This is a genomic window from Pseudomonas sp. ACM7, assembly GCF_004136015.1.
Taxonomy (GTDB): domain Bacteria; phylum Pseudomonadota; class Gammaproteobacteria; order Pseudomonadales; family Pseudomonadaceae; genus Aquipseudomonas; species Aquipseudomonas frigoris.
Window position 1 is genome coordinate 1,993,464 of record NZ_CP024866.1, and the last position, 57,671, is coordinate 2,051,134.

At 58.7% G+C, this 57,671-nt stretch carries 43 protein-coding genes and 2 tRNA genes (1 of these 45 only partly in view); 12 read left to right on the forward strand and 33 right to left on the reverse strand.

Annotation, left to right across the window (positions count from 1 at the left end):
• Nucleotides 1–333: 333 nt before the first annotated feature.
• From CUN63_RS09465 to CUN63_RS09495, 7 genes are all read right to left on the reverse strand, one after another.
• Nucleotides 334–1,050, reverse strand: a complete 717-nt coding sequence (locus CUN63_RS09465) for an ABC transporter ATP-binding protein (protein ID WP_129438928.1) — start codon at nt 1,048–1,050, stop codon at nt 334–336.
• Nucleotides 1,047–1,922, reverse strand: coding sequence for an ATP-binding cassette domain-containing protein (locus CUN63_RS09470; RefSeq protein WP_129438930.1), 876 nt, complete (start codon nt 1,920–1,922; stop codon nt 1,047–1,049). Before CUN63_RS09470 ends, CUN63_RS09465 begins: the two co-directional genes overlap by 4 nt.
• A complete protein-coding gene (livM, locus tag CUN63_RS09475) occupies nt 1,919–3,202 on the reverse strand; it encodes a high-affinity branched-chain amino acid ABC transporter permease LivM (protein WP_129438932.1) in 1,284 nt (427 codons plus the stop codon). Before livM ends, CUN63_RS09470 begins: the two co-directional genes overlap by 4 nt.
• Nucleotides 3,203–3,205: 3 nt before the next feature.
• A complete protein-coding gene (locus CUN63_RS09480; protein WP_054044085.1) occupies nt 3,206–4,120 on the reverse strand; it encodes a branched-chain amino acid ABC transporter permease in 915 nt (304 codons plus the stop codon).
• Between the two features lie 170 nt (nt 4,121–4,290).
• Nucleotides 4,291–5,424 carry a branched-chain amino acid ABC transporter substrate-binding protein gene (locus CUN63_RS09485; RefSeq protein ID WP_129438934.1) on the reverse strand — a complete coding sequence of 378 codons (1,134 nt, stop codon included), beginning with the start codon at nt 5,422–5,424 and terminating at the stop codon, nt 4,291–4,293.
• 364 nt (nt 5,425–5,788) lie between these two features.
• Nucleotides 5,789–7,072 carry an FAD-binding oxidoreductase gene (locus CUN63_RS09490; protein WP_129438936.1) on the reverse strand — a complete coding sequence of 428 codons (1,284 nt, stop codon included), beginning with the start codon at nt 7,070–7,072 and terminating at the stop codon, nt 5,789–5,791.
• A 158-nt stretch (nt 7,073–7,230) separates the two neighbouring features.
• Complete coding sequence (locus tag CUN63_RS09495; protein WP_129438938.1) at nt 7,231–8,721, reverse strand: aldehyde dehydrogenase family protein; 1,491 nt, start codon at nt 8,719–8,721, stop codon at nt 7,231–7,233.
• A gap of 174 nt (nt 8,722–8,895) precedes the next feature.
• Between CUN63_RS09495 and CUN63_RS09500 the strand changes: the two genes are divergently transcribed.
• Nucleotides 8,896–9,807, forward strand: a complete 912-nt coding sequence (locus tag CUN63_RS09500) for a LysR family transcriptional regulator (RefSeq protein WP_129438940.1) — start codon at nt 8,896–8,898, stop codon at nt 9,805–9,807.
• A gap of 90 nt (nt 9,808–9,897) precedes the next feature.
• Here CUN63_RS09500 and CUN63_RS09505 read toward each other — a convergent pair whose 3' ends face one another.
• Entirely contained in the window at nt 9,898–10,524 is a 627-nt protein-coding gene (locus CUN63_RS09505) for an XRE family transcriptional regulator (RefSeq protein ID WP_306108954.1), read from the reverse strand.
• Between the two features lie 367 nt (nt 10,525–10,891).
• On the opposite strand from CUN63_RS09505, the gene CUN63_RS09510 reads away from it, so the two are divergent.
• The 3 genes from CUN63_RS09510 (at nt 10,892) to nadE (ending at nt 15,227) form a co-directional block, all read left to right on the forward strand.
• Entirely contained in the window at nt 10,892–12,352 is a 1,461-nt protein-coding gene (locus CUN63_RS09510) for a sodium:alanine symporter family protein (protein WP_129438944.1), read from the forward strand.
• An 807-nt stretch (nt 12,353–13,159) separates the two neighbouring features.
• Nucleotides 13,160–14,395 carry a nicotinate phosphoribosyltransferase gene (gene pncB, locus CUN63_RS09520; RefSeq protein WP_129438946.1) on the forward strand — a complete coding sequence of 412 codons (1,236 nt, stop codon included), beginning with the start codon at nt 13,160–13,162 and terminating at the stop codon, nt 14,393–14,395.
• Nucleotides 14,396–14,399: 4 nt separating this feature from the next.
• Nucleotides 14,400–15,227: an ammonia-dependent NAD(+) synthetase gene (gene nadE / locus CUN63_RS09525; protein ID WP_129438948.1), complete on the forward strand. Its 828-nt coding sequence runs from the start codon at nt 14,400–14,402 to the stop codon at nt 15,225–15,227.
• Nucleotides 15,228–15,420: 193 nt separating this feature from the next.
• Here the strand turns inward: nadE and azu are convergent, their stop codons facing one another.
• Nucleotides 15,421–15,867, reverse strand: coding sequence for an azurin (azu, locus tag CUN63_RS09530; RefSeq protein WP_046054918.1), 447 nt, complete (start codon nt 15,865–15,867; stop codon nt 15,421–15,423).
• Between the two features lie 343 nt (nt 15,868–16,210).
• Between azu and CUN63_RS09535 the strand changes: the two genes are divergently transcribed.
• Both CUN63_RS09535 and CUN63_RS09540 read left to right on the forward strand, forming a co-directional pair.
• Entirely contained in the window at nt 16,211–16,798 is a 588-nt protein-coding gene (locus tag CUN63_RS09535) for a TIGR00730 family Rossman fold protein (RefSeq protein ID WP_046044816.1), read from the forward strand.
• A gap of 68 nt (nt 16,799–16,866) precedes the next feature.
• A complete protein-coding gene (locus CUN63_RS09540; protein ID WP_018928487.1) occupies nt 16,867–17,058 on the forward strand; it encodes a hypothetical protein in 192 nt (63 codons plus the stop codon).
• A 193-nt stretch (nt 17,059–17,251) separates the two neighbouring features.
• On the opposite strand, the gene CUN63_RS09545 is transcribed toward CUN63_RS09540, so the two are convergent.
• The 4 genes from CUN63_RS09545 to CUN63_RS09560 all read right to left on the reverse strand — a co-directional run bounded on the left by CUN63_RS09545 (nt 17,252) and on the right by CUN63_RS09560 (nt 26,683).
• Nucleotides 17,252–18,142, reverse strand: a complete 891-nt coding sequence (locus tag CUN63_RS09545) for a transglutaminase family protein (protein ID WP_129438950.1) — start codon at nt 18,140–18,142, stop codon at nt 17,252–17,254.
• A complete protein-coding gene (locus CUN63_RS09550; RefSeq protein WP_129438952.1) occupies nt 18,142–20,628 on the reverse strand; it encodes a circularly permuted type 2 ATP-grasp protein in 2,487 nt (828 codons plus the stop codon). Before CUN63_RS09550 ends, CUN63_RS09545 begins: the two co-directional genes overlap by 1 nt.
• A gap of 88 nt (nt 20,629–20,716) precedes the next feature.
• Nucleotides 20,717–23,992 carry a DUF2126 domain-containing protein gene (locus CUN63_RS09555; RefSeq protein ID WP_129438954.1) on the reverse strand — a complete coding sequence of 1,092 codons (3,276 nt, stop codon included), beginning with the start codon at nt 23,990–23,992 and terminating at the stop codon, nt 20,717–20,719.
• 387 nt (nt 23,993–24,379) lie between these two features.
• Nucleotides 24,380–26,683: a YgiQ family radical SAM protein gene (locus tag CUN63_RS09560; RefSeq protein WP_129438956.1), complete on the reverse strand. Its 2,304-nt coding sequence runs from the start codon at nt 26,681–26,683 to the stop codon at nt 24,380–24,382.
• Between the two features lie 225 nt (nt 26,684–26,908).
• Between CUN63_RS09560 and CUN63_RS09565 the strand changes: the two genes are divergently transcribed.
• Nucleotides 26,909–30,874, forward strand: a complete 3,966-nt coding sequence (locus tag CUN63_RS09565) for a dermonecrotic toxin domain-containing protein (protein ID WP_129438958.1) — start codon at nt 26,909–26,911, stop codon at nt 30,872–30,874.
• A gap of 32 nt (nt 30,875–30,906) precedes the next feature.
• On the opposite strand, the gene dnaB is transcribed toward CUN63_RS09565, so the two are convergent.
• From dnaB to rnr, 7 genes are all read right to left on the reverse strand, one after another.
• A complete protein-coding gene (gene dnaB / locus CUN63_RS09570) occupies nt 30,907–32,301 on the reverse strand; it encodes a replicative DNA helicase (RefSeq protein WP_095127719.1) in 1,395 nt (464 codons plus the stop codon).
• A 120-nt stretch (nt 32,302–32,421) separates the two neighbouring features.
• Nucleotides 32,422–32,868 (reverse strand): 50S ribosomal protein L9, encoded by a 447-nt coding sequence (gene rplI / locus CUN63_RS09575; protein ID WP_003197251.1) that lies wholly within the window; start codon nt 32,866–32,868, stop codon nt 32,422–32,424.
• Nucleotides 32,869–32,887: 19 nt separating this feature from the next.
• Entirely contained in the window at nt 32,888–33,781 is an 894-nt protein-coding gene (locus tag CUN63_RS09580) for a hypothetical protein (protein WP_056746335.1), read from the reverse strand.
• Nucleotides 33,782–33,817: 36 nt separating this feature from the next.
• Entirely contained in the window at nt 33,818–34,048 is a 231-nt protein-coding gene (gene rpsR / locus CUN63_RS09585) for a 30S ribosomal protein S18 (RefSeq protein WP_002551829.1), read from the reverse strand.
• Between the two features lie 28 nt (nt 34,049–34,076).
• Nucleotides 34,077–34,499, reverse strand: coding sequence for a 30S ribosomal protein S6 (rpsF, locus tag CUN63_RS09590; RefSeq protein WP_054595362.1), 423 nt, complete (start codon nt 34,497–34,499; stop codon nt 34,077–34,079).
• 317 nt (nt 34,500–34,816) lie between these two features.
• A complete protein-coding gene (gene rlmB / locus CUN63_RS09600; RefSeq protein WP_129438960.1) occupies nt 34,817–35,584 on the reverse strand; it encodes a 23S rRNA (guanosine(2251)-2'-O)-methyltransferase RlmB in 768 nt (255 codons plus the stop codon).
• Nucleotides 35,581–38,211 carry a ribonuclease R gene (gene rnr / locus CUN63_RS09605; RefSeq protein WP_129438962.1) on the reverse strand — a complete coding sequence of 877 codons (2,631 nt, stop codon included), beginning with the start codon at nt 38,209–38,211 and terminating at the stop codon, nt 35,581–35,583. Before rnr ends, rlmB begins: the two co-directional genes overlap by 4 nt.
• 226 nt (nt 38,212–38,437) lie before the next feature.
• Between rnr and CUN63_RS09610 the strand changes: the two genes are divergently transcribed.
• A tRNA-Leu gene (locus CUN63_RS09610) sits at nt 38,438–38,524 on the forward strand.
• A gap of 166 nt (nt 38,525–38,690) precedes the next feature.
• Nucleotides 38,691–38,777, forward strand: a tRNA-Leu gene (locus tag CUN63_RS09615).
• 28 nt (nt 38,778–38,805) lie between these two features.
• Here the strand turns inward: CUN63_RS09615 and CUN63_RS09620 are convergent.
• Nucleotides 38,806–39,015, reverse strand: coding sequence for a hypothetical protein (locus CUN63_RS09620; protein ID WP_129438964.1), 210 nt, complete (start codon nt 39,013–39,015; stop codon nt 38,806–38,808).
• A 23-nt stretch (nt 39,016–39,038) separates the two neighbouring features.
• Between CUN63_RS09620 and CUN63_RS09625 the strand changes: the two genes are divergently transcribed.
• Both CUN63_RS09625 and CUN63_RS09630 read left to right on the forward strand, forming a co-directional pair.
• On the forward strand, nt 39,039–40,049 hold the full coding sequence (locus CUN63_RS09625) for an iron ABC transporter substrate-binding protein (RefSeq protein ID WP_129438966.1): 1,011 nt from the start codon (nt 39,039–39,041) through the stop codon (nt 40,047–40,049).
• Nucleotides 40,049–41,614 carry an iron ABC transporter permease gene (locus CUN63_RS09630; protein WP_129438968.1) on the forward strand — a complete coding sequence of 522 codons (1,566 nt, stop codon included), beginning with the start codon at nt 40,049–40,051 and terminating at the stop codon, nt 41,612–41,614. The genes CUN63_RS09625 and CUN63_RS09630 overlap by 1 nt, the downstream gene beginning before the upstream one ends.
• A gap of 96 nt (nt 41,615–41,710) precedes the next feature.
• Here the strand turns inward: CUN63_RS09630 and CUN63_RS09635 are convergent, their stop codons facing one another.
• The 12 genes from CUN63_RS09635 to CUN63_RS09690 form a co-directional block, all read right to left on the reverse strand.
• Nucleotides 41,711–43,645 carry a methyl-accepting chemotaxis protein gene (locus tag CUN63_RS09635; RefSeq protein ID WP_129438970.1) on the reverse strand — a complete coding sequence of 645 codons (1,935 nt, stop codon included), beginning with the start codon at nt 43,643–43,645 and terminating at the stop codon, nt 41,711–41,713.
• Nucleotides 43,646–43,795: 150 nt separating this feature from the next.
• Nucleotides 43,796–45,088, reverse strand: coding sequence for an adenylosuccinate synthase (locus CUN63_RS09640; protein ID WP_010464193.1), 1,293 nt, complete (start codon nt 45,086–45,088; stop codon nt 43,796–43,798).
• A 54-nt stretch (nt 45,089–45,142) separates the two neighbouring features.
• Nucleotides 45,143–46,330 (reverse strand): ATP phosphoribosyltransferase regulatory subunit, encoded by a 1,188-nt coding sequence (locus CUN63_RS09645; protein ID WP_129438972.1) that lies wholly within the window; start codon nt 46,328–46,330, stop codon nt 45,143–45,145.
• Nucleotides 46,331–46,648: 318 nt separating this feature from the next.
• Complete coding sequence (gene hflC, locus CUN63_RS09650) at nt 46,649–47,518, reverse strand: protease modulator HflC (protein WP_008156983.1); 870 nt, start codon at nt 47,516–47,518, stop codon at nt 46,649–46,651.
• A complete protein-coding gene (gene hflK, locus CUN63_RS09655; RefSeq protein WP_129438974.1) occupies nt 47,518–48,687 on the reverse strand; it encodes an FtsH protease activity modulator HflK in 1,170 nt (389 codons plus the stop codon). Before hflK ends, hflC begins: the two co-directional genes overlap by 1 nt.
• A 96-nt stretch (nt 48,688–48,783) precedes the next feature.
• Nucleotides 48,784–50,085, reverse strand: a complete 1,302-nt coding sequence (gene hflX, locus CUN63_RS09660; protein ID WP_033055543.1) for a ribosome rescue GTPase HflX — start codon at nt 50,083–50,085, stop codon at nt 48,784–48,786.
• 12 nt (nt 50,086–50,097) lie between these two features.
• Nucleotides 50,098–50,358: an RNA chaperone Hfq gene (gene hfq, locus CUN63_RS09665; protein WP_007902656.1), complete on the reverse strand. Its 261-nt coding sequence runs from the start codon at nt 50,356–50,358 to the stop codon at nt 50,098–50,100.
• 94 nt (nt 50,359–50,452) lie between these two features.
• Complete coding sequence (miaA, locus tag CUN63_RS09670) at nt 50,453–51,424, reverse strand: tRNA (adenosine(37)-N6)-dimethylallyltransferase MiaA (protein WP_129438976.1); 972 nt, start codon at nt 51,422–51,424, stop codon at nt 50,453–50,455.
• Entirely contained in the window at nt 51,424–53,334 is a 1,911-nt protein-coding gene (mutL, locus tag CUN63_RS09675; protein ID WP_129438977.1) for a DNA mismatch repair endonuclease MutL, read from the reverse strand. The genes miaA and mutL overlap by 1 nt, the downstream gene beginning before the upstream one ends.
• Nucleotides 53,331–54,758, reverse strand: a complete 1,428-nt coding sequence (locus CUN63_RS09680; RefSeq protein WP_129438979.1) for an N-acetylmuramoyl-L-alanine amidase — start codon at nt 54,756–54,758, stop codon at nt 53,331–53,333. Before CUN63_RS09680 ends, mutL begins: the two co-directional genes overlap by 4 nt.
• On the reverse strand, nt 54,759–55,229 hold the full coding sequence (tsaE, locus tag CUN63_RS09685) for a tRNA (adenosine(37)-N6)-threonylcarbamoyltransferase complex ATPase subunit type 1 TsaE (RefSeq protein ID WP_129438981.1): 471 nt from the start codon (nt 55,227–55,229) through the stop codon (nt 54,759–54,761).
• On the reverse strand, nt 55,217–56,716 hold the full coding sequence (locus tag CUN63_RS09690) for an NAD(P)H-hydrate dehydratase (RefSeq protein WP_129438983.1): 1,500 nt from the start codon (nt 56,714–56,716) through the stop codon (nt 55,217–55,219). Before CUN63_RS09690 ends, tsaE begins: the two co-directional genes overlap by 13 nt.
• Before the next feature lie 63 nt (nt 56,717–56,779).
• On the opposite strand from CUN63_RS09690, the gene queG reads away from it, so the two are divergent.
• Nucleotides 56,780–57,671, forward strand: the 5' portion of a protein-coding gene (queG, locus tag CUN63_RS09695; protein ID WP_129438985.1) for a tRNA epoxyqueuosine(34) reductase QueG. It continues 173 nt past the right edge of the window; the window shows 892 of its 1,065 coding nt (coding positions 1–892); the start codon lies at nt 56,780–56,782; its stop codon lies beyond the right edge, outside the window.

A 57,671-nucleotide genomic window follows, 5' to 3' on the forward strand; every position in this document is an offset into this window, starting at 1 on the left:
TATGCCTGTCGGATCTACGTCGCAGCGTCCCGTGCAAGTATTGGGCTTTAGGGAAACACGCCCCTTTACCCCGCTGCGCCGCCTCTATCCGCTTGCTGTTCGTCAAGCCAGCATTTTGCCTCGGGCTTCCTTCAGATTCGCGGTCACCCGCGACACCCTTGCCTCTGGCTAACACTTCCCCTTGCCGGGTGTGTAGAGGACTTTCACCTCCAAGTCACCAGCGAGGCCACCACAGCCAAGCTGGTTGCGCTTGCGCGCAACGCGCCATGCCTGGCGCACGTGTAAAAAAGCCCCGGCGATTGCTCGTCGAGGCTTCGGGTACTTCAACAGAACTCAGTGCCCGCCGAGATAGGCGTTACGCACTTCCTCGTTAACCAGCAGCTCCTTGCCGGTGCCTGTGAGGCGGATCTCGCCGTTGACCATCACGTACGCCCGGTCCGACAGTTTGAGGGCGTGGTTGGCGTTCTGCTCGACCAGGAAGATCGTCATGCCGGTTTTGGCCAGTTCCCGCAGGGTCGCGAAGATCTGTTTCACCACAATCGGCGCCAGACCCAAGCTCGGCTCGTCAAGCAACAGCAGTTTCGGCCGGCTCATCAGCGCACGGGCGATGGCGAGCATTTGCTGCTCGCCGCCGGACATGGTCATGGCCCGCTGGGTGCGCCGTTCTTCGAGTCGCGGGAACAACTCGAACATGCGTTGCATGTCTTCCTTGGCGTACTTGTCACCGATAGGAATGGTGCCCATCAGCAGGTTTTCCTCGACAGTCATGTCGGGGAACACCCGCCGGCCTTCCGGCGATTGTGCGATGCCGTTGGACGCGATGTAGTGGGATGACTTGTGAGTGATATCCACACCCTGATAGATGATCTCCCCGTCCGCCGCACGCGGCTGACCGAAAATCGACATCAGCAGGGTCGATTTACCGGCGCCGTTGGAGCCGATCAGGCTGACCGTTTCACCTTCATTGATGTGCAGCGAGACTTTCTTCAGGGCCTGGATCGGCCCGTAGAACACATCCAATTCCTTCAGTTCGAGGATGGGTCTGCTCATAGCACCACTTCCTCTTCATCAGCGCCCAGGTAGGCCGCAATCACTTTCGGATCGTGTCGGATGGCGTCGGGGCCGCCCTCGGCGATGACGATGCCGTGGTCCAGTACCACGATGTGGTCGGAAATGCTCATTACCATGCCCATGTCGTGCTCGATCAGCACCACGGTCAGATCGTGCTCGTCGCGCAGCAGCCGGATCATCGCGCTCAGCGCTTCGGTTTCCTGAGGGTTGAGGCCGGCGGCCGGTTCGTCGAGGCAGATGATCTGCGGCCGGGTGCACATGGCCCGGGCGATTTCCAGACGGCGCTGCTGACCGTAAGACAGCTCACCGGCCAGACGGTTGGCGCAGTCCACCAGGTCCACCACTTCCAGCCAGTAGAACGCGTGGTCCAGCGCATCGCTTTCGGCTTTGCGATAACCCTTGGTGTTGAGGATGCCGGCCAGCATATTGCGGTTGACCCACATGTGTTGGGCCACCAGCAGGTTTTCCAGCACCGACATTTCCTTGAACAGGCGAATGTTCTGGAACGTCCGCGCCAGGCCGGCCCGGTTCACCAGGTGGGTGCCGCCGAACATTTTGTAGAACATCCGACTGGCAAACGCTTTCGGCGAAACGAAATCGGTGGGTTTGAATGATTCGCCCAGCAGCTTGATAACGTTGGTTTGCTCGCCGCGCACGTTGAGTTCGATCTTGCCGCCCGAGGCCTTGTAGAACCCGGTCAGGCAGTTGAACACGGTGGTCTTGCCGGCGCCGTTGGGGCCGATCAGGGCGAAGATCGAGTTGCGTTTGACCTTCAGGCTGACATCGTTCAACGCCTTGATGCCGCCGAAGTGCATCATCAGTTTCTCGACCGAGAGTACGACTTCGCTCATGGCGCTACTCCTTTACGCGGGGTCACACCGGTACGGCTGATCCGAATCAGGCCGCGCGGTCGCCAGATCATCATCAACACCATCAGGATGCCGAACAGCAGCACGCGATATTCCGCGAAACCACGCAGCAGTTCCGGGGCGACGGTCAGCACGAAGGCCGCAATCACCACGCCGATGGTCGAGCCCATGCCGCCGAGTACCACGATGGCAAGAATCAATGCCGATTCGAAAAAGGTGAATGAGGTCGGGTTGACGAAGCCTTGGTAGGTGGCGAAGAACACGCCGGCCAGACCGGCCGTCGATGCACCGATGGTGAACGCCGAGAGTTTGACCAGTACGTGGTTCAGCCCCATGGAGCGGCAAGCGATTTCGTCTTCACGCAAGGCTTCCCAGGCGCGACCGACCGGCATGCGGGTCAAGCGGTGCTTGATATGCAACACGGCCAATACCACCAGGAACAACACCGCGTAGATGAAGTAATACTTCACGTCCGGGTTGTAGGCGATGCCAAAGAACTCATGGAACGGTACCCCGCCCTCTTTCGCCCTTTTGCCGAACTCGATGCCGAAGAAGGTGGGCAATGGAGCGGCCATGCCATTCGGGCCGCCGGTCAGGGACAACCAGTTATTGAGGATCAACCGGATGATTTCACCGAAGCCCAGGGTCACGATTGCCAGGTAGTCACCGTGCAGGCGCAGCACCGGGAAACCGAGGATGCAACCGGCAAGGCCAGCGGTGATCGCCGCCAGCGGCAGCACCGTCCAGAAGCCCAGACCGAGGTATTGGTAACCGAGCGCCAGCCCGTAGGCACCGATGGCGTAGAACGCCACATAACCCAGGTCGAGCAGACCGGCCAGGCCGACCACGATGTTCAGCCCCAGGCCCAGCAATACGTAGATCAGCCCGAGGATGACCACGCCCAGCAGGTAGGAGTTGGAGAAAAACGGGAACACCACGGCAATGACGATCAACAGCGGGATGATCCAGCGCAACCGGGATTTGTAATCAGGCGGCAGTACATGAACGCCGGAGCCGGTGCTTTCAAAGCCTTCGAGAATTCTCAGACCCTTTGGGGTTTGCAGGAACAGGCTCAAGGCAAAGCGGCCAGCCATGACGATGGCGACAATCCATGCCACGCGTGTCGGCTGCAGGTTGAAGCCATAGCCGTCGAGGACGATGCCGACAATCGGGCCGAACACAATCAGGGCGACAAGGCCGGCGAGAATCGCGTCAACCAGGCTTCTTTTGATATCAATGGTTTTTTTAGTGGTTGAAGACATCGCTTACACCTTCGACACAAGAGGACGGCCGAGCAGGCCTTGAGGCCGAAAGACCAGAACAAGAACGAGCAGCGAGAAGCTGAAAACGTCTTTGTAGTCCGAGTTCACCAGACCTGAGAACAGTGATTCGGAGATCCCCAGAATAATCCCGCCGAGCATGGCGCCAGGCAGCGAACCGATCCCGCCGAGTACCGCGGCAGTGAACGCTTTGATCCCGATGACGAAGCCTGCGTAGAAGTCGAACGTGCCGTAGTTCATGGTGATCAGCACGCCGGCCAGGGCCGCCATCGCTGCACCGATGATGAACACATAGGAAATCACCCGGTCGGTGTTGATCCCCAGGATCGAGGCCATCTTGCGGTCTTGCTGGGTGGCGCGGCACATACGGCCGAGCTTGGTGTACTTGATGACATAGGTCAGCAGGCCCATACCGACGAACGCTGCGACCAGAATGAAGATCTTGGTGTAGGTGAGCTGGACGAAGCCGGTCCCGACTTCAACTCGCCATGCACCGGTCAGCAGTGTGGGCACGCCTTGTTGACGGGCGCCCTGGGCGATCTGTGCATAGTTTTGCAGGATCAGGGAAATACCGATGGCGCTGATCAACGGTGCCAGTCGTGTGGAGTTGCGCAACGGTTTGTAGGCGACGCGCTCGATGACCCAGCCATACACCGCCGTGACGATGATGGTGAAGACCAGTGTGCCGAGCATCAGCAGGGGGAAGGATTCAATACCGAAGTAAGCCAGCAGAGCCAGACTGATTGCCGCGAGGTAAGCGGAAATCATGTAAACCTCGCCGTGGGCGAAGTTGATCATGCCGATGATGCCATAGACCATTGTGTAGCCGATGGCGATCAGGCCATAGACCGACCCGAGGGTCAGGCCGTTGACCAGTTGCTGCAAGAAAATACCATCCATAACGCAATCTCACGCATTTGAGAGACTGCACAGAAACCGTGTACGACGGACCGGGGTTCAGCCGCCGGCGCAACACGGTTGTGTGCAGCTCTACGAGAAAAGACAGGTACTGCACGGACATGTTGATTGATGGCCCGGCGCACAAGGCGCCGAGCCATCAGCAGTTCATATCACTTCTGTTTTTCCAGTTGGTGGTATTTGCCGTCCTTGTCCCACTGGTAAACCACGTAGTCGGAGACTTTCAGGTCGCCCTTGGCGTCCCAGGTCTTCTCGCCCATCACGGTTTGGACCTTGTTGGCTTTCAGCCATTTGGCAGCGTCTTCGCCCTTGTTGGTCTTGGCACCATTGAAGGCAGCGGCCAAGGTCTGGACCGAGGCGTAGGCGTACAGGGTGTAGCCTTCAGGCTCGGTGCCTTTTTTGCGGAACTCGTCCACTACGGTTTTGCTGTCTGGCAGAAGACGTGGGTCTGCGCCGAAGGTCATGTACACGCCGTCAACGTTCTGCGGGCCACCGGCGGTGGTCACCAGCTCGTCGGTCACGATGCCGTCATCGGACATGAACTTGACGTCTTTGAGGCCCTGTTCACGCAGTTGGCGAACCAGTGGACCGGCTTCCGGGTGCAAGCCGCCGAAGTAGACCACATCGGCACCGGCCGCACGGATCTTGGTCACCACGGCGCTGAAGTCTTTCTCACCGCGGGTCAGGCCTTCGTACAACACCGGCGTTACGCCACGCTTGACCAGTTGCGCCTTGGTGGCGTCCGCCAGGCCTTGGCCGTAGGTGTCTTTGTCGTGCAGAACCACGACTTTCTTGCCCTTGAGCACGTCGACGATGTAGTCGCCGGCCACGATACCTTGCTGGTCGTCACGCCCGCACATACGGAACATGGCGCCCAGGCCACGCTCGGTAACGGCTGGGTTGGTGGAACCTGGAGTGATTGCAATGATGCCCGCTTCGTCATAGATCTCGGAAGCCGGGATGGTCGAGGAGGAGCAGAAGTGACCGACTACGCCAGCGACTTTCTGGTTGGTCAGGTCCTTGGCGACCGTCACAGCCTGTTTCGGTTCGCAGGCGTCATCGCCTTTGACCAGTACGATTTTTTCCCCGTTTACGCCGCCCGCTGCGTTGACCGCATCGGCTGCAGCCTGTGCACCCTTCATGTACTGCTCGCCAAATGCCGCGTTGGCGCCTGTCATCGGTCCCGCCACACCGATTTTCACATCAGCCTGTGCAAACGCAGAAACACCCAACGCAGTTGCCACTGCGAGGGCCAAAAAGCCTTTTTTGTAAAACGTCTGGGACATGAGGTGGTGCTCCAAGGTTTTTTTTTAGTTGGCACTGCGACTTCCTGAATGCTCAGAGCAAGGGCCGTGCCATCGGTTTTTTATTCTGAAAAAAGTCGCTGCTTTATTGTTATTTCGACTGTTTCGATCCCATTTTCATTGGGCGTGCAACCGTCTAAACCGCGGGAGGTGAAACCATTTATTTTTAAAGGCGCAACCCGCGTGCGCCATCATTGCAACCGCGGCGCCAAACGACGTGCAACCAGCCTGTAACAACGTGCGTCACCGAAGTGCACACTGCTGGTGCGCAACTGCTACAACCCGCACCTTTTACAGGCTAGTCGCTGCGCGAAAAAGCGCCGCTTCCAGCAACAAATTTCAACAATCAAATAACGATCCGCAGGCACTGGCCTGCGTGATACAGCGAGAATCCGGCCTCGTACAGACAGCTGCGCAATCCCACGCCCGCCAATGGCTGCATGGGCGCAAAGGGAATCGGCAGTGCTTGAGGATTTCCGTTACACAGATAATCGGCAAAGGCTTTGCCGACGACAGTGCCAGTAGTGACGCCCCGGCCGTTGTAACCGGTGACTGCCACTAAACCGGGCGCTGGCTCGAACAAACGCATCAAATGATCGGGGGTGAAGGCGATGCAACCGGTCCAGGTGCACTCCCATTCCACCGGTTTGAGATAAGGAAAATAGTGCTGCTGAACCCGGTCGGCCCAGGCTTTGAGGAACCAGGTCGGTTTCTGATTGCCATTACCGAGACTGCCAAGCAGCAGACGACCATCCTTATCGCGACGAATACTACTGAGTACCTGACGGGTGTCCCAGGAGCCCTGGCCACCGGGGAGAATTTGCTGCGCAGCCTCTTCGGTCAGCGGGACCGAGGCCACTTGATAGTAATAACCGGGGAAGAAATTACGCCGCAATTCCGTCCAGTCACCTTCGGTGTAAGCATTCGAGGCAATCACGACTTGCTCGGCAAGCACCGAACCCTGAGCGGTTTGTACCGACCAGCGTTGGCCCTGACGTTCGAGCCGGGTCACCGGGGAATGATCGAACAACTGACCGCCGAGACCGATGGCCGCTTTGGCCAGCCCCGTCGTGTAGGCCATTGGATTGATCGTGCCGGCACGTCGATCAAGCAGCGCAGCGGCGATCTTTTTGGTACCCGTCGCTTGTTCGCAAGCTTGACCGGTCAGCAATTCCACCGGCGCGCCGCGACGCTTCCATTGTTCTTCACGACTGCGCAAGTCCGCTTCGCCACGGGCGTTGTGCGCCATGTGCAACGTGCCTTCACGGCGTAACTGGCAATCGATGTTGTACTTATCCACAAGGCTGAACACCAGGGAAGGTGCCGCACCGAGCATGCGATTGAGCTGACTGCCGACCGCCTCGCCGAAACCGGCTTCGATCTCGTCCGGTGGAATCCACATCCCGGCATTGACCAGCCCGACGTTGCGCCCCGAACCGCCATGACCGGCGCGATGGGCCTCCAGTACACAGACGCTTTTGCCTTTTTCCAGCAGATGCACCGCCGCCGACAGACCGGTGAAACCGGCGCCGATGACGCAGACATCCACCGTCACCTCACCCTTGAGCGCCGCGTTATCAGGCCTTTGCGGCGTCAGTTTTTCCCACAGACACTCTTCGCGTAACGGCATTGCCAGACTCCAATCAGAAACCTAACCAACACACAGTTCCCAGTGTGGGAGCGGGCTTGCTCGCGAAAGCGGTGTGTCAGACAACATCAATGTCGACTGACAGATCGCATTCGCGAGCAAGCCCGCTCCCACAGGGGGATCACTGTTCGACTCGAGGTTTAGTCGAACGTAATGCCCTGAGCCAACGGCAACTCCAGCGAATAGTTCACGGTGTTGGTCTGACGGCGCATGTAGCCGCGCCATGCATCGGAACCGGATTCACGACCACCGCCCGTTTCTTTCTCGCCGCCAAACGCCCCGCCGATTTCCGCGCCGCTCGGGCCGATGTTGACGTTGGCGATGCCGCAGTCGCTGCCCACCGCCGACATGAACTGCTCGGCTTCACGCACGTCAGTGGTGAAGATGCACGAGGACAGGCCTTGTGGCACGGCATTGTTCAGGCGCAGCGCTTCGTCGAAATCCTTGTAACCGACCACGTACAGAATCGGCGCGAAGGTTTCGCTGCAGACCACATCGCTCTGCTCCGGCATTTCGACGATGGCCGGGGAGACGTAATAAGCGTTAGGGAATTTGTCTTCCAGTTGGCGCTTGCCACCGAACACCCGGCCGCCTTCGCTCAAGGCCTGCTCTAGCGCGTCCTGCATGTTTTCGAAGCTGTGCTTGTCGATCAGTGGACCGATCAGGTTGCCTTCCAGTGGATTGCCGATGCGCACTTTGGAGTAAGCGGCTTTCAGGCGGGTGACGATTTCTTCTTTCACCGATTCATGGGCAATCAGGCGACGCAACGTGGTGCAACGCTGACCGGCAGTGCCGACGGCGCTGAACAGGATTGCTCGTACGGCCATGTCCAGGTCGGCGCTTGGGCCGAGGATCATTGCGTTGTTGCCGCCCAGCTCCAGAATGCTACGAGCGAAACGTGCGGCGATTTTCGGTGCCACTTCGCGGCCCATGCGGGTACTGCCGGTGGCGCTGATCAGCGCGACACGCGGGTCATCGACCAGGGCTTCGCCGGCATCGCGTCCGCCGATGATGACTTGGCTCAGGTGTGGCGGCGCGTCGCTGAAGTTCTTCAGTACGCGGTCGAACAACGCCTGGCACGCCAGGGCAGTCAGCGGGGTTTTCTCCGATGGCTTCCAGATCACCGGGTTGCCGCAGACCAGCGCCAGCGCAGTGTTCCAGGCCCAGACCGCAACCGGGAAGTTGAACGCGCTGATGACGCCAACGACGCCCAGCGGGTGCCAGGTTTCGCGCATGTGGTGGCCAGGACGCTCGGAAGCGATGGTCAAACCGTACAGCTGACGGGACAGGCCGACGGCGAAATCACAGATGTCGATCATTTCCTGAACTTCACCCAGACCTTCCTGAGTGATCTTGCCGGCTTCCCAGGACACCAGCTCGCCGAGGTCGGCCTTGTATTCACGCAAGATATCGCCCAGTTGGCGGACCAGTTCGCCACGGCGCGGGGCCGGGACCTTGCGCCACAATTCGAACGCATGATCTGCACGACTGATGTGCTGCTCGACTTCAGCGGCGCCTTCCCAGTTCACGGCGGCGATCTGACTGCCATCGATCGGCGAATACACCGGCACTTTGCCGTTCTGGTACAGGGTCGGGTTCACACCAAGACGATCAAGCAATGCGGCAACCATGGGTCACTCCTCAAGCGAAAAACAGAAAACGTGCAGCCGGATTAATTCGGCTGGTGAGGCCTGTAGTTTTAGCGCTCCCGACGTTACCCAACAAACGACCTTTAAGAGAGATATCATTCCGTTTATTCATGCTGCGAATTGCTGGTAAGAAAGAAACAAGAAAAAGGACAACCAATGCTGAATAAACGCTACTTGCCGTCGATCACCGCGCTGCAGTGTTTTGAGGCCGTGACCCGGCATTTGAGCTTCACCCGGGCGGCTGAAGAGCTGAACCTGACCCAGAGCGCCGTCAGTAAACAGGTCGCGCAACTCGAAGAATTGTTGCAGCACCTGCTGTTCCGCCGTGTGCGCCGACGCCTGCAAATGACCCCGGCCGGTGACTTGTACCTGGTGGAGGTACGAAAAATCCTCACGCAGGTCGAGATGTCGACCCACTACCTGCGCTCCTACGGCGGTGAAACCGAAGTCCTGCGCGTCTCGACGCCTCCGACCTTCGGCGCGCGTTGGCTAGTGCCACGCTTGAAAGGCTGGCGTCTGCGCCATCCCTCGATCCATCTGGACCTGTGCAGCGAGCAGGAAGCCGACGATCTGCTGCAAGGTCGCAGCGACCTGGCGTTTTATTTCGGCCAGGGCTCACGACCCGGCACTGAATGCCTGAAGCTGTTCGGCGAAGAGCTGGTGCCGGTCTGCGCACCAGGCAGCCTGCCGAACACGCCGTTCACCGATCCTACGCAACTCACCGACCTGGTCCTGCTGCAAAACGCCTCCCGGCCCCAGGCCTGGCACGACTGGTTCGACAGTCAGGGCTACCACACCGAACACAGCTACCACGGCCCGCGTTTCGAAACCTTTTACATGTGCATCCGCGCAGCCCAGGTCGGCTGCGGTGTGGCGCTGTTGCCGCGGTTTCTGGTGGAAGAGGAATTGGCCGACGGCAAACTGGTCATACCCTGGCAGCACGCGATGCCCAGCACCGATGCCTATTACCTGGCGTATCCGGAGCATTCGGCGGAAGTGCCGAAGGTGCGGGATTTTGTGAAGTGGATGCTGGAACAGATCGATAACCCGGATGCGCCGCAGAGTTGAGACCTGACACAACACCTGTGGCGAGGGGGCTTGCCCCCGTTGGGTCGACCCTATGAGCCAACAACCCGGGCTGTCAGGCTCATAGTGGCGTCACGCAATACCAAAGAGGCCGTCGACGATTTTGGTTTGAGCGAGGCGTCCGCGCAGGTCCTCATCGATGGAGGGATCATCCATTCTGTACAGCCGCACCTTGCGATACGCATTGACTCGATTGATCTCTCGCCCCAAATACTCCCAAACCACCCGCGAACATGCCGGAGTGCGATGGTCGGCCGCTGAAACACCCATCTTCAAGCCATTGAGTCGAATAATCCGGCTTTTGTAGTTTGGAATAAGAATGGTCTGACTGATCTCGTTGGACGTCAGCGACTCATAGTCGAGCAGGAACAAGCGATCCTGTAGATAGTAGGAAACCCCAACGTATCGATACCGCTCAAATGTCCCCTCTGCCCCACCAATCTGTATCCGCTCATTTCGTTCATACACGAAATGTTGGCCCTCCTCCCTTATTTGCACCAATGAACACAGAATGCAACCTGGCTCTGTCATCGCGTAGTAGTACTCGTAGTAATAACCACAATAGGCCTTGAGCTGCGACGAAGACTGTCTGCGAAGGTGATCAAGCATGCGCTGAGGCGCTGCCATCTCGTCCGAGGGTTTGATTTTCTTGGATTTAACGCCAATGAGCGTGATGAATTGCTCCCTCGGCAAATACATCTCGTACTCTTCAACCCCAAAAAAATCACAGATCCGTTTAAGGTTAAACGGTGTCGGAAGACTATTCCCACTCAAGTACTTATTAAACTGCCCTCGATTAATACGAAGTCTCCTACAAACCTCCGCGATAGATCGGTAGTGGCTGCATAGCTGTCTTAAGTTATTCGGAAAAAATTCACGCATATCAGCTCATCACAATAGTGCTAGAAGGCTCAAACATAGCAGCAACTCGCATCATTTTTAAGCAAGTCGCGAAATTGCACTCAGCGATACGATAACCGGATATTACGAGCCTTGAGGTTTTCTCAAGACAGCCAACAAAAGCCGAACAATTCGCCACTACTCTAAAAACAGCAGGGAGCACTCAATGCTTGAAGTCATTAATGACTTTCTCTCCGGAAAAATCCTTATTCCATTGGTCCTCGGTTTGGGAGGCTACTTCACCATCCGATCAAGATTTGTCCAGTTCAGGTATTTTTTTCACATGCTATCGGTATTGCGCGGCAGTTGGCGCACAGGCAATCATCATCTGAGCTCATTACAGGCATTAACCCTCAGCCTCGCAGGACGAGTCGGGACGGGCAACATCGTTGGTGTCGGCATCGCCGTGAGCATGGGTGGGCCAGGGGCCGTGTTCTGGATGTGGATGACCGCGCTCTTGGGCATGTCGAGCAGTTTTTTCGAATGCGCTCTTGGACAACTCTACAAACGTAGCGACGGCAACGGTCTTTATCGTGGTGGTCCATCCTGGTACATCCAGCATGGTCTGGGTAAACGATGGCTAGGGATAATTGCCGCCCTCTTGTTGTTGGTGACCTTCGGTTTTGCAATCAATGGCCTGGAGGCTCATGCCGTATCGCACTCGCTTAAGGATGCTTTCGACATTTCGACCACTTGGTCGGGGTTGGCATTGTCGGTGATGCTGGCTGTTGTATTTGTGGGTGGGATCAAACGAATAGCAGCTGTCGCCGACCTGCTGGTACCGCTTAAAGTTCTCGCCTACGTCGGGGTCACGCTCTATGTAATTGTCCTGCAATCGGAGCAGGTGCCCTCGATGTTAATGACTATCGTCAAGAGCGCGTTCGGCCTGGATCAAGCGTTCGGCGGACTACTCGGCACTGCAATAATCATGGGTGTGAGGCGCGGTGTATTTTCCAATGAAGCGGGCCTGGGCAGCGCCCCCAACGTTGCTTCGGTGGCCAAAGTCGAACATCCGATAAGCCAAGGCGTGGTGCAAGCACTGAGTGTTTTTATCGATACCTTCGTCATCTGCACCTGCACAGCATTGGTCATCCTGTTATCCGGTTTCTATACACCCGGTTTCGAAGGCGACGGCATTGCGCTTGCACAAAACTCGCTGGCAGCCATCGTTGGCGAGTGGGGTCGAATGTTTATTAGCGTGGCGCTGACATTATTTGTATTTACCGCAATGCTCTATAACTACTATTTGGGCGAAAACAGCTTGCGGTTCATGTTCGGTGAGCCCCGAAAAACCTTGCTCATCTACCGCGCACTGGTGTTGGCGCTGGTGTTCTGGGGCTCGATTGAAGACCTTTCCACCGTACTCGCATTTGCCGACATCACCATGACACTTCTTGCCTTCGTCAACCTTATAGCCATGGCCTTACTGTTTAGCATTGGCATGCGCATCTTGAACGACTATGACGAGCAACGTCGCGCAGGAGTCAAGAATCCAGTGTTCGACTCCAGCAAGTTCAAGGATCTGGATCTCGATTTTAGGGCTTGGCCGGCGATAGAGAATGACCAGAACACGTTAAAGCATCCTGCCCACCTTTCACGTAACTGCACATATCCGCAATCGGCATAAATGAAAAAAACTCTGAGCCATTGCGAACCCGCAACGGCTCAGCAGCGAAACTTAGCAACAATTATTGGCTATCTACAAACAATAGATTTCACTATTCAAACACGATTAAAAACTCTTAAGGAGATTGTTAATGAATCGTTATCGCCCTCTTAAATCCAACACTTCCGAAGTTCCGGTGCTTTGTATAGTGATACACACATAACCCCAAATCACCTCTTTGAAAATGCCTGCTTCAGGATTCGAACCGCCACCAGTCTTTTAGAAACACTCACATCAGTAACCATAAAGCATACCGCTGACATTGATCTATACCGGCTAATACTTCCGGCTTATGTATTACTGCAGGATGGTGTCGACACACTGGAACAAATCACCTTAAAGGCGGAGTGAGATCATGGCTACCCCTGCAACTAATGAAATGCTTAAGGCTGCAATGAGAAAAGCAATTGAAACCGGCCTTATCCCTAGTTACTCGCACCTTGATGGGTATTTAAGAAGCTGGGAAAGCCTTGCGTTGGTCGTCCAAGCCGCGGTTGACGCTACCCCGATAGTTGAGCCCCCTCCGAATTGTTCAAACAAGTGCTGTCGAGGGCTGCCACTCTCCAATTTTTGTTCCAAGTGAACGGAAGGCATTACGATGCTCCCGAATAGATCGCAGCCTTCGACAGCCCATGAAATCCGCCAGAAATCGATGCTACTGCAAAAAAGGCTGGCAAACCGGGCCACTGATATGCGCCACTAGCCCCATTCATTGAAACAGCTGCAACGTCGCCGCCACGGGCCGTGGCCAGCCTGGAGAACCCCGTTATGAGCGAGAGCGTGTTTGGCGATCGCATCGTGCAGAACCTGCTCGACACCGACTTCTACAAACTGACGATGATGCAGGCGGTGCTGCACAACTACCCGAATGTGGAAGTCGAATGGGAGTTTCGTTGCCGTAACAGTGAAGATTTGCGCCCGTATCTGGCGGAAATCCGCTTCCAGATCGAGCGCCTTGCCGAATTGAGCCTGAGCGCCGACCAGTTGAGTTTCATGGAGCGCATCAGCTTCATGAAGCCGGATTTCCTGCGCTTTCTCGGGTTGTTCCGCTTCAATCTGCGCTACGTCCACACCGGTATCGAAAACGGCGAGCTGTTCATCCGCCTGCGCGGGCCATGGCTGCATGTGATCCTGTTCGAAGTGCCGCTGCTGTCCATCGTCAGCGAGGTGCGTAACCGCTATCGCTACCGTGAGGTCGTGCTGGAGCAGGCGCGCGAGCAGCTCTACCGCAAGTTCGACTGGCTCACCGCCAACGCCAGCGCGGAGGAATTGTCCGAATTGCAGGTCGCCGATTTCGGCACTCGTCGTCGCTTCTCGTACCGCGTGCAGGAAGAAGTGGTGAACGTGCTCAAGCACGATTTCCCCGGTCGTTTTGTCGGCACCAGCAACGTGCACCTTTCACGGGAGCTGGACATGAAGCCGTTGGGCACCATGGCCCACGAATGGATCATGGCCCATCAGCAACTCGGCCCCCGGCTGATCGACAGTCAGATTGCCGCCCTCGATTGCTGGGTCCGCGAGTACCGCGGCCTGTTGGGGATCGCCCTCACCGACTGCATCACCACCGATGCCTTCCTCAATGATTTCGATCTGTACTTCGCCAAGCTGTTTGACGGCCTGCGCCATGATTCGGGTGACCCGGTGATCTGGGCGGAAAAGGCCATCGCTCACTATCACAAGCTGGGCATCGACCCGATGAGCAAGACGCTGGTGTTCTCCGACAGCCTGACGCTGCCCAAGTCCCTGGAGATTTTTCGGGCGTTGCGCGGTCGGATCAATGTCAGCTTTGGTATCGGCACCAACCTGACGTGCGATATTCCGGGTGTCGAACCGATGAGCATCGTGCTTAAAATGGCCGCCTGCAACGGCCAGCCTGTGGCAAAGATCTCCGATGAGCCTGGCAAGACTCACTGCAAAGACCCGAATTTCGTCGCCTATTTGCGACACGTTTTCAAAGTACCTGCCGCCCTTTCCAGTACATCAAGCACATCTAGCAAGGAGTGAATTCATGCAAGCCGAACAGCGTGAGATTGCTGAACAGCTCAAGGTCCAGCCGCCGTTCGCCGACCAGGCCGCCCTCGAGGCTGAAGTCGCCCGGCGGATTACCTTCATCCAGGATTGCCTGGTCAATACCGGGCTCAAGACCTTGGTTCTCGGCATCAGCGGCGGCGTCGATTCCCTGACTGCCGGCCTGTTGGCCCAGCGTGCCATGCGCGAACTGCGCACCCGCACAGGCGACAACAGCTACAAGTTCATCGCTGTGCGCCTGCCGTACGAAACCCAGTTCGACGAACACGACGCCCAGGCCTCGGTGGATTTCATCGCCCCAGACGAGCGCCACACCGTAAACATCGGCCCGGCGGTCAAAGCCCTGGCCAGTGAAGTAGCGGCCTTTGAAGGCAAGCATGCAGTCTCGGTGGATTTCGTACTCGGCAACACCAAGGCGCGGATGCGCATGGTCGCCCAATACACCATCGCCGGCGCGGCCCACGGCCTGGTGATCGGCACTGACCACGCGGCGGAAGCGGTGATGGGTTTCTTCACCAAGTTCGGTGATGGCGCGTGCGACCTGGCGCCACTGAGCGGCCTGGTGAAAAACCAGGTCCGGGACATCGCCCGCAGCTTCGGCGCGCCGGAGTCGCTGGTGGAAAAAATCCCGACGGCCGACCTTGAAGACCTGTCGCCCGGCAAACCGGACGAAGCGTCCCACGGCGTGACCTATGCCGAGATCGACGCGTTCCTGCATGGCGAACCGGTGCGTGGGGAAGCGTTCAAGATCATTTGTGACACGTATAAAAAGACCCATCACAAGCGAGTGATGCCGTTCGCGCCTTGACTCTGCCCCTGTAGAAACTTGTAGGAGCTGTCGAGTGAAACGAGGCTGCGATCTTTTGATTGTGATCTTAAAAGCAAGATCAAAAGATCGCAGCCTCGTTTCACTCGACAGCTCCTACAAGGATTCTGGCTGGTCCAAAAATGAGCAAAAAAAAGCGTCCCGAGCGGACGCTTTTTTTATGAGAACGATTCTATTACTTCAGGACAACAGTGCCTTTCATCATCGAGATGTGGCCAGGGAACGAGCAGAAGAAACCGTACTTCTCGGCAGCATCGAGCTTCGATACGTCGAAGGTCACCGAGTCGGTTTCCTTGGCGCCGATGATTTTGGTGTGGGCGATGATGCGCGCGTCACCTTCCGGCAGGTAGTTCTTCTCGATGCCTGCGGCCAGGCCCGCAGTGGCGATCGGCTGCATATCAGCCTCTTTACTCAGCACCCAGTTATGACCCATGACGTTTTTCGGCAGGTTGCCGGAGTGTTTCAGCTCCACGGTGAACGTCTTACAGCTCTTGTCGATGCTGATTTCCTTGGTATCGAAGGACATTTGATCAGTCGAATCGACAGTGACCTTGCATTCAGCAGCCATCAATTGGCTGCTGGCCAGTGTCAGCAGGGATACCGCAACAAGTTTGGCAAACATGGTGAATCTCCAAGGCAGGGTTAACAAAAGTGCGAATGGACAGAAGACTGCCTGAAAACTTCGCAAGTTCCTATGACCTGAATCAAAAATTGTATACAACTTTCGGGCTATGACACCTATCGAAACAATCTACCAGCCAGACGTCTGGGGCGGCCCTATCATCAGGTCGTCCTCACCCATCTGGAGCGTCAGTCATGTCCCTTAACAGCCTGTTGCGCCGCTTGCTCGCCGCCTACGCCTGTGGCGCCAGCGGAACCTGTGAAACACCTGAACGCGAAGTGTAGACCTTGGAACGCAGCGTGCCTGCCTTTACTCTGTGGTCATCCTGACCATGGAGTAAGGCATGTCTTTAGCGTCCGTTTGTGTATTTTGCGGTGCCAGCACTGGCACCAACCCGGCTTATCGTGAAGCGGCTGTCGCCTTGGGGCGAGCATTGGCCGAGCGTAAGCTGACTCTGGTCTATGGCGGCGGTGCCGTCGGGCTGATGGGCATCGTCGCCGATGCTGCGCTGGCGGCCGGCGGTGAAGTGATCGGGATCATCCCGCAAAGCCTCAAAGACAAGGAAATCGGTCACAGCGGCCTGACTCGCCTGGAAGTGGTCGACGGCATGCATGCGCGCAAGGCGCGGATGGCCGAGCTCAGTGACGCCTTTATCGCCCTGCCCGGCGGCCTGGGCACACTGGAAGAACTGTTCGAAGTCTGGACCTGGGGCCAGCTCGGCTACCACGGCAAACCGCTGGGGCTGCTGGAAGTGAACGGCTTCTACAGCAAATTGACGTCTTTTCTCGATCATATCGTCGGCGAAGGCTTCGTTCGTGAACCGCACCGTGACATGCTGCAAGTGAGCGAATCGCCGCAGACCTTGCTCGATGCACTGGACGCCTGGCAACCCTCGGTACTGCCAAAATGGGCCGAGCAAAAACCCAGCTAACGGCTGGGCATCGATACAGGGCAGAATACGCGCCGCTCAACCTCACCTTCGACCCCAGAGGATCGCCCATGGCTAAACCCAATTATTCCTTCGCCAAACGTCAGAGAGACTTGGCCAAGGAGCAGAAGAAAGAGGAAAAGCTTCAGCGCAAGAAAGCTACAGCTGAAGAAGAAGCCGCCGCACTGAACCCGGATGCAGAAGGTGAAGTGGCCGCAGAAGATGATGTTGAAGCACCGAAAGATCAGGCGCCCGACGCCTGACACCCTCAGGGCCCGATGATCTGATCAGGCCCACCGGATCTGTGTCCAGGGTCAGCAGTCACTTTGCTGACCCTCACAGTCCCCTCTGAAATACCCCCATCTAGAAACTATTTACACATCTCCACTGTGGGAGCGGGCTTGCTCGCGAAAGCGGTGTGTCATTCAACATAGAATCTCCCACAGGGGATCTGCGTTAGTCCAGCGGCATTACGGTGACACGGACTTCGGGGTCATGGTTGCCGCCACCCAGAATCACCCCACGCAACGGTGAGACATCGGAGAAATCCCGGCCCCAGGCCAAGGTGATGTGTTCCAGCGCCGGCTGCACGTTGTTGGTCGGGTCGAAATCCACCCAACCGAGCACCGGGCAAAACACTGAAACCCAGGCATGTGACGCATCGGCGCCGATCAGTCGCGGCTGGCCCGGTGGTGGCTGGGTCAGCAGGTAGCCACTGATGTACCGCGCCGCCAACCCACGGGAGCGTACGCAGGCGAGCATCAGGTGAGCGAAGTCCTGACAAACACCGCGCCGGCGCTCCAGGACTTCCACCAGCGGTGTCGCCACTTGGGTCGCTTCAGCGTCGAAGGTGAATTCGCTGAAAATCTTCTCCATCAGCGCCTGAACACCCAACAGCAGCGGCCGACCCGGTGGGAAACAGCTTTCGGAAAACTCGACGAAGTTGCGCTTCAAATGCACGTAGGGTGATTCGAACCGGTAACGACACGCTTCCAGCAATTCGGGGGAAAGCGGCAGACTGCTGTAGGTCAGCGCATTGCGGGTTTCTTCCCACGCAGGGGATTGATTGAAATCCAGCGCAGGCCGGGCCAGCACTTCGACGGTGAGCCGGGCGTTGACCAGCAATTCATCGTGCGGCCGCTCGAACGCCAACCGGGTCAGCGGATTGCCGAACACATCCAGTTCATCGCGGCGCGTAGTCGGGTCGGGACTGATCTGCAGTTGCTGCTCGGTGCAACGCTGCCAGGCACACGCCCGCGGCCATAGGTGCGCGAGCTGCTGAGCCAGAGAGACCGGGCTGTCGTAGTGGTAATGGGTGTCGTGGAGAATCTGGTAATGGGCGCTCATCAGACGGACACCGTGCGCTGGCTGACGTCATCGACGTGGGCGAAATGGCGCAAGGCCAGACGATCCGACACTTGCCCACTGGCGTCGGCGATTTCTTGCAACAGGTCGGCTAGCCCCTCAATGGCTGCCCGAACGCTGGCTTCGCCGAACAGCGAGTTCTCCAGGCATCCCAGATCGAACTGTGCCAAGCGTTCCACCAACTGCGGCAAGCCCGCTTCGCGAGGCACACCGAAGTCGTCATTCAAGCGTTTCAAGGTTCGAGTCACCAGTTTCAACTGAAACAGCACGGCGTGGGGGTTCTGCTCGTCGAGCAGCAACAGGTCAAGCACCGGGATCAGTTGCGCCACCGCCAGATACCGCGAACGGTAAGTGATGCTGCTGTTGCCCAGCTCCAGCAGCCACTCCAGTCCGGCCTGATCGAATGCACCGGCACCGCGCAGAAACGCCGCCAGGCTGGCGCTGAGAAACTGCAGACGTTCGATCCGGCGGCCGATCATCAGGAAGCGCCAGCCTTCGTCCCGGGTCATGTCGTCGAGGGCGAAACCGGATAACGCCGCCAGGGACATCACCAAACGGTTGAGGAAATCCAGCAATTCGCCGAAATCCGGCTCTTCGGCTTCCAGCTCCATGGCTTCGCGCTGCAGCTCCACCAGCGCCTGCCAGTTTTCCCGCGAGAGCTTGCCGCGCACCTGCGAGGCCGCCCACTGCAAACGTTGCAGGTTGGAGCGCAGACTGAACGACCAGTCATCGCCGAGCAATGCCGCCAGCAAACGCTCCGGCAACTCGCCTTCATCGGGCAACAACATCAATCGTTCGCCCAGATCGACCGCCGCCTCCAGGGCTTGCGGGTCATCGCCATCGACATACCGAGCCAGCATGATTCGCAGCAGCCGCGCGCTGTCATCACAGCGCTCGCAGTAACGCCCGAACCAGAACAGGTTTTCCACCACCCGCGACGGCAGATACGGATCCCGTCGCACCAGGTCGTGCACACCGATCGTACGCTGGGTTTTCCATTGCTCACCACTCGGCGGGCGATCGCCCAACACCCAGGTGTCTTTGCTCGCGCCACCGCGCTGCATCGACACCACTTCGGCGTCAGCCTCGGCGGCAACCCGGGTAAGACCGCCGGGCAAAACCCGATAGCCCTCACGGCTGGCCACTGCGTACACGCGCATGCCAATAGCCCGGGGTTGCAGATGACCCTCTTTATCCTGCCAGATCGGGGCTTGAGAAAGTTGAGCCAATTCTTGCGCCACATAGGCGTAAGGCCTGGCCTGCATGCGCTCAGCCAGCTCCTGGCGCTGTTCTTCACTCAAATCGCGCCCAAATACTGGCGTGAAGCTCTGTGACGGGAAAGCCGGTTTGATCAACAACTCCGGCAATTTTTCCAGGGCCTGAGCCAGCACCGGTGCTTCACCGCACCACCAGGTCGCGATGGAGGGCAGAATCAGTTCTTCGCCGAACAGGAATTGATTGATCTTCGGCAGGAAACCCAACAATCCCGGCGACTCCAGCACACCGCTGCCGAGGGCATTGGCCACCAGCACTTGCCCTTGGCGTACCGCTTCCAGCAATCCCGGCACGCCAAGGGCCGAGTCGGTGCGCAGCTCAAGCGGATCGCAGAAGTCATCGTCGAGCCGCCGCATGATCGCGTGAACCCGGCGCAGTCCGCTCAAGGTTTTCAGGTAGACCGTGGCATCCCGGACGGTCAGGTCGCCGCCCTCTACCAGTGGATAACCGAGCTGACGCGCCAGATACAGATGTTCGAAATAGCTTTCGTTGAAACGTCCCGGTGTCAGCAGCACGATCAGCGGCGCTTCGTCATCACTCGGCGCCTGACGGGCCAGGGTTTCCTGAAGCGTGCGGAAGAATCCGGCCAGGTGCTGCACTTTCAAATCGCGGTACAACTCGGGAAAGGCCCGGGACACGATGGTGCGGTTTTCCAGCGCATAACCGGCACCGGATGGTGCTTGCGTCCGGTCCGCCGTGACCCACCAGCGACCGTCGGGTGTACGCGCCAGATCCACGGCGTACAGGTGCAGAAAAGCCCCGTCGGGCGGCGTGATGCCCTGACAGGGCCAGAGGAAGTTGTTGTGGCCGAAGACCAGCTCAGCAGGCAGCAAGCCCTCGGCGATCAAGCGTTGCGGGCCGTACAAATCTGCGAGCACAGCATTGAGCAAGCGTGCCCGTTGGGCGATACCGGCCGATAACTGCTGCCATTCATCAGCAGCAATCACATGCGGTAGCAGATCGAGTTCCCACGGCCGATCGGCACCCTTGGGGTCAGCGTAGACGTTGTAAGTCACGCCGTTTTCCTGGATCTGCCGGGTCAGCAGCGCCTGACGCTGCACCAATTGCGTTGGTGTGCTGCGTTGCAGTTGGTCGAACAACCGACGCCAGTGCGGGCGCACCGCGCCGCTGTCGTCGAGCAGTTCGTGATAAGTGCCCGCCGTCAGCGGGTAGCGGTCAAGCAGGTCAGGCATGGAAAGCTCGGCAGACAGCAAAGAACGGTCAGACTAACGCAGGCTCATGACGCCCGGATATACGAAAAATCCGAGCGTCGCGTACGGTTTAGAAACGTCGTAAATCGAGAGTCATCGGCAGCTCGTCGTTAATTTCCATATTGGGTATAGGAAGTTTCCCCGGCGTATGTCCGATGCGGAAGAAACGCGCCATTCGCCGGCTCTCTGCCTCATTGGCGTTCACCGGCAAGCTGTCGTAGTTGCGCCCGCCCGGGTGGGCGACGTGGTACTGACAGCCACCTAGCGAGCGCTGCATCCAGGTGTCGAGCAGGTCGAACACCAACGGCGCGTGGACCGGGATAGTCGGTTGCAGGCAGTTGGCCGGTTGCCAGGCGCGGAAGCGCACGCCAGCGACAAACTCGCCGACCCGCCCGGTGGGTTGCAATGGCACCGGGATGCCGTTGCATGTCAGAAGATAACGCTGCGGCGGCAAGCCCGTAAGTTTGACCTGTAAGCGTTCCAGCGACGAATCCACATAACGCACCGTGCCGCCGACTGCGCCCTCCTCGCCCAGCACATGCCAGGGCTCCAGCGCCTGACGCACTTCCAGCTCGATCCCGCTCACCGCGTAATCGCCGACCTTGGGAAAACGGAATTCCAGATGCGCCGCGAACCACTCCGCACGTACGGGATAACCGGCGGCATTAAGGTCGACGATGACGTCGGCGAAGTCTTGCTCGATAAAGTGCGGCAACAAAAACCGATCGTGCAGCTCAGTGCCCCAGCGTGCCAGTTTCGGCGGCGCATAAGGCTCGCGCCAGAACCGAGCCACCAACGCCCGCAACAACAATTGCTGAGCCAGGCTCATGCGCGCATGGGGCGGCATTTCGAAGGCTCGCAGCTCAAGCAATCCAAGGCGACCGGTAGCACCGTCCGGGGAATACAGTTTGTCGATGCAAAATTCGGCACGGTGAGTGTTGCCGGTCACGTCGATCAGCAGGTTGCGCAGCAGCCGATCCACCAGCCACGGTGCGCACTCCTCACCCAGCTCAGGCATCTGGGCAAAGGCGATTTCCAGTTCATACAAGGCATCGTTGCGCGCTTCATCAACCCGTGGCGCCTGAGACGTCGGGCCGATGAATAATCCGGAAAACAGGTAGGACAAGGACGGGTGGTTATGCCAGTAGCTGATCAGGCTGCGCAGCAGATCGGGGCGGCGTAGAAACGGTGAGTCAGCCGGCGTCGCGCCGCCCAGTACGAAATGGTTACCGCCGCCGGTGCCGGTGTGCCGGCCATCGATCATGAATTTCTCGGTGGTCAGTCGGGTCTGGCGTGCCTCTTCGTAAAGAAATTCGGTGCGCTCGACCAACTCATCCCACGTGGCAGAAGGCTGCACGTTGACCTCGATCACACCCGGGTCGGGCGTGATGCGGAAGTTACTCAGCCGCGGATCGCTGGGCGGTTCATAGCCTTCCAGCAACACCGGGCAATGCAGTTCCTCGGCGGTCGCTTCGATGACGCTGACCAGTTCCAGATAATCCTCGACCCGTTCCAGCGGCGGCATGAACAGATACAACCGTCCTTCTCGCGCTTCGGCGCAGAACGCCGTGCGGGTCAGCCAGTCGGCGGATTCGTCGATCTTTGGCGTGCGTTCATCAGCAACCGCAGGCTCGCCTTGGCTCTGAAGTTGTGCAGTGTCGGGCAGTGCTGGGAAATCCTGATTCGGGTCCACAGGGTGAATGAACGGGTACTCCGCCGCTTTCACCCAAGGCTGCGAGCCCAGCGGCAAGCGATAGCCCAGCGGCGAATCCCCCGGCACCAGTCGGCAATGCTCATCGCGCAGATACCAGCGGCCGCTCTGCCATTGATCACCCTTGGCGGTGCGTGCCAGCGGCAGGACCTGGCCGATGACTTTGTCCAGCCCCTGGCTGAAGACTTTGCGCAGGCGTGCACGCTCCAGAGGCTCTTCAAGACGCGAGTCTTCGGCGCTGACGTTCTGCGGCAAAGTGCCTTCGCGCCAGAGGTAATAGAAATTGTCTTCGTAGGCCGGGAACACAAACCGTGTGGGGATTTTCAGGCGTTCGGCGACACTCGCCAGAAAGCGTCCGGCCAACTCGCCATTGGCACCGTAGTCTTGCTGCTCATCGGCAATCAACGCGCTGTTGTGCCAGATCGGTACATCGTCGCGACGCCAGTAGCAGTTCAGCGACCAGCGCGGTAATTGCTCGCCGGGGTACCACTTGCCCTGACCGAAATGCACCAGGCCTTGGGGCGCGTAGTGCTTGCGCATGCGCTGGAACAGTTCGGCGGACAGACGCCGCTTGTCTGGCCCAAGTGCCGCCGTGTTCCATTCGGCCCCGTCCGGGTCATCGATGGAAACAAACGTCGGTTCGCCGCCCATGGTCAGGCGTACATCACCCTCCAGCAGGTCGGCATCAATCTGCCGACCCAACGCCTGGATCGCCAGCCATTGGTCTTCGGTGTAGGGCTTCGTTACCCGTGGCGCTTCCCAAATCCGCTCCACGGACATTTCATGGGTGAATTCGCACTCGCACGGTTCAACCAAGCCACTGATCGGTGCCGCAGAGCCCGGATCGGGGCTACAGGCCAACGGAATGTGTCCTTCACCGGCAAACAGCCCTGACGTCGCGTCCAGGCCGATCCAGCCTGCACCGGGCAAATAAACCTCACACCAGGCGTGCAGGTCGGTGAAGTCCACGTCAGTGCCCGACGGGCCGTCGAGGCTTTTGACGTCGGCGGTCAGTTGAATCAGGTAGCCGGAGACGAAACGCGCCGCCAGACCGAGGTTGCGCAACAGTTGCACCAGCAACCACGCGGAGTCGCGGCAGGAACCGGAGGCATGTTCGAGGGTATGTTCGGGCGTTTGCACGCCCGGCTCCATGCGAATCAGGTAGCCAATGTCTTCACTCAGGCGCTGATTGAGTGCGACGAGGAAATCAACGCTAGGCAGTGGCGTGCGGTCGATGCCATCCAGGTACGCCTTGAACTTCGGCGTCAGGGGCAAGGTTTCCAGGTACGGCGCCAGTTCCTTGCGCTCATCCGCGGCGTAGGCGAACGGGATCTTTTCGGCGTAGGGCTCAAGGAAGAAGTCAAACGGATTGAAGACCGCCATCTCTGCCAGCAGATCGACTTCGATCCGCAGCTCATCGGTTTTCTCCGGGAACACCAACCGCGCCAGGTAATTGCCCTGGGGGTCTTGCTGCCAGTTGATGAAGTGCTGCTCGGGCGACACTTTCAGCGCGTAGGACAGTATCCGCGTGCGACTGTGGGCGGCCGGGCGCAGGCGAACGATCTGCGGACCGAGCTCGACGGCGCGGTCGTAGCGGTAATGCGTGACGTGGTGCAATGCGACATGAATCGACACGGCGTGCCTCCTGCGAGCCTTAAGCGTATTGGAAAGCGCGCAAGACTTATGCCATCGCGCAGCGCTGGCGCTTTCTCCGGTTGCTTGAGGCAGTACAGCACCAAAATCGGGCGATGCGGGAATTTGGTTTGCATCGATTGCACGGATTTGTGGCGTTCAGCTGCATAGTCGCCACCAACACCGGCCTCTTCGCGGGCAAGCCCGCTCCCACAGTGTTCGAGGTTGTCTCCGGTTCTGTGTTCACAGCAGATCCCTGTGGGAGCGGGCTTGCCCGCGAAGAGGCCGGTTGCCCCAACACAGCTTCCGACCCAGCGCCCCGGTTTTCCGTGGCGCAGAAACGCAAAACGCCAACCCGAAGGTTGGCGTTCTGTTCAGAGCTAGCGAGGTTTAGCGCGGTACAACCGGCTTACGCGCAGGCTTGGGGCCCTTGCCTTTGGCCGCGTCCTTGCGCTCTTTGGCCGCCTGCTGGTTGCGGGCGAATGCCGCAGCCTTGGCCTGTTCACGCTTGTCCCACGGGTTGCCGCCATCGCTGGCGCGCGGTGGCAAGCCAGTGTGCTGGGTCAGGATCTTGGTGGTCTTTTCCCCTGCCACTTTATGGCTGCCGGCCGGTGTCGAGTTCTTGCGACGGGCGCTCTGGTAGCTGTCGGTCGCTGGCTGATGCAGCGGGATCAACTGGTTCTTGCCCGGCCCGATCAGGTCGGCGCGGCCCATGCGGGTCAGCGCTTCACGCAGCATCGGCCAGCCTTTCGGGTCGTGATAACGCAAGAAGGCCTTGTGCAGACGACGCTGCTCTTCGCTCTTGACGATGGTCACGGCGTCACTCTTGTAAGTGACTTTGCGCAGCGGGTTCTTGCCCGAGTGGTACATCGCGGTGGCGGTGGCCATCGGCGACGGGTAGAACGCTTGCACCTGGTCGGCACGGAAGCCGTTGCCCTTGAGCCACAGGGCCAGGTTCATCATGTCTTCGTCGGTGGTGCCCGGGTGAGCGGCGATGAAGTACGGAATCAGGTACTGCTCTTTCCCGGCTTCCTTGGAGTACTTCTCGAACATGCGCTTGAACTTGTCATAGCTGCCGATGCCCGGTTTCATCATCTGGTTGAGCGGACCTTCCTCGGTGTGTTCCGGGGCGATCTTCAGGTAACCACCGACGTGGTGGGTCACCAGCTCTTTGACGTACTCCGGCGATTCGACCGCGAGGTCGTAGCGCAGACCGGAAGCGATCAGGATCTTCTTCACACCCGGCAAGGCACGGGCACTGCGGTACAGCTGAATCAGCGACGAGTGATCGGTGTTCAGGTTCGGGCAAATGCCCGGGAACACGCACGACGGCTTGCGGCACGCGGATTCGATTTCCGGGGTCTTGCAGGCGATGCGGTACATGTTCGCGGTCGGGCCGCCGAGGTCGGAAATGACGCCGGTGAAGCCAGGGACCTTGTCGCGGATCTCTTCGATTTCGCGAATGATCGACTCTTCGGAACGGTTCTGGATGATCCGGCCTTCGTGCTCGGTGATCGAGCAGAAGGTGCAGCCGCCGAAGCAGCCACGCATGATGTTCACCGAGAAGCGGATCATGTCGTAGGCAGGGATCTTTTCCTTGCCGTACGCCGGGTGCGGAATGCGCGCATAGGGCATGCCGAACACGTAGTCCATTTCTTCGGTGGTCATCGGAATCGGAGGCGGGTTGAACCAGACATCGACTTCGCCGTGCTTCTGAACCAGTGCACGGGCGTTGCCCGGGTTGGTTTCCAGGTGCAGCACGCGGTTGGCGTGAGCATAAAGAACCGCGTCACCGCGGACTTTCTCAACCGAAGGCAGACGAATCACGGTCTTGTCGCGAGTCATCTTCGGGCTCGCCAGGATTTGCACGACCTTGGCTTCGCTCGGATCTTCCTCTGGACCCTTTTCCTGCTCGATAGCGCAGGCTTGGGTGTCCTGGGTGTTCACGTACGGGTTGATGATCTTGTCGATCTTGCCCGGACGGTCGATGCGCGTGGAATCGACTTCATACCAGTCTTTCGGCGTGTCGCGACGGATGAACGCGGTGCCGCGCACGTCGGTGATGTCTTCAATCTTGTGACCGTAGGACAGACGCTGGGCGACTTCGACGATCGCACGCTCGGCGTTGCCGTAGAGCAGGATGTCGGCGCAGGCGTCGATCAGGATCGAGTTGCGCACCCGGTCCTGCCAGTAATCGTAGTGCGCGATGCGGCGCAGGGAAGCCTCGATGCCACCGAGAACGATCGGAACGTTCTTGTAGGCTTCCTTGCAACGCTGGCTGTAAACCAGGCTTGCGCGGTCCGGACGTTTGCCCGCCAGGCCACCGGGGGTGTAGGCGTCATCGGAGCGGATTTTCTTGTCGGCGGTGTAGCGGTTGATCATCGAGTCCATGTTGCCGGCCGCGACACCGAAGAACAGGTTCGGCTCGCCGAGTTTCATGAAGTCGTCTTTGGACTGCCAGTTCGGCTGGGCAATGATCCCGACGCGGAAGCCTTGCGACTCCAGCAGCCGGCCAATGATTGCCATGCCGAACGACGGATGGTCAACGTACGCATCACCGGTGACGATGATGATGTCGCATGAATCCCAGCCAAGCTGATCCATCTCCTCCCTGCTCATCGGCAGGAATGGCGCTGGACCGAAACATTCGGCCCAGTACTTGGGATAGTCAAATAACGGCTTGGCTGTTTGCATGACGATGACCGGTGTTGAGATGAAAAATCGCGGGCGCGGAATATAGCACAAAAATTAACCAATTCCGACAATAGCGGTCGGCTTTTACCATCAGGTCTGCCCTTGACCGATACATCACATTTCGCTGAACACACGTCACTACATAGATATTCTTCAAGAAAAAAACCCGCGAGTAGTCTGGCGCTTCAACTACCAGACTGGCTTATCCAGAGCCACGGAGCTCCCTTGAACGATTCGACTTTACTCACTACAGTCCCCGCACCTACCCCGCCGCCCCTATCTGCTCATGCAAGCTTCATCCAGAGCAAGCTGCCTGGCTGGCTAGTCGAGGGATCACCTGAACAGCGCAAAACGTTTCGCGCCTGCCTGCTAAAAAGCAATGCAGCCAGGCAGGCGTTGGCCCCCGTCTTCGAAGATCTGAAAAACCCCTTGAACTTTGCCCGAACCTTGTTGAGCGAAAAGCTCACAGGACACCTGGGATCGCTGGACGCTGAAAAATCCACACTGCTACGCGAATGGAAGAACTCCCACCTCTTGGGGCTGATCAAAACACGCCATAAAACCACCGAACAAACGCTTGTAGACGCCGCTCTGCAGAACTTCGAACCTTCCGAAGCCCTGAGCGGTGGTTTTGAAGCAGGATCGGCCATCTATTTGTCCGGGTACGACGAAAAGAAAAAAAGCGCTGTCAGCCCAGAGCACTTCGCCGGGGTTTGTCGCGAGTTGGACATCGGCATGCAGTACCAGAGACACATCAGCGAAATACTGGAACCTTCTGCGACTGCGGGAACAACCGCCACTCGCTCGGCAAACCAGATAAAAGCCCTGATCAGGAACGACGACCAAAATACCTTTGAGGCGGCGATCCACATCGCCCTGATGAAGAAATCCATCAGCACAGATCTTTACGCACTATTACTCGAACTGAGCCACGCTGGCAGCCACAAGGACTTGATCTGTTCACACCTGACCCTGGACGGCATAGCCCTTCCGGGCATCATGGTACTTCAGGATAAATGGCCTCAGATTAAACACGTTCTTTACATTCCCGATGATCCCGATGACGCGATCAAACGATATGACTCGTATAACGCTCTTCAAACAGCCCTGGCAATTAAACTGGACACACCCTCCTACCGAAAATTCTTCAATCGCTTCATTCCGTTTGAGCGCCAGGGAACGCCGCTGACCACAGGCACTTTGTGGTCAGGCGCAAACCGCCCTAGTAATCCGTCTTTTGCCAAACCCTTGGTGCGTGTGAATATTGCCGGTGACTTCTATGAAACGGTCTTCAGGCAACGCATTGCCCACCTGAAAGCTGACGCACGTGTGCTGGCGGTCCCCACGGCAGATGCCAACACCGCCGGCAGCTTGAAAAAACGTCAGGAGCTCGAGGCAGCAGGAGAGTCGCTGTTATTTTTCGCCGCGTCCTTCATACCGATCATCGGTGAAGTGATGTTGGCGGTAACAGCCTTGCAGTTACTCAACTCGGTCTATCACGGCGTTGCCGCCTGGAGTCGTGGCGATACCGATGAAGCCCTGAATGATCTGCTGGATGTCGCAGACGCCGCTGCCCTGGGCATCATCACGGCCGGCGCAATAAAAACCACCGGGATCGCCACCAACCTGGTAAAAATCAGGTTGCGCGACAATAGCGAACGACTCTGGCACCCCGATCTGACGCCCTATCGGAAGGCACTTCAACTCCCTGAAAATATCCACCCCAACGCTCAAGGGTTGTATAACCACAACGCAAAAACCTATGTAGCGCTGGAAGACCATTTCTATGAAGTAAAGGTCGACACCGCCACCCAGCAGTGGGAGCTGCAACACCCTTCTGACCCAAACGGGTATGCCCCACAGATGTTTCAAAACGATGCCGCCGGATGGCGCCATCTGCACGAGGACCCAAGCACTTGGGATGGGTTGAAACTGATCAGGCGTCTTGGCACTGTCGCACGCAATATCCGCCAAGAAGCCGTCGAGCCCATTCTGCTGGTCAGCGGATTAGACAGATTGGCTCTCATTGAACTTCATCTGAGCACCCAACGTCCGCCGGCCCTGCTGACCGATGTATTGAAGCGCTTTGATTTGAGACAGGAAATAAAAGATTTCAAGATAGAACGTAGCAAAGGCACTAAAACCGGCCCTTACTCACCGTTCATCTTGCTGCACCTGCTCACCACACTGAGCGGCTGGCCAACCACTCGACACCTGACCGTCGTCGATGGGACTGAAACGCTCTTTGCTTTTGGTGACTCCGCCAATGCAACACTGCCCGAACTTAGATTGACCTACGCCCAACTCAGAAACGGTGAACTGACAGACGCTGTTGTCGAGAAGCTGAGAACTGAAGAGCTCAGTGAGCTATTCAAAGGGCTGGTGCCATCCACTGCCTCTAACGCAGAGCGCCTGGCGCAGTGTCTTGAGACCCACCTTGCGGCAACAAAAGACCTGCTGTTCCCAAAAATTTATGCGCTGACCGATCAACCGGAAAACCCGATAGACGAACACATTCGCACGAAGTATCCAACGCTGCCAAAAAGCTATCTGCAGCAGCTGACACTCAGCCTCAGTGCACTGGAAAAACAGCAAATCGTGCGGGAAAGGCAGTTGCTGCCTCTCATGGAAACGGAAGCAGACGAATATTCCAAAGAAGTTGAAACAGCACGTACTTATGAGGGGCTTTATCTTGATTCCGCCCGCCCTCTTGACACCGACCAACTCATCCTCATGAACCTCAGGCACTTGCCCAACTGGGCCGACTCGGTGCACATCGAAATGCGTGATGCCACCCTCAACGGCACATTGCTGAGCAGCGTCGGCAGTGACACAGCCGTTCATCGCAGAGTTCTGGTTCGAGAAGGAGCGCAGTACAGGGCTTACGATGCTGCGGGAAATCCGCTTAGTGGACTGGCCGATCTCTACATCTCGATCAAAGCGGCCCTGCCTGAAGCCGAGCGCTTTGCCGCGGCCAATAGTTGGGCTGACCGTGTAAAAACCGCGATCAACAGCGTCATAGAGCGTCTGCACAAACAACCACTGGCTATTCGGGAAGGTGTTGCGTCATGGCCTACCGAGCCCGCAAACCCAGGCTTCCCCCTTGACACCCATTTCGCCCGGCAAGAAACACCGACGAACCTGTCGCTGCGCGCAGACGGCGTTTATGAACAGCGCCCCCTACAAGGTGGCACGCACACGTATTACGTGCTGGAAAACCGCCTGTACTACCAAGTGCAATACGCCAAACCGGGTTGGCAAGTCATCGATGCACGCAGCCCCTATCGAGCGTACAAGCCCTACGTGCGGCAAAAGGCTGGAGGTGGTTGGGAGATCGATACCGATAGCGGGTTACCGGGCGGCACGCCGGGCGTTGACTCGTCAAGGCACCTCGATATCCCGGAGGAGGCAAGCGGCAGCTATCACAGCGCTACCGAATACGTCATGCCTGTGCCATTCACTGCCGCCGAACACGACCGCATGTCCAGCATCAGATCCTTTCAACAGACCCCCAACACACGCGGTAACTATGATCGTGCCAACAACGGCCGCTACCCCCTCAGGGACCTGAAAGGGCAACCGTTACGCATCAAAAAAATTCAGCAGCAGGTCAATTCTGCTGATGGCGGTACCCGCTACGGGGCCGCGGCAATCAAACCTTACATTCAATGGGAGGGCTTCGAAGGCGTTGCCAACCTGTACGAAGAAAAACTGGCGCTACGCACATTCACCGCCGCCGACTGCAAGGTGCCTGAGGAAAGGACCTTGATTGGGCAAGACATGGTGAGCAGCAAAAAGCCGCTGGTTAAAGGGGAGATTCTTGGGGTCTATGGTGGAGGATTGATACCCGGTTATGTCGGTGTCGCCAGAAAGGACCCGTTCCTCATCGATGTACTGCCTGGGAAGCTGTTCACCCACGCCAGGCCTCCTACCGTTCTGTTGTCCGGAGACAATGTGCTGTCCCGAATGAATACCCTCTTCGAGTACGAACAGGGCAAGCCGGCACGACAGGCAACAACGGGTTACAACGTCGAAGCCGTGCCGTTTGATGTGGAGGTTCAAGCCCAAGGCGGGGGCAAGGAAAAATACCTGCTGTATGCATTCTTTGCCATCGACGACATTCCCGTCGACAACGAGCTACGTTGGAACTATGGCTACACCGAGCAAGCGATCAGAAACCTGTTCGCCTGAAACACAGCTATCAACCGCCGACACCCTCGACGTTACTCGTCGTCGAAGTTGTAGCTGCCCGGCGCCAGGTTTTCGAAACGGGTGTACTTACCGATGAACGCCAGTCGTGACGTGCCGATCGGGCCGTTCCGCTGCTTGCCGATGATGATCTCGGCGATGCCTTTGTGTTCGGTTTCCGGGTGATACACCTCGTCCCGGTACACGAACATGATCACGTCGGCATCCTGCTCGATCGCTCCGGATTCCCGGAGGTCGGAGTTGATCGGGCGTTTGTTCGGGCGTTGCTCCAGGGAGCGGTTGAGCTGGGACAACGCCACCACCGGACAGTTGAATTCCTTGGCCAGGGCTTTCAAGGAACGGGAGATCTCGGAAATCTCGTTGGTCCGGTTGTCACCGCCAGAACCTGGAATCTGCATCAATTGCAGGTAGTCGATCATGATCAGGGCGACATCGCCGTGCTCACGCACCAGACGCCGAGTCCGCGCGCGCATCTCCGACGGGCTGATACCGGCCGTATCGTCAATGAACAGCTTGCGATCATTGAGCAAGTTGACCGCCGATGTCAGGCGCGGCCAATCGTCGTCTTCCAGGCGACCGGCACGAACCTTGGTCTGATCGATCCGGCCGAGGGACGACAACATACGCATGATCAGCGATTCGCCTGGCATCTCCAGCGAGTAAACCAATACGCATTTGTCGCTGCGCAGCACGGCGTTTTCTACCAGGTTCATCGCAAAGGTGGTTTTACCCATGGATGGACGACCGGCGACGATGATCAGGTCAGACGGTTGCAGGCCGCTGGTCATACCGTCGAGATCGGTATAACCGGTGGACAGGCCGGTAATGGCGTTGTCAGTGTTGAACAAGGTATCGATGCGGTCGATGGCCTTGGTCAACAAGTCATTCACGCTCACCGGGCCGCCGGTTTTTGGCCGGGCCTCGGCGATCTGGAATATCTGCCGTTCGGCTTCGTCGAGAATCTCTTCAGCCGAGCGGCCTTCCGGGTTGAAGGCGCTGTCAGCAATCTCGGAGGCAATGCCGATCAGTTGGCGCAAGGTCGCCCGTGCGCGGACGATCTGGGCATAAGCCTTGATGTTGGCGACGGACGGCGTGTTTTTTGCCAGTTCGCCAAGGTATCCGAGGCCGCCAACTTGCGAGGTCTGACCTTCCTTGTCCAATTGCTCGGCAAGGGTCACGACGTCGATCGGCGAGTTCTGGTCGGCGAGCTTGGCGATCGCGCGGAAGATCAGGCGGTGGTCATGTCGATAGAAATCGCCGTCCGAGACCTGATCCAACACGCGTTCCCAGGCGTTGTTGTCCAGCATCAAACCACCGAGCACGGCCTGTTCGGCCTCGATGGAATGCGGCGGCACCTTCAGGGCAGCGGTTTGCAGATCGTATTGCTCGGGTGCGGAGATATCGTTCATGGCCACTTGGTTATTTTATGAAAAGCAGGGGTTACAGAAAGACAAAGGGCACGACCTGTAAACAGGATCGTGCCCGATGTTACCGGCAAGCACCCGAGGGTGCCAGCCGACAAGTGCTGCTTAAGCTGCTACCACGACAACGCGTACGGTGGCTTCAACTTCGGCGTGCAGATGCACGGCTACGTCGAATTCGCCTACGTTGCGGATAGTGCCGTTCGGCAGACGAACTTCGCTTTTTGCAACTTCAACGCCAGAGGCGGTCAGTGCATCAGCGATGTCGTGAGTACCGATCGAACCGAACAGCTTGCCTTCGTCGCCAGCGGTGGCAGTGATAGTCACTTCCAGCTCAGCCAGTTGGGCGGCACGGCTTTCAGCCGAAGTTTTACGATCTGCTGCGGCTTTTTCCAGCTCAGCGCGACGCTCTTCGAACGCAGCCAAGTTGGCAGCGGTCGCAGCGGTAGCTTTGCCGTAAGGCAGCAGGTAGTTACGACCGTAACCAGCCTTAACGTTCACTTTGTCACCCAGGTTGCCCAGGTTGGTGACTTTTTCCAGAAGGATCAGTTGCATGTGAAAATCCTCTTAACTTTTAACCTTCACCGTTCGCGCTATCGACGTCTTTCGGCGTCGAACGACCGCGAAAATCAATCAGGCTGTCGACGATGGCCAAGACCACCAGCAACGGATAGATCAGCTGCATGAACAGCAACAGCGTGACGTACAACCCCACCAGCCAGAATCTGGCCAGTCGCTTTTGCGCCACCAGCCCGTGAATCAGGGCCAGCCCGGCGAACACCAGCGGTACACTGCACAACGGCGTCAACATGGCCATCTGCGGACCGATATTCGGCCCCAGAAGCATGAACGCCAGCAGTAACATCGCCAGCCCCAGCGGGAATCGGATGGCGCGAAACTCGCGACCAAAACCACCCGGGTTGTACAACAACGCCTGCCAGTAGCGCCCGACAAGCAGGCTCAGCACACTGACGATTTGCAACAAGGCCGCAATCAGGCCGGTCAGGACCGGTGCAATCAGGGACGCAAAATGCGCTTGCTCGTCTACCGACAACTTCTGGTAGACATCACCGAGTAGCGACGGCATGACTTTTATCAAAGCCTGCGCCAGCATCTCGATTTGAGGACCAAAAGCCGTCCCCAGCACCACTGAAAACACCACTCCCATCGCTATGCTGACCAGCAGCACGCGGTTCCAGGACTCGCTTGCGCGCAAAACCAACGCAAGGCTCCAAGACCCCAGCAACACCAGAAGTGCCCGTGGGTCATCGGAGTAAAGCCACCAGATCAACGCCGGCAGCAATCCCAGAGCAAGAACGCCGAGGGCGTCCTTCAATCCGCGCCGCAGGAGCACAAGGCAACCCGCGGCAGCACCCAACCAATACAACAACGGCAATGTTGCGCATCCGGCCACTACCAGAGTGGCCTGCATACGGCCGCGCATGATGAACTCAGCTATGGCACGCATGCTTTCAATCCTTTGCTACGTGTCGACTGCCCGGTCTCAGCGGCCGTGGCTGTCGGTGTAGGCCAGCAGGGCCAGGAAGCGGGCGCGCTTGATAGCGGTGGCCAGCTGACGCTGATAACGTGCTTTGGTACCGGTGATGCGGCTTGGAACGATTTTGCCGGTCTCGGATACATAAGCTTTCAGAGTGTTGAGATCTTTGTAATCGATCTCTTTCACGTCTTCAGCGGTGAAGCGGCAGAATTTACGACGACGGAAGAAACGTGCCATGTAATAGGCTCCTCAAAAGGTCCGTGGATTACTCGTCAGCGTTATCGCTGTTGTCGCTGTCATCACTATCAACGCTTTCAGCGCCTTCGTGCTCAGGACGGTCGCGACGCTCACGGCGCTCACTGCGGTTTTCTTCAGCCTTGAGCATCTCGGATTGGCCGGTAACGGCTTCTTCGCGACGGATGACCAGGTTACGGATCACTGCATCGTTGTAGCGGAAGTTGTCTTCCAGCTCGGCCAGGGCCTTGCCAGTGCACTCAACGTTCAGCATCACGTAGTGAGCCTTGTGAACATTGTTGATTGCGTAGGCCAGTTGACGACGGCCCCAATCTTCCAGACGGTGGATTTTGCCGCCGTCTTCTTCGATCAGCTTGGTGTAACGCTCTACCATGCCGCCGACTTGCTCGCTTTGATCCGGGTGGACCAAAAAGATGATTTCGTAATGACGCATGAATGCTCCTTACGGGTTGTAGCCTGCCGCTCAAAAGCGGTCAGACAAGGAGTGAATGACACTTATGGACTTGCTTGCGATAGACACATGCGTGCCTGCCGTCACAGCAAGGGGCGCAATTGTAGAGAAGGGACAGAAGAGGCGCAAGGCAATTGGTGATTATTTGAACAGTTCGTTCGCCCACCAATTTTTGCTTCACCACAAACCACTGTGGGAGCGGGCTCGCTCGCGAATGCGGTGTATCAGGCAACATTTCTGTCGACTGACACTCCGCCTTCGCGAGCAAGCCCGCTCCCACAGTTTGGATCGAGTCTGGTTTAAGACTTTTTACCGGTTCCGGCGGCTTTGACGCCACGCTGGCGCAGGGCCTCGAACAGGCACACGCCGGTCGCCACGGATACGTTGAGACTGCTGACACTGCCAGCCATCGGCAAGCGCACCAGGTAGTCGCAAAGATCGCGAGTCAGGCGACGCATGCCGCTGCCTTCCGCGCCCATGATCAGGATGGTCGGGCCGGTCATGTCTTGCTGATACAGACTCTGCTCGGCCTCGCCCGCAGTACCGACGACCCACAGGCCGCGCTGCTTGAGTTTTTCCAGGGTGCGCGCCAGGTTGGTCACGGCGACCAACGGAATCACTTCCGCCGCGCCACAAGCGACTTTTCGCACCGTCGGGGTCAGCGTGGCTGACTTGTCCTTCGGCACGATCACCGCCAATGCGCCGGCCGCATCGGCCGAACGCAGGCAAGCGCCGAGGTTGTGCGGATCGGTCACGCCGTCGAGCACCAGCAACAGCGGCGCGCCTTCGGTGCGATCGAGCAGCTCGTCGAGCATCGCCTCGCCCCAGACCTGGCTCGGACTCACGTCCGCCACCACGCCCTGGTGCACACCATCAACCCAGGCATCCAGCTCACGGCGCTCGGCGTTGCCGACGGCCACGCGATTTTCGTTAGCCAGCTCAATCAGCGTCTGAACCCGCGGATCACTGCGGCCTTCGGCCAGCCAGATCTGCTTGACGCGTTTTGGGTGGTGACGCAGCAACGCTTCTACAGCGTGCACGCCGTAGATCTTTTCCAACTGACTCATGACTTGGCCTTCGGTTTACGCGCCCCGCCGCTTTTGGCGGCTGGAGCAGAACCCGCTTTTGGCGGGCCTTTACGGTGTTTGCTCGGTTTGGCTGGCTTGCCGCCGGGAGCCTTGTCAGGCGCCGACCGCCCGGTCTTTCCCCCAGACGCCGCTTTACCGCCACTTTTCGCTTCAGACAGCAACGCCTGCTTCATCTCACGGCTTTTGCGCAATTCAGCATTTTTCGCCGCAGCATCGCTTGGACGATAGGCTTCGCCAGCCTTTTCCTTGGCAGGACGACGACCGGTTTTCGCCGGGGCCGGCTCTGCAGCCGTTTTGGTAGCTGGTGCAGCGGTTTCAGTCCCGCGCTTCTTGCGACCGATCGGCGCGCTGATGGTTTTTTCAGCCATCTCGAAGTCGATCTTGCGTTCGTCGAGGTCGACGCGCATGACGCGCACTTCAACAGTATCGCCAAGGCGGAAGCTGCGACCGGTACGCTCACCGGCGAGGCGGTGGTGCACAGGATCGAAGTGGTAGTAATCGCCTGGCAGCGCGGTGACGTGCACCAGGCCTTCGACGTAGATATCGGTCAGCTCGACGAACAGACCAAAACCGGTCACGGCAGTGATCACACCCGGGAACGATTCGCCCACGCGGTCTTTCATGAACTCGCACTTGAGCCAGTTCACGACATCGCGGGTCGCTTCGTCGGCACGGCGCTCGCTCATCGAGCACTGCTCGCCGAGCTGCTCCAGAATCGCTTCGTCGTACGGATAGATGCGCGCTTTCGGAATGGTCATCGCGCCAGCACGGCGAACGTGCGGGGTGTCCATTTTCGAATGGATGACGCTGCGAATCGCCCGGTGCGTTAGCAAGTCCGGGTAGCGGCGGATCGGCGAGGTGAAGTGGGTATAGGCTTCGTAATTCAGGCCGAAGTGGCCCTGGTTATCGGCGCTGTACACCGCCTGACTCAACGAACGCAGCATGACGGTCTGGATCAGATGGAAATCCGGACGGTCCTTGATGCTCGCCAGCAATGCCTGGTAATCCTTCGGCGATGGGCCGTCCTTGCCTTTGTGCAGGGATAGGCCGAGCTCGCCAAGGAAAGCGCGCAGTTTTTCCAGACGCTCCGGCGGCGGGCCATCGTGGACGCGATACAGCGCAGGGATTTCGTGCTTTTTCAGGAATTCGGCGGTGGCCACGTTGGCCGCCAGCATGCATTCCTCGATCAGCTTGTGGGCGTCGTTACGAACGGTTGGACGGATTTCGGCAATCTTGCGCTCGGTCCCGAAGATGATCCGGGTTTCCTGCGTTTCGAAATCGATCGCGCCACGCACGTGACGAGCGGCCAGCAGCACTTTGTACAGTGCGTAAAGCTGCTTGAGGTGCGGCAGAACGTCGTTGTATTCACCACGAAGCTGGCGAGCTTCGGTGACTTTCGGCGTTTCCAGCATCGCGCTGACCTTGTTGTAGGTCAGGCGAGCGTGGGAGTGAATCACCGCTTCGTAGAAGCAGTAGTCGGTCATCTCCCCGGATTTGGAGATGGTCATCTCGCAAACCATGGCCAGGCGATCGACGTGCGGGTTCAGCGAGCACAGGCCGTTGGACAGCTGCTCAGGCAGCATCGGCACGACGCGCTCGGGGAAATACACCGAGTTGCCGCGAACCTGGGACTCATTATCCAGCGCCGAACCGATTTTCACGTAGCTGGAAACGTCGGCAATCGCCACGTACAACTTCCAGCCGCCGGAGAACAGGCGCAGCTTGCCCGGCTTGGCTTCGCAGTAGACCGCGTCATCGAAGTCGCGAGCGTCTTCGCCGTCGATGGTCACGAACGGCAGATGACGCAGGTCGATGCGCTTCTCTTTGTCTTTCTCTTCGACTTCCGGCTTGAGCTTGGCGGCTTCTTTCAGCACAGCCTCAGGCCAGACGTGAGGAATATCGTAGGTGCGCAGGGCAACGTCGATTTCCATGCCCGGCGCCATGTAGTTACCCACGACTTCAACCACGTCGCCTTGCGGCTGGAAGCGTGGTGTCGGCCAGTGAGTGATCTTCACTTCGACGAACTGACCGATCTGGGCGTTGGCGTTACGGCCCGGCGTCACCAGCACTTCTTGCTGGATCTTCGGATTGTCCGCAACGACGAAACCAATACCGCCCTCTTCGAAGTAGCGACCGACGATGGTCTCGTGGGCACGGGAGACCACTTCGACGATCATGCCTTCGCGACGACCGCGACGGTCAAGACCGGAAACACGGGCCAGCGCACGGTCGCCATCGAACACCAGACGCATTTGCGCAGGGCTCATGAACAGGTCGTCACTGCCGTCGTCCGGGACCAGGAAGCCGAAGCCGTCACGGTGACCGCTGATGCGGCCCAGGATCAGGTCGAGCTTATCCACCGGCGCATAGGTGCCGCGACGGGTATAGATGAGTTGAGCGTCGCGCTCCATGGCGCGCAGGCGGCGGCGCAGGGCTTCGATCTGATCTTCTGTAGTCAGACCAAACTCTTCGACCAGCTGCTCGCGGTTAGCAGGCGAACCCCGATCAGCAAGGTGCTGAAGGATCAGTTCGCGGCTAGGAATAGGGTTTTCATATTTTTCCGCTTCACGAGCGGCCTCGGGATCGAGGGACTGCCAATCGGCCATTAGAGAGTTTTCACCTTGTCTATATGCGGGTTAGTTTGGCATAGGCGTAATGAAACGGGAAATTTCAGGCTATGACAGCCCATCTAAAGCCCTTTATCGACAGCGCGAAGCTGAATTAAATGCCATTGGTAAAATTTTCCAGGTTTTTTAGACCTCAGGGGTTTACAGTTAAAAAGACGCTCCGTATAGTGCGCGCCATCGACGACGCAGACGCATTGTCGATAATGCCCAGATGGTGAAATTGGTAGACACGCCAGCTTCAGGTGCTGGTGACCGCAAGGTCGTGGAAGTTCGAGTCTTCTTCTGGGCACCAATTTCGAGCTTGAGATTAGATCAATTTCAAGGCTCACACAAAAACCCGCGAAAGCGGGTTTTTTGCATTCTAAGCCTCTGATTTATTAAAACTAAATCAGGGGTTTACAGATCAAAAAGCTCTCCGTATAGTGCGCCACATCAACAGCGGCAACGCTGAAGATTATGCCCAGATGGTGAAATTGGTAGACACGCCAGCTTCAGGTGCTGGTGACCGCAAGGTCGTGGAAGTTCGAGTCTTCTTCTGGGCACCAATTCAAATTTCAGAGTCGATCTGAAATTTCACAAAAACCCGCGAAAGCGGGTTTTTGCGTTTCCGGGGTTTGTGTAGGAGCTGCCGAAGGCTGCGATCTTTTGATCTTCAGCAATTTCAGCTCCACCAACAATCAAGATCAAAAGATCGCAGCCTTCGGCAGCTCCTACCAACCCCTCACCCGCTGCAAGGCGCACTTGAGAAACAATATCGTTTATCATTGTTTCAAGTTTTTGCAATGCGACAGTGAGGAACCTTGCGAATGATGTTTCGAAATACCCTACGCCGCGGCCTGACCATGACCCTGCTCGGCCTGGCACTCGCCACTCCCCTCACCCAAGCCGCCGAACCGGTTTCCCTGACGCTCTATAACGGTCAACACAAGGAAGTCGGCGACGCCATCGCCAAAGCCTTCGAAGCCAAGACCGGTATTCACGTCAACGTGCGCAAGGGCAGTAGCAATCAGCTCGCCAGCCAGGTCGTAGAAGAAGGTGATCGCTCCCCCGCCGACGTGATTTACACCGAAGAATCACCACCATTGAACAAACTCGGCGAACAAGGCCTTCTGGCCCAGACCGATGCCGCCACCCTTGCCGTTCTGCCGAAAAACTATGTCGCTGGCAATGGCACCTGGATCGGCATCACCGCGCGAGTCCGCGTCGTCGCCTACAACCCCAAGCTAATTGACGAGAAGGATCTGCCGAAGTCGGTGATGGAGTTCTCTGACCCGAAATGGCAAGGCAAGGTCGGTTTCGTGCCTACCAGCGGCGCCTTCCAGGAACAGGCTGTGGCAATCATCAAAGTGCACGGCATGGACGCGGCCGAAGAATGGCTGACCGGCTTGCGTGCTTTCGGTAAGACCTACAGCAACAACATGGTTGCACTGAAGGCAGTGGAAAACGGCGAAGTCGCCACCGTGCTGGTGAACAACTATTACTGGTTCGCCTTGCAGCGCGAAAAAGGCCAGCTCGATTCGAAACTTCATTATTTCACCGGCGGCGACGTCGGTGGGCTGATCACTGTTTCCAGTGCGGCCGTGCTGAAATCCAGCAAGCATCCAAAAGAAGCCCAGCAATTTCTCGCCTACATGGCCAGCGAAGAGGGTCAGCGCGTGATCACTCAGACCACCGCTGAATACCCACTGCACAAAGGCATGGAATCGGATCGTGGGCTCAAGCCGTTTAGCGAGCTCGAAGCACCGAAGGTCACGCCAGCCGATCTCGGCAATGCCGAAGAAGCCCTGGACCTGGAACGTGACGTTGGCTTGAACTGATGAGCGCATCGTTATCAGCTCCCGTCACGCGCGGGGGTTACGTACCGCGGCGCAAGCGGCCATCGATCTGGCTGTTGCTACCGGTTTTGCTGCTGGTGGTACTCAGCCTGTTGCCGCTGGCGTATGTCGGGCTCAAAACCTGGCAGGCCGGTTGGGCCGAGGCGCTGCATTTGTTGTGGCGCCCTTATGTGTTTGGCCTGCTGCGCAACACCCTGGCGCTGATGGTCGGTGTGACGCTCGCCTGTGGCGTGATCGGCCTGTCGCTGGCCTGGCTGCTTGAGCGCAGCAACTTGCCGGGGCGGCGCTTGTGGGGCGTGATTCTGTGCCTGCCGTTCGCGGTACCGGCATTTGTCAGCAGCTTTACCTGGGTCTCGTTGAGCGCTCATTTCGAAGGCTTGGGCGGGGCGATCCTGGTGATGACCCTGTCCAAGTATCCGCTGATCTTTCTGCCGGTCGCGGCGACCCTGCGCAATCTCGATCCCTCCCTCGAAGAATCCGCCCGCACACTGGGGCAAAATCGCTGGGGCGTATTTTTCAGAATCACTCTGCCGCTGCTCTGGCCTTCGTTGCTCGCCGGTTCGCTGCTGATCGCGCTGCACATGCTGGTGGAATTCGGTGCGCTGTCGATCATCGGACTGCAAACCTTTACCACCGCGATCTATCAACAGTTCGAACTGGAATTCAGTAACGCGAATGCGGCGATGCTTTCCGCGGTGTTGCTGGCACTGTGTCTGATGCTGCTGTGGCTGGAACTGCGCGCACGCGGCAAGGGTCGACACGTGCGTACCGGTCAGGGCGCGGCCCGGCATGCGGAACAGGTTCGGCTGGGGCCTTGGGCTGCTGCCGGACAACTTTATTGCATGGCGCTGGCAATCATCGGCAGCGGTATTCCGCTCGGGATGCTTGCGTACTGGCTGGCAGTAGGTTCGTCGGCAGCATTCCCGGTGGCGGCGATCAGCGAGGCGCTGCTCTCCTCCCTGGCGTTGTCACTGGGCGGCGCGGCGCTGTGCCTGGTGCTGGCAGTGCCGGTGGGTTTGTTGGTGGTGCGCTACAAAGGCCAGTTGGCAATCTGGGCCGAACGCTTGCCGTATCTGCTGCATGCACTGCCAGGACTGGTGATAGCGCTGACGCTGGTGTATTTCGCCCTGCATTATGTGCCGGCGCTGTACCAGACTTCTGCGCTGCTGCTGATTGCTTATGCGCTGTTGTTTCTGCCGCTGGCACAGGCGCCGATTCGTACGGCATTGAACAAGGCTGCGCCGCAACTGGAAGAGGCTGCACGCACACTGGGGGCGTCGTCCTTCAGTGCGTTTTGCCGGGTGACGTTGCCGATCATCTTCCCGGCATTGGGCGCGGCGTTTGCGCTGGTGTTTCTGGATGCGATGAAGGAATTGACGGCGACGTTGCTGCTGAGCCCGACTGGGCTCAATACGCTGGCGACGGAAGTCTGGGCGCATACCGCGAATGTAGAGTTTGCGGCGGCGGCGCCTTATGCGGCGTTGTTGATTTTGGTGTCGGGGTTGCCGGTTTATCTGCTTACTACCCGGATGTATTTGAGCCGCTGAGACCGCTATCGCGAGCAAGCTCGCTCCCACAGGGGAACGCATTCCAATGTGGGAGCGAGCTTGCTCGCGATGACGCCAGACCAACCAATACAAATATTAAGCCCGGAACTGCCCCAGACTCGCCTTCAACTGCGCTGCCAACCCATCCAGCACCTTGCCGCTGGCCGTGGTTTCCACCACCGCTTGAGCCGCCTTCTCAGCCTGCACATGAATGGTTTCAACCCGACCGCGCACCGCTTGCGCGCCTTGCGCCTGATGCGCCGCCGCCTGCGTTGCCAGACCAATCGCCGCATGAACCTGCTCGACCGACGCCTGCACCGATTGCTGCAACCGCGCACTGTCACGCAGCACCAGCAAACCTTCGCTGGCCTGGCGCCCGGCCTGACCGATCGCTGCCACCGCCTCACGCGCACCTTGTTGCAAGGCAACGATGTGCGCCTGAATGTCGCCAGTGGAGCTCTGTGTCTTGCTCGCCAGCGCTCGCACCTCGTCAGCTACCACGGCAAACCCGCGACCAGTCTCGCCCGCACGCGCCGCTTCGATCGCCGCGTTCAGCGCCAGCAGGTTTGTTTGCTCGGCGATCCCGTGAATCACCGTCAACACCACTTCAATCTGCTCACTCTGCTGCGCCAGCCGCTCGATGACTTTCGCCCCGGTGTCGACCTGCCCGGCCAACGCCTCGATCAGACTGCCGACTTTCGCCGACGTCCGCGTGTTTTCATCCGTGGCCGAACGAATATCCACCACTTGCTGCAAAGCTGCCTGCATGGCATGACTTTCAGACTGGGCTTCGTCAGCCATTTGTGACAAAGCACGCAGGCTCTCGGCCACTTCATCGCGCTGCATGCCCGCCGCTTTATCGGCCCCGGCATTGCGTAAAGTCATGGCGCCGATTTCCACGCCAGTGCGTTGAGCCACATCGCCCGCTTCGCGCACGATCGGCTGCAACTTATCCACAAAGCGATTGACCGCCGAGGCCATGTCGCCGATTTCGTCCTTACTGTTGATCTGCACGCGCTTGGTCAGATCGCCCTCGCCCGCAGCCAGGTCGTCCATGGCAGCGATGAGCAATTTCAAGCGATTGACCACCCGACGGCCCAGCACCACCGCGAGCAACAGCAGCACACCGCATCCCACCAGCGCCAGACCCATGCCGATGCGCCAGCGCAAGGTCGCCGCAGCTTCCTGCACAGTGCTGGTGGTATTGGCTTTCATTTCAGATGCCGTGGACTGAGCGGACGTCAGACGCGCACGCATCGCCGTGGCGCTGTCAGCTGCCGCGCCCTTGAGGCTATCGCCCACCAATTGATCACTGCTGGCGATCAGCGCCGAGAAGCGTTTGTCCAGGGCCGCCAGATCGGTTTCCACCGAGGCGGTCGAGACGCCCATCAAGACCTTGCCGATTTCCACGCCGTTAGGATTGATCGAGGCTTCGAGGTAATAGACCGATGGATCGTTCTTCGCCGCATCCAGCACCTTGTCCAGGGCGCGCTCGCCCTGACCCTTCTCAAGCAGCGCCTTGTTGATCGGGTTCTCGCGGTTGAGGTAGCGCGTCAGATGCTGCCCCGTCGCGTCGTCGTAGACCACGAATAGCACATTGGGATTACGCTGAGCCCGGCGGGCAAATTCGGACAGGGTTGGAACATCGCTGTCCCACATGGCGCGGGGTGCGACCGAAGCCAGAAGCTGCGCCATATCATTGGCGGAGTCCTTCAGATCCTTCTCCAGCGTCGCACGCAGTTGTGCCTGCTCGTCCTTCAATCGCGAGGACAAACCCGCCGTAAGACGCTGACGAGTACTGATGGAGAGACTGTCGAGGCTCGACGTGACTTCACGCCCTGCCTGCTCAAGCTCACCGGAAAGTTTTTGACTGTCGGCACCCAGGCGCACACCCAGATCGGCTTCCAGTGCGGTCACTGTGCTCCGAGTCAGGGCGACAGCCACCAGCACCTGCACAAACAGTGCGATACCAAGGGTAACGAACACAGGCCGTAATAGACGGCTTTGTAACAGTGAGAGAACGGCCGACACTTAGAATCCCTCTGCTTTAACGCCATTAAATTGATGGCACGCTAGAAGCGATGCGCTTAATGAAGTTCACAGCAAGGGTCGTGCCGTCCGACAGACAGAAACGACAAAGGCCCCAATTAAGGGGCCTTTGTGTTTTACATCAACGACTTATTAAGCGAACGGGTGACGCAGAACGATGGTTTCGTTGCGGTCCGGGCCCGTCGAAATAATGTCAATCGGCGCACCGACCAACTCTTCAACGCGTTTGATGTAGTTGCGTGCAGCCTGTGGCAGCTCTTCCAGGGTCTTGGCACCGACGGTGGATTCGGTCCAGCCCGGCATCTCTTCGTACACCGGCTCCAGGCCGATATAGCTGTCGGCGTCAGTCGGTGCGTCGATCACTGCACCATCCTGGTTCTTGTAGCCAACGCAGATGTTGATGGTTTCCAGACCGTCCAGCACATCCAGCTTGGTCAGGCACAGGCCCGAGATGCTGTTGACGTCGATAGCGCGACGCAGGATCACGGCATCGAACCAACCGCAACGACGGGCACGACCGGTGGTAGCGCCGAACTCGTGGCCACGCTTGGCCAGGAAAGCACCCACGTCATCGAACAGCTCAGTCGGGAACGGACCCGAACCAACACGAGTGGTGTAAGCCTTGGTGATGCCGAGGATGTAATCCAGGTACATCGGACCAAAACCCGAACCGGTAGCGATGCCGCCCGCGGTGGTGTTGGAGCTGGTGACGTACGGGTAAGTACCGTGGTCAATGTCCAGCAGGGAGCCTTGGGCGCCTTCGAACATGATGTCTTTGCCAGCGCGACGCAGTTCGTGCAGCTCAGCGGTGACGTCGAGCATCATCGGCTTCAGCAGCTCGGCGTATTCCATGCACTCGTCGAGTGTTTTCTGGAAGTCGATCGCAGGCTCTTTGTAGTAATTGACCAGAACGAAGTTGTGGTAATCCAGCAACTCGCCCAGCTTGGCGGCGAAACGCTCGCGGTGGAACAGGTCACCGATGCGCAGGCCACGACGTGCAACCTTGTCTTCGTACGCCGGGCCGATGCCACGACCGGTGGTGCCGATCTTCAGCTCGCCACGGGCCTTTTCACGCGCCTGGTCCAGCGCTACGTGATAGGACAGGATCAGCGGGCAGGACGGGCTGATACGCAGGCGCTCGCGCACCGGTACGCCTTTCTCTTCCAGCTTGATGATTTCCCGCAGCAGAGCGTCGGGGGCAACCACCACGCCGTTGCCGATCAGGCACTGCACGCCTTCGCGCAGCACGCCCGACGGGATCAGGTGCAAGACGGTTTTTTCGCCATCGATCACCAGGGTGTGACCAGCGTTGTGGCCACCCTGGTAGCGCACTACGGCGGCAGCATGTTCGGTCAGCAGATCAACGATCTTGCCTTTGCCCTCATCACCCCATTGGGTGCCCAGGACTACGACATTCTTACCCATAACACTTGTCCTCATTCGCGCAAACTTGGTGCCGGCCGCGGCCGGCAGGAAAACTCAAGAAGCCAGTGGCGATACTTGCCAAAGCCCGTTCTGCTGAATCAATTGCCGGTCGCAGTCCGCTTCACGGGCGGCGGCCAAAGGTTGTCCAGGCAACGCCTGAACGACACGCTGACCCTCACTGCGCAACTGGCAAACCTGCTGCCAGAGTGCCGCATCCGTACTGTCAGGCATCCAGATACCGCCAGACGGTAACTCGATCTCAGCACGCCCCAGGGTCACCAGGGTTTTCAAATCGGTAGAGAAGCCGGTTGCCGGACGGGCGCGACCGAAGTCGGCACCGATGTCGTCGTAACGACCGCCCTGAGCAATGGACTGGCCAACACCCGGTACGAACACCGCAAACACCACACCGGTGTGGTAGTGGTAGCCGCGCAACTCGCCCAGGTCGAAATACAGCGGCAACTCCGGGAAGCGCGTGGACAGACGTTCGGCAATCGCCAGCAAGTCGTCCAGAGCGGCCAGTACCGGTGCCGGCGCATTCGCCAGACGCTCACGGGCAGCGCTCAATACTTCACGGCCGCCACACAGGTCGACCAGCGCCCGCAACATGCCCGACAGATCCGCAGGCAAGCCTTCGGTCAAGGTAATGACCTCGTCGATGGCTTTACGTTGCAATGCATCGAACAGCTGTTGCTCGACTTCACCGGACAAACCGGCGGCGCGAGCCAGGCCACGGTAGATACCAACATGACCGAGATCCATGTGCACATCCGGCACATCGGCCAGTTTCAGCATAGCCAACATCAGGCTGATGACTTCCACGTCGCTGCTCGGGCTGGCATCGCCGTACAACTCGGCACCCAGCTGGATCGGGCTGCGCGAGGACGACAAGGCGCGCGGCTGAGCGTGCAGCACGCTACCGGCATAGCACAGACGGCTCGGGCCTTCGCGTCGCAAGGTGTGCGCATCGATACGCGCCACTTGCGGCGTAATGTCGGCACGGAAACCCATCTGCCGACCCGATTGCGGGTCGATGACCTTGAAGGTACGCAGATCGAGGTCCTGGCCCGCGCCGGTCAGCAGGGATTCCAGGTACTCGATATGGGGAGTCACGACAAACTCGTAACCCCAGCTCTGGAACAGATCCAACACCTGACGACGCGCGACTTCAATGCGCGCCGCTTCTGGTGGCAGTACTTCTTCGATGCCATCTGGCAGCAGCCAGCGGTCTACCGTTGCCATTACGCCATTCCCCTATGATCCGGGCGGCAAGCCTTTGGGCGAGCCTTGAGTGAAGCAGAAAATGATCGGCTCATGCGCACAAACCACGCGCATGAACAACGGGGCGAAAAGCCTGAAATCGGCTTCGCCAACCACTTTCCTCGAAAAACCTGTCGAGTCATTCAACTCGGACGCCTGCATAAAAAACAGCAATCAAACGTGCAGACGCAAAAAAGCCGGGAATTTCCCGGCTGCCGCATCATACACACGTTTTCCCAAAGGATCACCCCGCCCGAGGTGTTAGCCGTCAGGCGGGGGATGATTCAGGTCAACGTCGTATCAAGGCTTGGCTTTTTCCAGGTAGCGGAAGAAGTCGCTGCTTGGGTCCAGGACCATGACGTCGGATTTGTTCGCGAAGCTTTCACGGTAGGCACGCAGGCTACGGTAGAAACCGTAGAACTCCTGATCCTGGCCGTAGGCCTTGGAGTAGATCGCAGCCGCCTGGGCGTCACCATCACCGCGAACCTCTTCGGATTCACGATAGGCTTCAGCCAGCAACACGCGGCGTTGACGATCAGCGTCGGCACGAATGCCTTCTGACAGTTCGTTACCCTTGGCGCGGTGCTCGCGAGCTTCACGCTCACGCTCGGAACTCATGCGTTCGAACACGCTGCGGTTCACTTCTTTCGGCAGATCGATGGCCTTGACCCGAACATCGACAACTTCGATGCCCAGCTCTTTTTCCGCCATCTTGTTCAGCGAAGCGGTGATATCGGTCATCAACGCATCGCGCTCACCGGAAACCACTTCGTGCAGCGTGCGCTTACCGAACTGGTCACGCAGGCCCGACTCCAGACGACGGGAAAGTCGCTCGTCAGCAATCTGCTTGAGGCCGGAAGTCGCGGTGTAGAAGCGCTCGGCATCTTTCACGCGCCACTTGGCGTAGGCATCAACCATGACGGCTTTCTTTTCCAGCGTCAGGAAGCGTTGTGTCGGTGCATCCAGCGTCATCAGGCGTGCGTCGAATTTGCGCACCTGGTTAACGTAAGGCACTTTCACATGCAGGCCCGGCTGAACATCAGTCTGGACCACACGACCGAACTGCAGCAGCACCGCACGCTCGGTCTGAGCCACGATGTAGAAGCAGTTCCAGGCAGCGATCGCCACGACGACGCCGACAATAAGGGCGATCAGCGATTTATTGCTCATCAGCGACTCTCCCTGGTGCGTGCTTGCTGTTGCTGCAGATCGACTGCACGCACATTCGCTTCATTGCTGGTGGCTGCCGCGCCGGTCACCGGAGTGCTGGTGTTGCGACCGCTTTCGACCATCTTGTCCAGCGGCAAGTACAGCAGATTGCTCTGGCCATTCTTGTTGCCGGTCACGAGAACCTTGCTGGTATTGCTGAAGACTTCCTGCATGGTGTCCAGGTACAGACGCTGACGGGTCACTTCAGGTGCCTTGCGATATTCGCTCACCAGCTTGGTGAAGCGATCAGCCTCACCCTTGGCGCGCGAGACGGTTTCGTCACGGTAACCATTGGCATCTTCGATGATGCGCTGGGCCTGACCACGGGCTTCCGGCACGACGCCGTTGGCGTAGGTTTCAGCCTGGTTACGCGAACGCTGCTCGTCTTCACGGGCGCGGATCACGTCATCGAAGGCTTCCTGCACTTCACGCGGTGCGGCTGCGCTCTGTACGTTGACCTGGGTGACGGTGATACCGGTGCGATAGGTATCCATGAAGCGTTGCAGACGCTCCTTGATTTCGCTGGCCATCAATTCACGACCTTCGGTCAGCACCTGATCCATAGCGGTGGAACCCACCACGTGGCGCAAGGCACTTTCGGTCGCGTGCTGCAGGCTGATTTCCGGCTGATCGACGCTCAGCACGAAGTCCTGCAGGTTGCTGATCTTGTACTGCACGGTCAGCGGCACTTCGACGATGTTCTCGTCTTCAGTCAGCATTTGACCCTGCTTGGTATAGGCACGCTCACGCGTGACGTTTTCCAGGTACTTGCGATCGATCGGCGGGAAATAGATGTTCAGGCCCGGGCCAACGGTTTCGTAGTACTTGCCGAAGCGCAGCACCACGGCTTGCTCCTGCTCGTCGACTACATAGACCGCGCTGTACAGCCACACGGCCGCCAACACGACCAGGCCGATGCCGAGCAGACCGCCGAAGCCGCCACTCCTGCCCGAACCGCCACCGTCATCACCGCGTTTCTTACCACCACCGAACAACCCGTTCAGGCTTTCCTGCAGCTTTCGGAAGGCCTCGTCGAGATCCGGTGGTCCCTTGCGGTCGCCGTTATTGCGGCGCTTGCCACCCCAAGGATCCTGATTATTCGAGTTGCCACCCGGCTCATTCCAAGCCATAGCGCTCTCCATCTGATAAAGCAAAGACGCACCCACGGCGCGCCGACCAATGCTACAGAATGCCCGTCACCGCGGCACAACCGCTTTTCCAGGCTTTTATTGCAAAGTGTGTTGCTCGATGAACTCTGTCGGCACAACGCCTTCACGGCTGACCAGCCGATTGAGCTCCGAACGGGGCAATCGAACGGCCAGCAAGCTGACACCTTCTTCGTCGTGTTCTTCTTTTTGCACCGCACCGAGCTCGAAAAACTGCGCACGCAGTCGAGCGAATCGTTGCGGCAAGCGCAAGGTACCGATAAACAACTCACTGCCCAGCAACTCGGCAATGGCTTGCTCAAGCAATTCCAGACCACTGCCATCACGTGCCGACAGCCAGACCCGTTGAGGCTTGCCGTTTTCGTCGCGCTGGATTTGTGGCTCAACGCCTTCAAGCAAATCGAGTTTGTTATAGACCTCGAGGATCGGCAAGTCCTGGGCACCGATCTCGCCCAACACCACCATCACCTGCTCGATCTGCAACATGCGATCCGGTTCGGCCGCATCGATCACGTGCAACAACAGGTCGGAGTTGCTCGACTCTTCGAGGGTAGACCGAAATGCTTCGACCAGCTTGTGGGGCAAGTGGCGAATGAAACCCACAGTGTCAGCCAGGACAATCGGCCCCAGGTCGTCCAGTTCCAGACGGCGCAAGGTCGGGTCCAGCGTGGCAAACAACTGGTCAGCCGCGTACACGTCGGATTTCGTCACGTTATTGAAGAGCGTGGATTTACCGGCGTTGGTATACCCCACCAAAGACACGGTAGGGATATCCGCACGCATACGGCCACGTCGTGACTGTTCGCGCTGGCTGCGCACTTTTTCCAACCGGCCTTTGATCTGCCGCAGGCGAACCCGCAGCAAACGGCGGTCGGTTTCCAGTTGGGTTTCACCCGGGCCACGCATGCCGATACCGCCACCTTGACGCTCAAGGTGAGTCCAGCCACGAACCAGCCGGGTGCTCATGTGGTCAAGCTGGGCCAGTTCTACCTGGAGCTTGCCTTCATGGGTACGGGCGCGTTGGGCGAAAATATCGAGAATCAGACCGGTGCGGTCGATCACGCGACACTCGAAAACACGTTCGAGGTTACGTTCCTGACTGGGCGTGAGGATGTGATTGAAGATCACCAGATCTGCCTTTTCGGCATGAACCAGGTCGCGTAACTCCTCGACCTTGCCACTACCGATCAGGAATTTGGCGGTTGGCCGATGACGCGGCACGTTAAAAAACGCAACGGTCTCGGCGCCAGCCGAATTAGCCAATTCCTGAAACTCCTGCGGATCTTCGCGCGCCTCAGGGTCCTGTCCATCCAAGTGAACGAGGATCACTCGCTCACCACCACCGTGGCGCTCAAAGAACAAAGGAGACTCCTATCAGGCGTTACCTGGCTCAGCGTCACCTGCTTCGGATTCGGTTGCGCTAGGCAGACGAATTGGACGAACCGGCACCACTGTAGAGATAGCGTGTTTGTAAACCATCTGGCTGACGGTGTTTTTCAGCAGGATAACGAACTGGTCGAAAGACTCGATCGTGCCTTGCAGTTTGATCCCGTTGACCAGGTAGATGGAAACCCCCACTTTCTCTTTACGTAAAGTATTCAAGTAAGGGTCTTGTAGCGAATGCCCTTTTGACATGTGCCGCACTCCTTTAAGGATTCAATATAAAAAATAGGTAAACAAATAGCTTGGGGCCGTCACACCCCCAAGGATAGACGGCAATTGCAAGGACTCAGCTCAATATGGAGATGGTCCCAAGGTATTTCAAGGCGCGCGGCAGATTGTCGCAATCGAGGCTGTCCAACCAGTGTAAATCAGCCCAACTGCGCAGCCAGGTGAACTGGCGCTTTGCCAATTGGCGCGTGGCAATGATTCCACGCTCCTGCATCTCGGCTTGCGTCAGCTTGCCATCCAGGTAGTCCCAGACTTGTCGGTAGCCTACTGCACGTATAGACGGCAACCCGGCATGCAGGTCACTTCGCTTACGCAGGGCTACGACCTCGTCAATGAATCCCTGTTCCAACATATTCGTGAATCTTTGTTTAATTCGCTCGTGCAATACCTGGCGATTTGCCGGGGCAATGGCCAAGTTCGCGACAGTATAGGGCAATTGTTGCAGTCCCGAGGCGGCTGCTTCAGTACTTTGCGCAGATTGTCGCAACCTTAGTGCAGTCATGCTCTGACCGCTGACGCGATAAACTTCCAGTGCTCGACTGAGTCGCTGTGGATCGTTCGGATGAATACGCGCGGCGGATTCCAGATCAATGACCGCCAGTTGATCGTGCAGGGCTTGCCAGCCAAGGCGTGCAGCTTCTTCTTCGATCTGTGCGCGGACGTCCGGATCTGCCGCTGGCATGTCTGCCAGACCTTCAACCAAAGCCTTGTAATAGAGCATTGTGCCGCCCACCAGCAGCGGAATTTTGCCCCGCGCGGTAATCTCGGCCATGGCTTCGAGGGCATCACGACGGAAATCTGCGGCCGAATAGCTCTCTGCCGGGTCGAGAATATCGATCAACCGGTGTGGAAACTCAGTCAGAAGCTCTTTTGAAGGCTTGGCGGTGCCGATATCCATACCACGGTAGACCAGCGCCGAATCGACGCTGATCAGCTCGCAAGGCAAGACTTTGGTGAGTTCGATGGCCAGGTCGGTCTTGCCGGCGGCGGTCGGCCCCATCAGGAAAATCGCAGGAGGGAGCTGGTTCATCAACGACCGCGCAAGAACAGTTTGTCCAGATCGTCCAGGCCCAGTTGGGTCCAGGTCGGTCGGCCATGGTTGCATTGACCGCTGCGTTCGGTGTTTTCCATATCCCGCAGCAGACCGTTCATTTCCGGCAGGGCCAGACGCCGATTCGCACGAATCGCGCCGTGGCAGGCCATGGTGCCGAGCAATTCGTTCAGGTGCGCCTGAATCCGGTCGCTGGTGCCGTATTCCATCAAGTCCGCCAGAACGTCACTGACCAATCGATTGGCTTCAGCTTGCTTGAGCAAGGCCGGGATCTGCCGGATGGCCAGGGATTCCGGGCCCAGACGCTGCAATTCAAAGCCCAGACGCTGGAACCACGCGACGTGTTCTTCGGCGCAATCGGCTTCACGCTGACTGACCGCCAGGGACTCCGGCACCAGCAGCGGCTGACCGCTCAGGCCTTCGCTGGCCATGGCGATTTTCAGGCGTTCGTACATGATCCGCTCGTGAGCGGCATGCATGTCCACCAGCACCAGGCCCTGGGCGTTTTCCGAAAGAATGTAGATGCCTTTGAGCTGCGCCAGTGCATAACCCAGCGGCGGAACATCGTCCTGCCCGGCCGGAAGTGCGACAGCATTCGCTTCTGGCAACGGCGCAAAGAACTCCCGGTAGGCAGCCTGAGCTTCAGCCACAGGCACACCCGATTGAGGCCGCGGAGAGTACTGATATTGATAACCGGCACCAGCGCCCGAGCCGGTCGGCGTACTGAACGACGGCTGGGCCTGAGGCTGCTCCAGCAAGGCATTGGCCGCCAGACGCATTTCGCCCTGAGGACCGAACTCGCCAGCATCAATGCCGGTGGGTCGAACGATGGCCGTCGCGACAGGCGCGGCCAGATGGTCTTCCGGCCGCACATCGCCCAAGGCGCGGTGCAGGGTGCCATAGAGGAAATCGTGAACCATGCGCCCGTCACGGAAGCGCACTTCGTGCTTGGTCGGGTGCACGTTGACGTCAACGCCGGCCGGATCGACTTCGAAAAACAGCACGAACGTCGGGTGCCGACCATTGAACAGCACGTCGCGATAGGCCTGGCGCACCGCGTGGGCCACCAGTTTGTCGCGTACCGCTCGGCCATTCACAAAGAAATACTGCAAGTCTGCCTGGCTGCGGTTGAACGTCGGCAAGCCGACCCAGCCCCACAAATGCAAGCCATTGCGCTCGATCTCGATCGGTAGCGCCTGCTCGAGGAAACCCGAACCGCAAATCGCCGTCACACGCCGGGCACGGGCCGCGTCATCATGGGCTTCATGCAGGCTGAGGATGGTTTTGCCGTTGTGGCGCAAATGGAACGCCACGTCGAAGCGCGCCAACGCCAGACGCTTGATCACTTCTTGCAGGTGATCGAATTCGGTTTTTTCGGTTTTGAGAAATTTGCGTCGCGCCGGGGTGTTGAAGAACAGGTCGCGCACTTCCACCGAAGTGCCCACCGGATGGGCCGCCGGCTGCACGCGAGGCGCCATGTCCCGGCCTTCGGTTTCAACCTGCCAGGCCTGATCGGCCTCTTTAGTGCGAGAGGTGAGGGTCAGACGCGCCACGGAGCTGATGGATGCCAGGGCCTCACCGCGAAACCCGAGGCTCATGACCTGCTCGAGGTCTTCCAGATTGCGGATCTTGCTGGTGGCGTGACGCGCCAAAGCCAGCGGCAGGTCATCGGCAGAAATGCCGCTGCCATCGTCGCGCACCCGCAGCAGCTTGACGCCGCCCTGCTCCACATCGACATCGATGCGCTTGGCACCGGAGTCGAGGCTGTTTTCCAGCAGCTCCTTGATCACCGAAGCCGGGCGCTCAACCACCTCACCGGCGGCAATCTGGTTCGCCAGTCGCGGGCTGAGCAGCTCGATGCGAGCCGTGTTGGTCAACACCTGGTTCATTCTTTGGCCGCCAGTTCAGTGCCGGGAATGGTCAGGGTCTGACCGATTTTCAGCTCGTCACTCTGCAAGTTGTTGGCGCTGCGCAGGGTGGCCGGGGACACCTGATAACGCACGGCAATCATCGCCAGCGTTTCGCCCGGGCTTACCCGGTGGTCACGCGGGCCTTGGGCAATCTTGCCGGAATCACGCAGCCAGGCAATGTAAGTGCCCGGTGGCGGGTTCTGTTGGAAGAACTGGCGCACACCGGCGCTGATGGAACGCGCAAGGGCCTGCTGGTGGCTCGCCCCGGACAACTTGGACGCTTCATTGGCATTGGAGATAAAGCCTGTTTCCACCAGGATCGATGGAATGTCCGGCGATTTCAGCACCATGAACCCGGCCTGCTCCACCCGCTGTTTGTGCAACGGCGTGACCCGGCTGATGTTGCTCAAGACCTTTTGGCCAACATCCAGACTCGAAGTCAGGGAAGCGGTCATCGACAGGTCGAGCAACACGCCGGCCAGCATGCGGTCTTTGTCGTCGAGGCTGACGCTGCCAGCACCACCGATCAAGTCGGAACGGTTTTCGCTGTCGGCCAGCCACCGGGCGGTTTCCGAGGTGGCGCCGCGATCGGACAAAGCGAACACCGACGCACCGAAGGCTGCCGCAGACGGCGCGGCGTCGGCATGGATCGAGACGAACAGGTCGGCGCCTTTCTTGCGGGCGATTTCAGTACGGCCACGCAGCGGAATAAAGTAGTCGCCGGTGCGGGTCAGTTCGGCGCGGAAGCCTTTCATGCCGTTGACCTGACGCTGCAGTTCGCGTGCGATGGCCAGTACCACGTCTTTTTCACGCTGACCGCGAGAGCCGGAGGCACCCGGGTCTTCGCCGCCGTGGCCGGCATCGATGACCACAACGATGTCGCGCTTGCCGGCCGGGGCTGGCGGCAGCTTCACCGCGGGCTCCACCGGCGTGACCGGTACCGGGGCTACTGTCGCGACGTTGGTCGGCGCCGGAATTGGCGCGGCGTCGGCGGCGCTATCGAACAAGTCGACCACCAGACGATTGCCGTACTGGGCGTTTGGCGCCAGTGTAAAACTTTTCGGCGTCACGGCTTTTTTCAGGTCGATGACTACCCGCAGATCGGTCGGCGTACGTTGAGCCGAGCGCATGGCGGTGATCGGAGTGTTCGAGCTGTTGACGTTCAGCGGCGCCCCCAGTGACGCGCCATTGATGTCGATGACCAGCCGATCCGGGGCGGTCAGGGTAAAGACACTGTGCTGGACAGGACCGCTCAGGTCGAACACCAGTCGTGTGTTGTCCGGAGCCCGCCACAGGCGAACGCTGTTGACCTTTGTCTCGGCCACAGCGTCGACGGTCACCGCCAAAAACAACAATCCTACGGCAGCTACCATCGCGCGAAAGCGCATACCTAACCCCATCATTTAATTGGTTTCCAATGCCAAAGCGGCACACCACAACTCGCCACGCGAGCCCTGGGACAAAATTTTCAGCGAACGCCCGCCATCTTGCGGGCTAATGGTAATGGTCAGGTCGGGCTTTGGCAAAAAGCCTGCACCCTTTTCGGGCCACTCGATCAGGCACAACGCGTCGTCTTCGAAGTAGTCGCGGATGCCGAGGTACTCCAGCTCCTCAGGGTCGACCAGGCGATAGAGGTCGAAATGGAAGGCCCGGATGTCACCAATCTCGTAGGGTTCGACCAAGGTAAACGTAGGGCTTTTTACCGACCCTTTATGCCCCAGCCCTCTGATGATGCCCCGGGACAGCGTGGTTTTCCCCGCGCCCAGATCTCCCTCGAGAAAAATCAGACCGTGCCCTTCGGTGGTTTGTGCGATGCGTGCGCCAAATGCGGTCATCGCCTCTTCATCAGCCAGGTACAGGGTTACTTCAGACACGGTGCTTGCTCCTCCAACAACTGACGAATGGCTGGAATCAGATCACTGGCCGCCAGCCCACGGCCCGATTTACCTTCTTGCGCACCGGCATTGGCGTGCAGCCAGACGGCCAGGCAGGCGGCGTCGAACGCCTCCATGCCTTGCGCCAGCAACGCGCCGACCAGACCGGCCAGCACATCACCCAAACCGGCGGTGGCCATGGCCGGATGGCCCTGATGACACAACGCCAGGCGCCCATCGGGGCTGGCGATCAGGCTGCCGGCGCCTTTCAGCACCACGACAGCTGTATATTTTTTGCTCAATTCGTGAGCCGCCGCAGGACGATCGGCCTGCACTTCGGCAGTGCTCATCCCCAACAAGCGCGCCGCTTCGCCCGGATGCGGAGTGATCACACAATCCTTGGGCAAGCTCATGTGCTCTGTGGCCAGCAGATTCAATGCGTCGGCGTCCCAGACTTGCGGCAGCGGCGCGTTGGCAGCCGCCGACAAAAGGCTGCGGCCCCAGGAAGCCTGACCTAAGCCTGGGCCGACCACCAGCACGGAAACCTTTTGCAGCAGTTCCATCAGTTGATTGGCCGACGAAGTGCCCAACACCATGGCTTCGGGGATTCTCGCCAGGGCGGCCGGAACATGCTCACTGCGCGTCGCCACGGACACCATGCCCGCACCGCTACGCAGGGCACTTTGCGCGCTCAGCAGGATGGCGCCGCCAAAGCCGCGATCACCGCCAATCAGCAGGACGTGGCCGAATTTGCCTTTATGGGAAGTTGGAGCCCGGCCCGCCAGACGCGGCAAGGAACTGGCCGTTAGGCGACGTGCGCTGATGGCGACTCCGTCAAACGACTCGGGGGAGGCTTGCAGATCGTTGAACACCAACTCGCCGACCACGTCTGCAGCATCGCCGGTGAACAGACCCAGTTTCAGGCCGATGAACGTCACCGTCAGGTCAGCCCGCACCGCAGCGCCGAGTATTCGGCCGGTATCAGCGCACAACCCCGAAGGGATATCCACCGCCGCAACCGGCAGCCCGCTGCCGTTGATCGCTGCAATGACGCCCGCGTAGGGCTCTCGCACCTCTCCCGTCAAACCAGTGCCGAGCAAGGCGTCCAGTACGATACCGCGCAACTCGGACTGTTCGTTCCAGGCTTGAACCGCGACACCTTCGGACACGGCCTCGGCATGGGCCAATGCCGCATCAGCTTGTAAACGCTTGGGATCACCGGCCGCCAGCACCCGCACATGCCAGCCCGCACGTCGGGCCAGCACGGCCACCAGATAACCGTCGCCGGCGTTATTGCCGTGGCCGGCCACGACACTCAATTCATTCGCCGACGGCCAATGACGGACCAGCGCACGCCAGGTCGCCCGCGCCGCGCGCTGCATCAATTCGAAGCCCGGCGTGCCGGCCGCAATCAGGCTCGCATCGAGGGCTCGCACTTGCGCGGCGCTATACAGCGCGTCGGGTAAATCATCTTTAGTGTGCGGCATGCGTCTTCGGGCTCCGATGTCTGGCAGAATTATACGCACCTCAGCTCCGGTTTCTCTCGTCTCATGCCCGCAATTACCACAGACCTGCCCGCCCTCGCCCAATCCATCAAGGACTGGGGCCGCGAGCTGGGCTTTCAGCAAGTTGGCATCAGCGGCCTCGACCTGGCCGAGCATGAGCAGCACCTGGAGCGCTGGCTCGCGGCCGGCTACCACGGCGAAATGGACTACATGGGCGCCCACGGCAGCAAACGCTCACACCCGGAAGAGCTGGTGCCCGGCACGCTTCGGGTCGTTTCCCTACGCATGGACTACCTGCCGGGCGACACCGAAATGGCCAAACGTCTGGCACAACCGGAAAAAGCCTACGTCTCGCGCTATGCCTTGGGCCGCGATTACCACAAATTGATCCGTAAACGCGTGCAACAACTGGCCGATAAAATTCAGGCCGAGATCGGCCCGTTTGGTTTCCGCGCCTTCGTCGACAGCGCGCCGGTACTGGAAAAAGCCATCGCGGAACAGGCCGGTCTTGGCTGGATCGGCAAAAATACCCTGGTCTTGAATCGCAAGGCCGGCAGTTACTTCTTTCTCAGCGAACTGTTCGTCGACCTGCCGCTGCCCGTCGACCCACCTCACGCTACAGAACATTGCGGCCGCTGCACGGCGTGCCTCGACATCTGCCCAACCAACGCCTTCGTCGGCCCTTATGTACTAGACGCCCGACGCTGCATTTCCTACCTGACCATCGAATTGAAAAGCGCGATCCCGGAAGATTTGCGGCCATTGATCGGCAATCGAGTGTTCGGTTGCGATGACTGCCAGATTGTCTGCCCATGGAACCGCTTCGCCCGTCCGTCCGGGGAAAGCGACTTCAAGCCACGGCACAATCTGGATAACGCGGAGTTGGCCGAGCTGTTCATGTGGGACGAGGACAAGTTTCTCAGCAGCACCGAAGGTT

Coding starts and splice junctions, on each gene's coding strand:
- CUN63_RS09645 (WP_129438972.1), bottom strand. CDS start 46,330: ATGGCAACGGTAGACCGCTGGCTGCTGCCAGATGGCATCGAAGAAGTA.
- CUN63_RS09625 (WP_129438966.1), top strand. CDS start 39,039: ATGATGTTTCGAAATACCCTACGCCGCGGCCTGACCATGACCCTGCTC.
- hflK (WP_129438974.1), bottom strand. CDS start 48,687: ATGGCTTGGAATGAGCCGGGTGGCAACTCGAATAATCAGGATCCTTGG.
- rpsR (WP_002551829.1), bottom strand. CDS start 34,048: ATGGCACGTTTCTTCCGTCGTCGTAAATTCTGCCGCTTCACCGCTGAA.
- CUN63_RS09580 (WP_056746335.1), bottom strand. CDS start 33,781: ATGCGTGCCATAGCTGAGTTCATCATGCGCGGCCGTATGCAGGCCACT.
- azu (WP_046054918.1), bottom strand. CDS start 15,867: ATGTTTGCCAAACTTGTTGCGGTATCCCTGCTGACACTGGCCAGCAGC.
- pncB (WP_129438946.1), top strand. CDS start 13,160: ATGAGCGAGAGCGTGTTTGGCGATCGCATCGTGCAGAACCTGCTCGAC.
- dnaB (WP_095127719.1), bottom strand. CDS start 32,301: ATGAACGATATCTCCGCACCCGAGCAATACGATCTGCAAACCGCTGCC.
- CUN63_RS09545 (WP_129438950.1), bottom strand. CDS start 18,142: ATGAGCGCCCATTACCAGATTCTCCACGACACCCATTACCACTACGAC.
- CUN63_RS09680 (WP_129438979.1), bottom strand. CDS start 54,758: ATGATGGGGTTAGGTATGCGCTTTCGCGCGATGGTAGCTGCCGTAGGA.
- mutL (WP_129438977.1), bottom strand. CDS start 53,334: ATGAACCAGGTGTTGACCAACACGGCTCGCATCGAGCTGCTCAGCCCG.
- CUN63_RS09485 (WP_129438934.1), bottom strand. CDS start 5,424: ATGTCCCAGACGTTTTACAAAAAAGGCTTTTTGGCCCTCGCAGTGGCA.
- CUN63_RS09490 (WP_129438936.1), bottom strand. CDS start 7,072: ATGCCGTTACGCGAAGAGTGTCTGTGGGAAAAACTGACGCCGCAAAGG.
- rpsF (WP_054595362.1), bottom strand. CDS start 34,499: ATGCGTCATTACGAAATCATCTTTTTGGTCCACCCGGATCAAAGCGAG.
- livM (WP_129438932.1), bottom strand. CDS start 3,202: ATGTCTTCAACCACTAAAAAAACCATTGATATCAAAAGAAGCCTGGTT.
- CUN63_RS09690 (WP_129438983.1), bottom strand. CDS start 56,716: ATGCCGCACACTAAAGATGATTTACCCGACGCGCTGTATAGCGCCGCG.
- rplI (WP_003197251.1), bottom strand. CDS start 32,868: ATGCAACTGATCCTTCTGGAAAAAGTCACCAACCTGGGCAACCTGGGT.
- nadE (WP_129438948.1), top strand. CDS start 14,400: ATGCAAGCCGAACAGCGTGAGATTGCTGAACAGCTCAAGGTCCAGCCG.
- CUN63_RS09495 (WP_129438938.1), bottom strand. CDS start 8,721: ATGGTTGCCGCATTGCTTGATCGTCTTGGTGTGAACCCGACCCTGTAC.
- hflC (WP_008156983.1), bottom strand. CDS start 47,518: ATGAGCAATAAATCGCTGATCGCCCTTATTGTCGGCGTCGTCGTGGCG.
- miaA (WP_129438976.1), bottom strand. CDS start 51,424: ATGAACCAGCTCCCTCCTGCGATTTTCCTGATGGGGCCGACCGCCGCC.
- CUN63_RS09550 (WP_129438952.1), bottom strand. CDS start 20,628: ATGCCTGACCTGCTTGACCGCTACCCGCTGACGGCGGGCACTTATCAC.
- CUN63_RS09470 (WP_129438930.1), bottom strand. CDS start 1,922: ATGAGCGAAGTCGTACTCTCGGTCGAGAAACTGATGATGCACTTCGGC.
- CUN63_RS09505 (WP_306108954.1), bottom strand. CDS start 10,524: ATGTATTTGCCGAGGGAGCAATTCATCACGCTCATTGGCGTTAAATCC.
- rnr (WP_129438962.1), bottom strand. CDS start 38,211: ATGGCCGATTGGCAGTCCCTCGATCCCGAGGCCGCTCGTGAAGCGGAA.
- CUN63_RS09465 (WP_129438928.1), bottom strand. CDS start 1,050: ATGAGCAGACCCATCCTCGAACTGAAGGAATTGGATGTGTTCTACGGG.
- hfq (WP_007902656.1), bottom strand. CDS start 50,358: ATGTCAAAAGGGCATTCGCTACAAGACCCTTACTTGAATACTTTACGT.
- rlmB (WP_129438960.1), bottom strand. CDS start 35,584: ATGAGTCAGTTGGAAAAGATCTACGGCGTGCACGCTGTAGAAGCGTTG.
- CUN63_RS09480 (WP_054044085.1), bottom strand. CDS start 4,120: ATGGATGGTATTTTCTTGCAGCAACTGGTCAACGGCCTGACCCTCGGG.
- CUN63_RS09510 (WP_129438944.1), top strand. CDS start 10,892: ATGCTTGAAGTCATTAATGACTTTCTCTCCGGAAAAATCCTTATTCCA.
- CUN63_RS09500 (WP_129438940.1), top strand. CDS start 8,896: ATGCTGAATAAACGCTACTTGCCGTCGATCACCGCGCTGCAGTGTTTT.
- CUN63_RS09540 (WP_018928487.1), top strand. CDS start 16,867: ATGGCTAAACCCAATTATTCCTTCGCCAAACGTCAGAGAGACTTGGCC.
- CUN63_RS09535 (WP_046044816.1), top strand. CDS start 16,211: ATGTCTTTAGCGTCCGTTTGTGTATTTTGCGGTGCCAGCACTGGCACC.
- CUN63_RS09630 (WP_129438968.1), top strand. CDS start 40,049: ATGAGCGCATCGTTATCAGCTCCCGTCACGCGCGGGGGTTACGTACCG.
- CUN63_RS09560 (WP_129438956.1), bottom strand. CDS start 26,683: ATGCAAACAGCCAAGCCGTTATTTGACTATCCCAAGTACTGGGCCGAA.
- CUN63_RS09640 (WP_010464193.1), bottom strand. CDS start 45,088: ATGGGTAAGAATGTCGTAGTCCTGGGCACCCAATGGGGTGATGAGGGC.